The sequence below is a fragment of the Pseudoduganella sp. LjRoot289 genome (assembly GCF_964252925.1).
GTDB lineage: Bacteria > Pseudomonadota > Gammaproteobacteria > Burkholderiales > Burkholderiaceae_D > Rugamonas.
The window spans coordinates 6296283-6352275 of the sequence record NZ_CAXUPN020000001.1; the positions used below are offsets into that span (position 1 = coordinate 6296283).

The window sequence follows — 55993 nt, forward strand, 5'->3', positions numbered from 1 at the left end:
AAGGCGCTGGAGCGCTGGCCGGGCGACGGCTTGCCCGCCAACCCGGCCGCATGGCTGACCACCGTGGCCCGCAACGCCGGGCTCGACTACCTGCGCCACGCCGCGCGCAGCTTGCCGGACTCGACCGAGGTACTCGCGCGGCTGGAGCAGGAACCGGCCGACGAGCTTGAATTCGATGCGGCTCGTCCGGGCCAGGGCAGGGCAGCGTCCGAATCCGGCATGACCGAATCCGGCATGACCGAGTCCGGCATGACCGCGTCCTGCACCTCCGCCCCCGGTAGCCTGACTGGCTCCGGGGTTTCGCCGTCCGGCTACGAACTGGCCATCGACGACGACCGCCTGCGCCTGATCTTCATCTGCTGCCACCCGGCGCTGGCGCCAGCCGCGCAAACCGCCCTGGCACTGCGCACGCTGTGTGGCTTGTCCACCCGTGAAATCGCGCGCGCCTATTGCGAATCAGAAACCTCGACCGCCCAGCGCCTGGTGCGCGCCAAGCGCAAGATCGCGGAGGCGAACATCCCTTTCATCGTCCCCGCGCCCGAGGAGTTGCCGGACCGTTTGACGCTGGTGCTGCAAGTGATCTACCTGGTCTTCAACGAAGGCTATGGCGCCACCAGCGGCCAGCTGCTGGTGCGCACCGGCCTGTGCCAGGAGGCGATCCGCCTGGGCCGCCTGATGGCCGAACTGGCGCCGCGCGACGCCGAAGTGAAAGGCTTGCTGGCCCTGATGCTGCTGCACCACGCCCGCAGCGGCGCGCGCACCTCGCCGGACGGCGCGCTGCTCACACTGGAAACCCAGGACCGCGCGCTGTGGGACCGGCAAGCCATCGCCGAAGGCGTCGCCGTGCTGGACGCGGCCTTGCCGCTGCGCCGCCCCGGTCCCTACCAGGTCCAGGCCGCCATCGCCGCCCTGCACGGCAAGGCCGCCACTTCCGCCGACACCGACTGGCGGCAAATCTCCATCCTCTACGGCGCCCTGCTGAAGCACTTGCCGACCCCGGTGGTGGAACTGAACGCCGCCGTCGCCCTCGGCATGGCGCAGGGCGCGCAGCACGGCCTGGCCTGGATCGCCAGGCTGGAGCAGGGCGGCGAACTGGCCCGGTTCCACTACCTGTACGCTGCCAAGGCCGAATTCCACCGCCGCCTGGGCGAGCGCGCCGCCGCCATCGCCGCCTACAGCCGCGCCTGCGAACTCACCGCCAACGCCGTCGAGTTGCAATACCTGCAATCCCGCCGCGATGCCCTTGCGCTTGTATAATGCAGGCAAATCCACAGCCTTCCTGACCATGACCAATACCACCCATTTCGGCTACAAGACCGTCTCCGAAGACGACAAAGTAAAAGAAGTCGCCAAGGTGTTCCACTCGGTGGCCGCCAAATACGACGTGATGAACGATGTGATGTCGGCCGGTCTGCATCGCCTGTGGAAGACGTTTACCATCGCCAACGCGGCCGTGCGCCCCGGTTTTAAATGCCTGGACATCGCCGGCGGCACCGGCGACTTGGCCAAGGCTTTCGCCAAGCAGGCCGGCCCGTCCGGCGAAGTGTGGCTGACCGACATCAACGAGTCCATGCTGCGCGTTGGCCGCGACCGGCTCTTGAATCGCGGCCTGGTCACCCCCACCTTGTTGTGTGACGCAGAGAAACTGCCGTTTCCGGACAATTATTTCGACCGCGTCAGCGTCGCTTTCGGTCTGCGCAATATGACGCACAAGGACCAGGCGCTGGCGGAAATGCGCCGCGTGCTGAAGCCGGGTGGCAAGTTGTTGGTGCTGGAATTCTCAAAAGTCGCTGAGCCGTTGCGAAAGCCGTATGATCTGTATTCTTTCTCGGTGCTGCCATGGCTGGGCCAGAAAATCGCCGGCGACGCGGAAAGCTATCGCTACCTGGCCGAATCGATCCGCATGCATCCCGACCAGGAAACCCTGAAATCGATGATGCAGGATGCGGGACTGGAGCGGGTCCAGTATTACAACCTGACGGCAGGTGTGGCCGCTTTGCACACCGGTATCAAACTGTAAGACGGGAAAATATCATGAACATGAAGAAAATTCTGGTCGGGGCTGTGCTGGCGCTGTCCGCCACCGCCATGCTGGGCGAGGCCATCGCCCGTCCGATGGGCGGCAGCCGTTCGATCGGACGCCAGTCGCAAAGCGTGAGCAAAATGGCGCCGACGCCGGCTCCGACCCCTGCGCAAGCACGCCAGGCCGCGCCTGCGCCAGCTCCCGCTGCGGCGCCGGCACCCATACCTAAGCCAGCCAGCCCCTGGAAGGGCATCCTGGGCGGCGCATTGCTGGGCCTGGGTATCGGCGCGCTGCTGTCGCACTTCGGCATGGGCGGCGCCATGGCCAGCATGATCGGTTCCATGCTGATGATCGCGCTGCTGGCCGGCGTGGCCTTCATGATCTTCCGCTTCGTGCGTAGCCGCATGTCGCCGCAGCGCTCCGTGGCGGCGGCAGCCGGCGGTTTCGGCGGCAACGGCCTGGGCGGCAACACCTGGCAGCAGCAGCCTGAGCCACTGGCCCGCACGCCGGACGTGCGCACCCCGGAAATCGGCTCCGGCCTGCCTCCGCTGCAGCCGGTCTCGGGCGGCCTGAACCTGGACAAGCCGGCGGCGGCCGCGCCGCACACGCCTTGGGGCGTGCCGGCCGACTTCGACACCGCGTCTTTCCTGCGCCACGCGAAGAGCAACTTCATCCGCCTGCAAGCGGCCTGGGACAAGGGCGATTCGGCTGACATACGCGAATTCACCACCCCCGAAGTGTTCGCCGAGCTGAAGATGCAGATCGCCGAGCGCGGCGCGCAAGCCGACTACACCGACGTCGTCACCATCGACGCTGAACTGCTGGGCATAGAGAACGACGGCAAGGACTACCTGGCCAGCGTCAAGTTCATGGGCTCCATCAAGTCGGCACCGGACGCGCTGGCCGAGCCCTTCCACGAAGTGTGGAACCTGGTCAAGCCGGTCGAGGGCAACGCCGGCTGGCTGCTGGCCGGCATTCAGCAACTGGCCTAAGCTTCTTCTGGCCCGTTTTTTCGCCACACTGCCGGGCAGCCGCCCGGCAAACTGGTAAGATCAAGACCGCCCAGGCAAACTGGGCGGTTTTTGTTTTTTGAGCGCCCTGAACGCATGTCCTCATCGACCACACCTAACTTGCCCTCGCCGCTGGCGCCCGTCGCCGCCACCATCAACCACTTGCTGGCCCAGGAACCCTGGGCCCGCCAGGCGCTGCGCCTGCACGCCGGCAAAGTCGCGTGCATCGCCGCCGCGCCGTTCGAACTGCGTTTGCGCGTGACCGCCGACGGCATGGTGGACACGGGGCCGGCCGAAGGAGATGCCGCTGCGGCCCCGAACGTCACCATCCGCGTCAAGTTATCCGACTTGCCGCTGATCGCACAGAACCGCGAGCGCGCATTTTCCTACGTGCAGATCGAGGGCGACGCCGAATTCGCCAACGCCATCTCGCAGCTGTCCAAGTCGCTGCGCTGGGAAGCCGAGCACGACCTGGAGAAGGTGCTGGGCCCGATCGCCGCCACCCGCCTGGTGGGCGGCGCCAAGGCCATGTTCGAGACGATCAAGACCGGCCAGCGCAAGCTGGCCGAGAACGCCGCCGAATACTTCCTCGAAGAGAACCCGCTGCTGGTGCGTCCGGCCGTGACCGAGGAATTCGGCGCCGAAGTACGCCGCCTGCGCGACGACGCGGAGCGCTTTGCCAAACGGTTGGCCAATCTGGAAAAGAAGCTGGCGCAGCATGCGGCGGCGGAACGAGCCCCGGACGGGGATACTAAATGATCTTGAAATTCCTGCGCCTGCTGAAAATCCTGCGGGTCGCCGTCCAGTACGGACTCGATGAAATCGCCTTCTCCGGCCTGCGCGTGCCGCGCACCGCCAAGCTGATCGACACCGCCTTCTTCTGGCGCGACATCTCCGCCCCGCGCGGCCTGCGCCTGCGCCTGGCGCTGGAGGAACTGGGGCCGATCTTTGTCAAGTTCGGCCAGGTGCTGTCGACCCGGCGCGACCTGATCCCGCTCGACATCGTCGAGGAACTGGCGCTGTTGCAGGACCGCGTGCCGCCGTTCAGCTCCGACCTGGCCGTGGCGCAGATCCAGCGCTCGCTGGGCGACCACCCGGACCGCCTGTTCGCCAGCTTCGAGCGCATCCCGGTGGCGTCCGCCTCCATCGCGCAGGTGCACTTCGCCACGCTGAAGGACGGCAAGGAAGTGGCGGTCAAGGTGCTGCGTCCCGGCATGAAAAAGCTGATCGACGAGGACGTGGCGCTGATGCACCTCGCCGCCGAGTGGATAGGCCGCCTGTGGGCCGACAGCAAGCGGCTCAAGCCGAAAGAGGTGGTGGGCGAGTTCGACAAATACCTGCACGACGAGCTGGACCTGATGCGCGAGGCCGCCAACGCCAGCCAGCTGCGCCGCAACTTCGCCGACGGCAAGCTGCTGCTGGTGCCGGAAATGTACTGGGACTATTGCTCCTCCAGCGTGATCGTGATGGAGCGCATGTACGGCATTCCGGTATCGCAAATCGAGCGCCTGGCCGAGGCCGGCGTGGACCTGAAAAAGCTGTCCAGCGACGGTGTCGAGATCTTCTTCACCCAGGTGTTCCGCGACGGCTTCTTCCATGCTGACATGCACCCCGGTAATATCCTGGTGTCCATCGACCCGGCCACCTTCGGGCGCTACATCGCGCTAGACTTCGGCATCGTCGGCACCTTGAACGATTTCGACAAGGACTACCTGTCGCAGAACTTCCTGGCCTTCTTCCGCCGCGACTACAAGCGCGTGGCCGAGGCCCACATCGAATCCGGCTGGGCACCCAAGGAAACCCGCGTGGACGAGCTGGAATCGGCCGTGCGCGCCTGCTGCGAGCCCATCTTCGACCGTCCGCTGAAGGACATCTCCTTCGGCCAGATCCTGCTGCGGCTGTTCCAGACCTCGCGCCGCTTCAACGTCGAGGTGCAGCCGCAGCTGGTGCTGCTGCAAAAGACCTTGCTCAACATCGAAGGCCTGGGCCGCCAGTTGGACCCGGACCTGGACCTGTGGAAGACCGCCAAGCCCTACCTGGAAAACTGGATGGCCGAGCAGGTCGGCTGGCAGGGCATGCTGGAGCGCCTGAAGGCCGAGGCGCCGCGCTACACCCACGTGCTGCCGCAGCTGCCGCGCCTGATGCACCGTGCGCTGTCCGTGGCCGGCGAGCCGGACAGTATGAACCATGAGCTGCTGCGCGTGCTCATCGCCGAGCAGCAGCGCACCAACCGCCTGATCAGCTTCGTGGTCTACTTCGCCGGCGCCTTCGCGGTCGGCGCGCTCGGCCTGCAGGCGGTCATGCGCTGGCGCGGGCTGCTATGAGTAGCGGGGCAAATTCGGGCCCGGTCTTTGACTCGCGCGACCCGCTGAACCCGGCGTTCTGGGACGAGCGCTTCGAAAAGGGTTTCACTCCGTGGGACCGCGGCGGCGTGCCCGCGCGCTTGCGCCAGTTCGCGGCGGCATGGCCCGCTGTGGCAGCTGGCGCTGCGGCCACTGCCACGGGTGCCACCGCCACCGCCGTCGACACCGCCGCTGCCGCCGCCGCTACTGCCGCTACTACTGCCGCTACTACCGCTACTACCGCTACTACCGCTACTACCGCCGCTACTGCTACTGCCGACGCCGCTGCCGCCGCTGCCGCTGCCGCCGCTACCGCCGCTACCACCGCCACCGCTGCTGCTGCCACGGCTGGTGCTACCGCTGTCGAGCCGGACGCGCAGCCGCCTGCCCGCTTGCCGACTCCCCCGGCCGTTCTGATCCCGGGCTGCGGCTCCGCTTACGAGTTGGCCTTCCTGTCCGAAGCCGGCTGGAACGCCACCGCCATCGACTTTGCGCCCGCGACCGTGGCCGCCGCGCGGCAGGCGGTCGGCCCGCAATGGCAGGGCAGGGTGCTGGAGGCCGATTTCTTCCACTACCAGTCGCCAGTCCCGCTGGACCTGATCTACGAGCGCGCCTTCCTGTGCGCCTTGCCGCGCGCCATGTGGCCGCAGGTGGCCGAGCGCTGGGCGGCCTTGCTGTTCCCCGGCGCCTTGCTGGCCGGCTATTTCTTCTTTGATAACAATCAGAAAGGTCCGCCGTTCGGCATCGCGCGCGAACAGCTGGACGCCTTGCTGGCGCCGCATTTCGCCTTGGTGGCGGACGAGCCCGTCACCGACTCGATGCCGGTTTTCGAAGGCAGGGAGCGCTGGCTGGTCTGGCGCCGCCTGTAGCGCGAAGGTTGGCAACTGCGGCGATTTCGCATTGTGGTCGCTAAAAGGCTTTATAATTCAGGGTTTTGATGATTTTTGCGGAGTAATTGAATGCCGATCTATGCTTACCGCTGCGACGAATGTGGCTTTGCCAAGGATGTTTTGCAGAAGATGTCCGATCCTGTGCTGACCGATTGCCCGACTTGCGGCAAGGCTACTTTCAAGAAGCAGCTGACCGCCGCCGGTTTCCAACTGAAGGGAACGGGCTGGTACGCCACCGATTTCCGCGGCGGCAAGGCGCCCGCCACCGGCGTGGCCACGGGGCCGTCAGATGGCGCTAAAGCCGACACGGCCGGCGAATCCACGGGCGGCGCCAAAGCCGACCAGGCGGCTCCCGCCACTCCGGCCGCGCCGGCCAAGACCACCAGCGCGGCGTGAGCCGCCTGACAAACAGGGTATTAAACAGGGTATTCGATGCGTAAATATTTCATTACCGGCTTGCTGATCCTGGTGCCGCTGGCGATCACCGCCTGGGTGCTGAACCTGGTGATCAGCACCATGGACCAGTCGCTGCTGCTGGTGCCGGAGCGTTACCGCCCGCTCGCCCTGTTCGGCTTCGACATTCCCGGCCTGGGCACCATCCTGACGGTCATGATCGTGTTCCTGACCGGCCTGCTGACCAACAACCTGGTCGGCAACTACATCGTGCGCCTGTGGGAAAAATTGCTGAACCGTATTCCGGTGGTCAGCTCCCTGTACGGCAGCGTCAAGCAGGTGTCGGACACGCTGTTCTCGTCGTCGGGCAACGCCTTCCGCAAGGCCGTGCTGATCCCTTATCCGCACCAGGATTCGCGCACCATCGCCTTCCTGACCGGCGTGCCGGGCGGCGACGTGAAGAAACACCTGGAGGGCGAGTACGTCAGCGTGTACGTGCCCACCACGCCGAACCCGACCTCGGGATTCTTCCTGATGTTGGCCAAAAAAGATGTCATTGAGCTCGACATGAGCGTCGATGCCGCCCTGAAGTACATCGTTTCCATGGGCGTGGTTGCGCCCGATTGAACCAAATTAACTTGAACTGAGAAATAACCATGTCTATGCGCACTCACTACTGCGGCCTCACCACTGAAGCCCTGCTCGGCCAAACCGTCAGCCTGTGCGGTTGGGTACACCGTCGCCGCGACCACGGCGGCGTGATCTTCATCGACCTGCGCGACCGCGAAGGCCTGGTTCAGATCGTCTGCAACCCTGAGCAGGCCGAAGTGTTCAAGGCCGCCGAATCCGTGCGCAACGAGTACTGCCTGCGCGTGACCGGCGTGGTCAAGGACCGCCTGGCCGGCACCGTCAACAACAACCTGAAGTCGGGCAAGATCGAAGTGATCTGCTCCGAACTGGAAGTGCTGAACGCCTCCGTGGCAGTTCCATTCCAGCTGGACGACGACAACCTGTCCGAAACCACCCGCCTGACCCACCGCGTGCTGGACCTGCGCCGTCCGCAGATGCAGAACAACCTGCGCCTGCGCTACAAGGTGACGATGGAAGTGCGTAAATACCTGGACGCGCTGGGCTTCATCGACATCGAAACCCCGACCCTGACCAAGTCGACCCCGGAAGGCGCACGCGACTACCTGGTGCCGTCGCGCGTCAACGCGGGCAACTTCTTCGCGCTGCCGCAGTCGCCGCAGCTGTTCAAGCAGCTGCTGATGGTGGCCAACTTCGACCGCTACTACCAGATCACCAAGTGCTTCCGCGACGAAGACCTGCGCGCCGACCGCCAGCCTGAATTCACCCAGATCGACTGCGAAACCTCCTTCCTGAACGAACAGGAGATCCGCGACCTGTTCGAGGACATGATCCGCCTGGTGTTCAAGAACACCATGGACGTCGACCTGCCCAACCCCTTCCCGGTCATGGACTTCTACGAAGCCATGGGCAAATACGGTTCGGACAAGCCGGACATGCGCGTCAAGCTGGAATTCACCGAACTGACCGAAGTGGTCAAGAACGTCGAGTTCAAGATCTTCAACGCCGCCGCCAACATGCCTAACGGGCGCGTGGTCGGCATGCGCGTGCCGCAGGGCGGTTCGATGCCGCGTTCGGAAATCGACGCCTACACGCAGTTCGTGGCGATCTACGGCGCCAAGGGCCTGGCCTACATCAAGGTCAACGAAAAAGCGAAAGGCCGCGACGGCCTGCAATCGCCTATCGTCAAGACCATCGACGATGCCACCCTGGCCACCATCCTGGAATTGACGGGCGCGCAGGACGGCGACCTGATCTTCTTCGGCGCCGACAAGGAAAAAGTCGTCAACGACGCCATCGGCGCGCTGCGCGTGAAGATCGGCCATTCCGAGTTCGGCAAGAAAGCCGGCCTGTTCGACGACGTCTGGGCGCCGCTGTGGGTGATCGACTTCCCGATGTTCGAATACGACGAGGAAGGCGACCGCTGGACCGCGACGCACCACCCGTTCACCGCGCCGAAAGACGGCCACGAAGACATGCTGGAAACCAATCCGGGCGCCTGCATCGCCAAGGCCTACGACATGGTGCTGAACGGCTGGGAACTGGGCGGCGGTTCGATCCGTATCCACCGCGAAGAAGTGCAGTCGAAAGTATTCCGCGCGCTGAAGATCGACGCCGACGAAGCCCGCCTGAAGTTCGGCTTCCTGCTCGACGCGCTGCAATACGGCGCGCCGCCGCACGGCGGCCTGGCTTTCGGCCTGGACCGTATCGTGACCCTGATGACCAAGTCCGATTCGATCCGCGACGTGATCGCCTTCCCGAAAACCCAGCGCGCCCAGTGCCTGCTGACGCAAGCGCCGTCCGAAGTGGACGAGAAGCAGCTCAAAGAGCTGCACATCCGCCTGCGCGCGGCCGAGCCGAAAGTGGCTGGCTAATGTAGCAATGGAAAAGGCGCCTCGGCGCCTTTTCTTTTACAGGTCCTATGAAGCCCTACAAGATACCCGAGTCGGTGCTGGTGGTGATCCACACGGCCGACCTGCAAGTGCTGCTGATCGAGCGGGCCGACAAGCCCGGCTTCTGGCAATCCGTCACCGGCTCGCTGGACGCCGTGGACGAGCCGCTGGCGCAGACCGCCGCGCGCGAGCTGTCTGAAGAGACAGGCATCGTCGCCGACGGCGAACGCATCGTGCTGCGCGACTGGCATTTGTCCAACATCTACGAGATCTACCCGGTCTGGCGCCACCGCTACGCGCCCGGCGTCACGCAGAACACCGAGCACGTGTTCAGCGTCGAAGTCCCGCGCGACATCCCCATCGTGCTGGCCCCGCGCGAGCACGTGCAATATGTCTGGCTGCCCTACCTGGAAGCGGCCGACCGCTGCTTCTCCTCCTCCAACGCCGAAGCCATCCTGCAACTGCCGCGCCAGATCGTGTAAGCCGGCAGTTTCCTGTCCGACGCCATCTTGCGCCTGCGCAAACTGCGCTAGCAACTCAGGTACTAGTATGGCTTTCTGTCCCTTCAGGCGGAGCTTGCCATGCCGGTCGTGCTGCGTTACAAAGCGTATGTGTTCTTCTTTTATTCGAATGAAGGAGAGCCGCGCGAGCCTCCGCATATCCACGTGCGACGGGGAAGTGACACCGCAAAATTGTGGCTTGAGCCTGACGTCGCAGTTGAGCATGTACATGGCTTGTCTGCGGCGGAGTTGCGCGAAGTAGGACGCGTTGCGCGCGAAAACCGAGCGATCATGCTAAGGGCATGGAAGGAGTTTTTTCATGAATGAGCCAAGTGCGGAATACCTGACGTTCGATGATGACAAGATGTGGGTTCATTTGAGGGGCGGGCTGGTCTTGGAGGTGCCCCTCAGTGCTTTTGCTCGCCTGATGCAGGCGCAGCCGCTTCAGCGCGCCGCTTATTTGATTAGCGGCAATGGCAGCGGTTTGCACTGGGAAGCTCTGGATGAGGATCTTAGCGTTCAGCATCTGCTCAGGGAGTACGGACGCCAAGGTTCTCCATAACGCATGAGCACAGTGTCGCCCATCAAGACTTGAGTCGAGTCTGTTGGCTGTCGTACCGAACCGGCAACGCACAATAGCCGCATGGCAAGCGTGCTGTTGGGAGTAGAATGAATTCATGAAAATCCGTGTCGCCACCTACAACATCCACAAGGGCATGTCCTACCGCTCCCATCCGCGGGTGCATGCGCTCAAGCTGGCCATCGGCAAGTTCGACGCCGACGTGGTCTTCCTGCAGGAGGTGCAGGGCAAGCACGACCGCATCGCCGAGAAGTTCGGCGAGGAGCTGCACGGCCACCGCCACTGGCCCACCACGGCCCAGCACGAGTTCTTCGGCGAGAACCGCCACTCGGTGTACGGCATGAACGCCAAGTACGACCACGGCCACCACGGCAATGCGCTGCTGAGCAATTTTCCCATCGCCAAGTGGACCAACACCGACATCTCGGACCACGCCTACGAGGCGCGCGGCATCCTGCACTGCATCGTCGACACGCCGCAAGGACCGGTGCATTGCTACGTGGTCCACCTCGGCCTGTTCGAAGCGGGCCGCACGCGCCAGACCCAGGCCCTGATCGAGGCGGTCAAGGAAACGGCGCCCGACAACGAGCCGGTGATCATCGCCGGCGATTTCAACGACTGGCGCAACACCCTGAGCGCCACGCTGCGCAAGGCGCTGGGCGTGGTCGAGGTCTTCGACGAGATCCGCCCGCCGTCCCCGCTGGGCGACCTGGTCCGTACCTTGGCGCGGCGCCAGGCGGCCGTCCATCCTGCCCGCACCTTCCCGGCCGCCTTGCCTTTCTTCCGCCTGGACCGCATCTACGTGCGCGGTTTCAGCGTGGAGTCCGCCCAGGTGTTGTCCGGTTCGGAGTGGGCCAAGCTGTCCGACCATTCGCCCATCGTGGCGACCCTGGGACTGAACTGACAGGCGTATGCGCTCCGTTAATTTCATTGCCGACAACGAAGTCAAACTCCTGCACTGCGGTACCGCTTTCTTCCCGGCCCTGACGGAGGCGATCGACGCGGCGCAGTACGAGATTTACTTCGAGACCTACATCTTCTCCGGCGACCGCACCGGCCAGCTGGTGCTCGACGCGCTCAAACGCGCCGCGGGGCGCGGGGTGCAGGTGCGCGTCATCACCGACTGGTTCGGCACCGGCCACCGCCAGGTCTACAGCATCCATGAGCAGCTGGTGGCGGCCAAGGTCGAGCACCGCATCTTCAATCCCTGGTTCCGGCGCGGCGTGACCCGCACGCACCGCAAGATCTGCGTGGTGGACCGCGAGGTCGCCTTCGTCGGCGGCATCAACATCAACGATGACATGTTTTGCGACACCAACCCGGCCGTCTGCCTGGCCGCGCCGCGCTGGGACTTCGCGGTGGCCGTGCGCGGGCCGCTGGTGGCCTCCATCCAGCAGGAGGCCGAGACGCAATGGCGCCGCCTGGGCCGGATGAGCATCATCAAGCGCATCGGCCTGTACAACGAAGCGCGCAAGGTCAACAAGATCGCCCGCCAGAGCTCGGTCCAGGCGGGCTTCGTGGTGCGCGACAACCTGCGCAACCGCGCCACCATCCAGCGCGCCTACCTGCAGGCGCTGGGCCGCGCCAAGAAAAGCGTGCTGATCGCCAATCCCTATTTCGCGCCCGGCCGCAAATTCCGCCACGCGCTGGCGCGCGCCGCCCAGCGCGGCGTGGAGGTGGTGCTGCTGATCGGCGTCGGCGAGATCTGGCTGCAGGACGCGGTGGCCCATTCCTTCTATCCCAAGCTGCTGGCGGCCGGCGTCAAGGTGGTGGAATATCACAAGACGCAGCTGCACGCCAAGGTCGCCGTCATCGACGACGAGTGGGCCACCGTCGGCTCCAGCAATGTCGACGGCCTGAGCCTGTTTTTGAACCAGGAAGCGAACGTCGTCATCAAGGACGCCGAGTTCGCGCGCAGCCTGCGCGCCCACATCGAGCAGGGCATCGCCGACGGCGTCGTCATCCACGCGGACGACTTTGCCCACGTGGGCCGCTTCCGCCGCATCGGCTACGAGATCGCCTTCGTGTTCTACAAGCTGCTGATGCGGATTTTCGCCGTGGGGAAATACGCCTGAACATGGACACCGTACGCATCGACAAATGGCTGTGGGCCGCGCGCTTCTTCAAAACCCGTTCCCTGGCGCAGGACGCCGTCGAGACCGGCAAGGTCAAGGTCGGCGGCGAACGCGTGAAACCGTCGCGCGTGCTGCGCCTGGGCGACATGCTGGCCATAGACAACGGCGCCGACGAGTGGGAGGTGCGCGTGTTGGGTATTTCCGACAAGCGCGGCGGCGCCCCCGTGGCGCGCCTGCTGTACCAGGAAAGCGAGGCCAGCATCGCCCGCCGTATTGCGCAGCAAGAAAAACGCAAACTCTTCCACGAACCGGGCGCCGACATCAAAGGCCGCCCCACCAAGCGCGACCGCCGGGAATTGGGCCGCTTCCGCGACGAATAAGGGCGGGATAAGGGGGGGATAAGGGGAATCGCCCCCTTTATTCCTTGCTGCGCCGCACCAATAGTGGTTCGCCTCTAACGAAGCCGTTTGACATTTAACCCCCGCTGGATAATAGTACGAGCGTTCGCAATTCTTTTCACACGAAGAAAATCCAGGTGGGTGAAAATAGAACTCCTGACCTGGATAACAACTTTGAGTGGCAACTATTAATACTTCAATCAAATTTATGCGCAAGGGCGAGCTGACTCGTGCGGCCATTCTGGATATGGCGCTGGAGCTGGCCAGCCGTGACGGGCTGGAAGGCCTGACCATCGGCTTGCTTGCGGACAAGATGAACATGAGCAAGTCGGGCGTGTTTGCCCACTTCGGTTCGCGCGAGGACTTGCAGCTGGAAGTGCTGAAACTGTATCACCACCGTTTCGAGCAGGAAGTGTTCTTCCCCAGCATCAAGGAGCCGCGCGGCTTGCCGCGTTTGCGCGCGATGTTTGCGCGCTGGATCTCGCGCGTGAGCGAGGAGATCGACTCGGGCTGCATCTACATCAGCGGCGCCGTCGAATACGACGACCGCCCCGGCCCGATCCGCGAGGAGCTGGTGAAAATGGTCTCGGCCTGGCAAGGCGCATTGACGCGCTGCGTCGAGCAAGCCATCGCCACCGGCGACCTGAAGCAGGACAGCGACGCGGCGCAACTGGTGTACGAGATGTACGGCCTGATTTTAGCGGTGCATCACGACGCGCGCTTCATGCGCACGCCGGGCAGCGTGGACCGGGCCCGCACAGGCTTCAACCGATTGATTGAAAACTACCGCGCATAGCCTTGGCCGGCGCGGTGGGAAACGACAGAACGCCATAGCCACCGCGGTCCGCCGCGGCGAGCTTTTACTTATCAGTTATACGCCATCAGGAGAAAATCATGGGTCAATACGTCGCACCAATCCGGGATATGCAGTTCGTGCTGCACGAGTTCTTGAAGGTTGAAGAGCAGCTGAAAGAACTGCCGGCCCACGCGGACACCGACGCCGACATCATCAATGCGGTGCTGGAAGAAGGCGCGAAATTTACTTCGGAAGTGCTGTTCCCGCTGAACCACTCGGGCGACCGCGAAGGCTGCACCCATGATCCGGTCAACAAGACCGTGACCACTCCTAAAGGCTTTAAAGAAGCCTACAAGCAGTACGTCGAAGGCGGCTGGGCCGCGCTGGCGTGCGACCCCGAATTCGGCGGCCAGGGCCTGCCGGTCGTGCTGAACAACTCCTTCTACGAGATGCTGAACTCGTCGAACCAGGCTTGGACCATGTACCCCGGCCTGTCGCACGGCGCCTACGAGTGCCTGAAGGAACACGGCACCGACGAACAGAAACGCGTCTACCTGCCTAAGCTGGTGTCGGGCGAATGGACCGGCACCATGTGCCTGACCGAGCCGCACTGCGGCACCGACCTGGGCATGCTGCGCTCGAAGGCCATCCCCGAAGCGGACGGCTCCTGGACCATCACCGGCAACAAGATCTTCATCTCGGCCGGCGAGCACGACATGTCCGACAACATCCTGCACCTGGTGCTGGCCCGCGTGCCGGACGCGCCGGAAGGCTCGAAAGGCATCTCGCTGTTCCTGGTGCCGAAGTTCCTGCCGAAGGAAGACGGCAGCGTCGGCGAACGCAACCCGATCACCTGCGGCGCGATCGAAGAAAAAATGGGCATCCACGGCAATTCGACCTGCCAGATGAACCTGGACGGCGCCAAGGGCTGGATCATCGGCCAGCCGAACAAGGGCCTGAACGCCATGTTCGTGTTCATGAACGCGGCCCGCCTGGGCGTGGGCATGCAGTCGCTGGGCCTGACCGAAATCGCTTACCAGAACGCGCTGACCTACGCCAAGGACCGCATCCAGATGCGCTCCCTGTCGGGCGTGAAGGCGCCGGACAAGCAAGCCGACCCTATCATCGTGCACCCGGACGTGCGCCGCATGCTGCTGACCTGCAAAGCCTACGCCGAAGGCGCGCGCGCCTTCACGTCCTACATCGCGCTGCAGATCGACCGCGAACTGAACCACCCGGACGAAGAAGTGCGCAAGGAAGCGGCCGACGAAGTCGCGCTGCTGACCCCTATCGTCAAGGCCTTCATCACCGACAACGGCTGGATCGCCACCTCGGAAGCGATGCAGGTGTACGGCGGCCACGGCTACATCTCCGAATGGGGCATGGAGCAGTATGTGCGCGACGCGCGCATCAACCTGATCTACGAAGGCACCAACACCATCCAGTCGCTGGACCTGCTGGGCCGCAAGATCCTGATGGACAACGGCGCCAAGCTGCGAAAGTTCGGCGACAAGGTGCGCGCCTTCGTGGAAGAAAACGGCACCGACGAAGCGATGTCCGAGTTCGTCACCCCGCTGGGCGACCTGGGCGACAAGGTCGGCAAGCTGACCATGGAAATCGGCATGAAAGCCTTCCAGAACCAGGACGAAGTGGGCGCGGCCGCCGTGCCCTACCTGCGCGTCGTGGGCCACATGGTGTACAGCTACTTCTTCGCGCAAATGGCGAAGATCGCGCTGGAAAAGCAAGATTCCGGCGACAACTTCTACAAAGCCAAGCTGGCGACCGCGCGCTTCTACTTCGCCCGCCTGCAGCCTGAAACCGCAACGCTGATCCGCCAGGCACGTTCTGGCGCCGCCAGCCTGATGGCGCTCGACGCCGACCTGTTCTAAGAGGATAGAGGACCGATATGACCAATTTCAACGTTAAAAAAGTAGCCGTGCTGGGCGCCGGCGTCATGGGCGCGCAAATCGCCGCCCACTGCGTCAACGCCAAAGTGCCGGTCGTGCTGTTCGACCTGCCGGGCAAGGAGGGGACGCCTAAAAATGGCATCGTCCTGCGCGCCATCGAGAACCTGAAGAAGATGTCGCCGGCGCCGTTCGGCGACAAGGCCGACGCCGAGCTGATCCAGGTTGCCAACTACGAAGACAACCTGGACCTGCTGGCCGGCTGCGACCTGATCATCGAAGCCATCGCCGAGCGCATGGACTGGAAGCACGACCTGTACAAAAAGGTCGCGCCGCACATCGCCGCCAACACCATCTTCGCCTCGAACACCTCGGGCCTGTCGATCAACAAGCTGGCCGAAGGCTTCGACGCCGAACTGAAGGCGCGCTACTGCGGCGTGCACTTCTTCAATCCGCCGCGCTATATGCACCTGGTGGAACTGATCCCGACCGGCGACACCAAGCCGGAGATCCTGGACCAGCTGGAAACCTTCCTGACCTCGACCCTGGGCAAGGGCGTCGTGCGCGCCAAGGACACCCCGAACTTCATCGCCAACCGCGTCGGCGTGTTCGGCATGATGGCCACCATCCACGAAGCCGAAAAATTCGGCCTGTCGGTGGACGTGGTCGACGACCTGACCGGCTCCAAGCTGGGCCGCGCCAGCTCGGGCACCTTCCGCACGGCGGACGTGGTCGGCCTGGACACCATGGGCCATGTGATCAAGACCATGCAGGACTACCTGCCCAACGATCCGTTCGCAGCCATCTACAAGACGCCTGAAGTACTGAGCAAGCTGGTGGAAAAAGGCGCGCTGGGTTCGAAGACCGGCGGCGGCTTCTACAAGAAGGTCGGCAAGGACATCATGCGCCTGGACTTCGCCACCGGCGAATACGTGGCCGGCGGCGCCAAGGCGGCCGACATCATCGCCCGCATCCTGAAGGAAAAGGATCCGGTCAAGAAGATGAAGGCGCTGCGCGAATCGACCAACCCGCAAGGCCAGTTCCTGTGGGCGATCTTCCGCGACGTGTTCCACTACATCGCCGTGCACATGAAGGACATCGCCGACAACGCGCGCGACATCGACTTCGCGCTGCGCTGGGGCTTCGGCTGGAAATCCGGCCCGTTCGAAACCTGGCAGGCCGCCGGCTGGTCGCAGATCGCCGAGTGGGTGAAAGCCGACATCGACGCCGGCCAGGCGCTGTGCGGCGAGCCGCTGCCGGCATGGGTCTTCGAAGGCCAGGTCGCCGAGAAGGGCGTGCACACCGCTGAAGGTTCCTACTCCTCCGCCTCGAACAGCTACGTGCCGCGCTCGACGCTGGGCGTGTACCAGCGCCAGGAATTCCGCGCACAGGTATTCGGCACCGGCGCAGTGGACGGCACCAAGGCCGGCACCACCGTGTTCGAGGACGAATCGGTACGCCTGTGGCACTCCGGCGACGAAGTGCTGGTGCTGTCGCTGAAGACCAAGATGCACGTGATCGGCAAGGGCGTCATCAACGGCATCAAGCTGGGCCTGGCCGAAGCGGGCAAGAACTTCAAGGGCATGGTGATCTGGAGCGCGGACGCGGCCGAAGGCGGCGCCTTCTCGGCCGGCGCCGACCTGCAGGAAGCCATGCCTGCGTTCATGCAGGGCGGCGCCAAGGCGGTCGACCCTATCATCAAGGAACTGCAAGACACCTTCCAGGCCATGAAGTACTCCAACGTGCCGGTCGTGGCTGCGGTGGCGGGCCTGGCGCTGGGCGGCGGCTGCGAAATGATGCTGCACGCATCCAAGCGCGTGGCGTCGATCGAATCCTACATCGGCCTGGTCGAAGTGGGCGTGGGCCTGATCCCTGCCGGCGGCGGCCTGAAGGAAGCGGCAGTACGCGCCTTCAAGGAAGCCAAGGGCAACGACATCCTGCAATTCCTGAAAACCGGCTTCACCAACGCGGCCACCGCGCAAGTGTCGAAATCGGCGCTGGAAGCGAAGGCCATGGGCTACCTGAAGGAAGACGACGTCATCGTCTTCAACGCCTACGAGCTGCTGCACGTGGCCAAGGTGACCGCGCGTTCGATGTTCGACGCCGGCTACCGCGCACCGATCCAGCGCCCGGTGACCGTGACCGGCCGCTACGGCTGGGCCACCATCAAGGGCCAGCTGGTCAACATGCGCGACGGCGGCTTCATCTCGGCGCACGACTTCAAGCTGGGCGACATGATTGCTGAAATCGTGTCCGGCGGCGACATCGACCAGGGCAGCGTGGTGAGCGAGCAGTGGCTGCTGGACATGGAACGCAAGGCCTTCCTGGAACTGCTGAACCATCCGAAATCGCAAGAGCGCATCATGGGCATGCTGCAGACCGGCAAGCCGGTCCGCAACTAAGCCTTTGAGAGCATGTCCATCCTGTCGCTGGCCTTTAAAGTCCTGCTGAAAGTGAAACCGAGCATGGTTTATGACCGTATCAAGCAGCAAATGATGGATACCCTGCCGCTGGTGAAGCTGCTCGGCATCCGCATCGACAGCATAGGCAGCGGCAGCTCCGAGGTGTCCATGCCGGACGACGCCAGGCTGCACAACCACCTCGGCACGCCGCACGCCGGCGCCCTGTTCACGCTGGCCGAAACGGCCTCCGGCGCGGCCATGGCGGGCGGCTTCGCGGAACTGATCGCGGACATGCGGCCGGTGGCCAAGGAATCGCGCATCCAGTACCAGAAGCTGGCCAAGGGCGCCACGCGCGCCAGCGGCCGCGTGCCGGGCGACCTGGCCGCGCTGAAGGCGCAGCTGGCGGCGGACGGCAAGGTGGCGTTCCCGGTCAACGTCGACATCTTCGACGAGCACGGCACGCTGGCGGCGCAAGTGCAGGTGGACTGGTATCTCTCGGCCAAGCGATAAAGACAGCGCTAATCGATCACACAATATTCGAAAGCAGAAAATGAGCAAACAACTTCAAGACGCATACATCGTCGCAGCGACCCGCACCCCGATCGGCAAAGCGCCGCGCGGCATGTTCAACAAGACCCGTCCGGACGACCTGCTGGTCGCCGCCATCCGCGGCGCCATGGCCGCCGTGCCCGGCCTGGACCCGGCGCTGATCGTCGACGCCATCATCGGCTGCTCCTTCCCGGAAGCCGAGCAGGGCTTCAACATCGCCCGTAACTCCGTGGTGCTGGCAGGCTTGCCGAACACCGTGGGCGGCGTCACCGTGAACCGCTACTGCGCCTCGGGCATCACCGCCCTGGCCATGGCGGCCGACCGCATCCGCGTTGGCGAAGCCGACGTGATGATCGCCGGCGGCGTGGAATCGATGTCCATGGTGCCGATGATGGGCCACCACCCGTCGATCAACATGGACACCTTCAAGGACGAGAACGTGGGCCTGGCCTACGGCATGGGCCTGACCGCCGAAAAAGTGGCGCAGCAATGGAAAATCTCGCGCGAAGACCAGGACGCGTTCGGCGTGGAATCGCACCGCAAGGCCATCGCCGCCCAGGAAGCCGGTTTCTTCAAGGACGAAACCACCCCGGTTGAAATCATCACCCGCACCCCTGACCTGCGCACCGGCGAGATCAAGGTCTCCAAGCGCGTGGTCGACAAGGACGAGGGCGCCCGCGCCGACGCGTCCATGGAAACCATGGGCAAGCTGAAGCCGGTCTTCGCCGCCAAGGGCACCGTCACCGCCGCCACGTCGTCGCAGATGTCCGACGGCGCCGGCGCGCTGATCGTCGTTTCCGAAAAAATCCTGCGCGAGCACAACCTGACCCCGCTGGCCAAGTTCTCCTCGTTCGCCGTGCGCGGCGTGCCGCCGGAAATCATGGGCATCGGCCCTAAAGTGGCGATTCCAGCGGCCCTGAAAGCCGCCGGCCTGACCCAGGACCAGCTGGACTGGATCGAATTGAATGAAGCGTTCGCAGCGCAAGCACTGGCTGTGATACGCGACCTGGGACTGGATACCAGCAAGGTCAACCCGATGGGCGGCGCGATCGCCCTGGGCCACCCGCTGGGCGCCACGGGCGCTATCCGCGCCGCCACCGTGGTGCACGCGCTGCGCCGCAACAACCTCAAATACGGCATGGTCACCATGTGCGTAGGCGCAGGCATGGGCGCAGCCGGTATTATCGAACGCGTATAAGCATCGCTGATATCGAATTGAAGGCGCCGTGGCACAACCCCGGCGCCTTTTTTCACATTCTACGGAGACATAAGACATGGATATTCTGAGCAGCAAGGCCAACGGCATCCTCACCATCGAATTCAACCGCCTGGAGCGCAAGAACGCCATCACCACCGTGATGTACCAAGCCATGGCCGACGCCATCAACGACGCCGAGCAGGACGCCTCCGTGCGCGCCATCCTGATCACCGGCAAGCCGGAGATCTTCACCGCCGGCAACGACCTGGACGACTTCCTGAAGACGTCCAAGCCGGCTGAAGGGGCGGTGTTTACCGACCGTCCGGTGTTCCAGTTCATGCGCGCGCTGAGCGGCGCGAGCAAGCCGGTGGTGGCGGCGGTGTCCGGCGCGGCGATCGGCATCGGCACCACGCTATTGATGCACTGCGACCTGGTGTACGCGGCCGACACGGCCAAGTTTTCTGTGCCGTTCGCGCAGCTCGGCCTGTGCCCGGAATTCGGCTCCAGCGTGCTGCTGCCGCAAATCGCCGGCCACGCGCGCGCGGCCGAGAAGCTGATGCTGGGCGAGCCCTTCCTGGCGCAGGAAGCCTACGACATGGGTCTGGTCTCCAAGGTGCTGCCGGCAGCCGAGGTATTGGCCTACGCGCAGGGCCAGGCCGCCAAGCTGGCCGCCATGCCCGCCACATCGATCCGCAACACCAAGCGCCTGATGAAATCCGGCCGCGCCACCGAGCTGCAAGCGGTGATCCAGACCGAAGGCCTGCTGTTCGGCGAAATGCTGCTGGCGCCGGAAGCCAAGGAAGCCTTCACCGCCTTCTTCGAGAAGCGCAAGCCGGACTTCAGCAAGTTCAATTGATCCTGCTTATTGATCCTGCTTATTGATCCTGCTGTGCCGCGCCGGTTCAGCGCGGCAGCAGGCGGGGCGCGACCTTGCCGGTCTGCCCCATATTGAAGAGCGCGACCCGGGCCGATTCAAAGCGCTCGATCGCTTCCGCATCCGCCACTGAAGGCATGGTGGTGTCTTCGCCTTGATCGAGCGCGCGCAAGGCCGCGTCCACCATATCGTCGGTCTTCATGACGGACTCCGGCGCCAGCGCCGACAAGGGGATGCCGGAGTTGTCCCACACCTCGGTGGCGGTGGCTGCCGGCAGCACGACCTGCACCTTCACGCCGGTATCGGCGAGCTCCTGCTGCAGTCCGCGGCTGAACGCCAGCACGAAGGCCTTGGTGCCGCTGTAGACCGAACTGACCGGCAGCGTGTGCAGGGCCAGGGCCGAGGCGATGTTGATGATCAAGCCGTCGTTGCGCGACTTCATGCCAGGCAAGGCCGCATGCGTCAGACGCGTCAGCGCCGTGATGTTGAGCGCGATCTGGGACAGCGAGTCCTGCAAAGGGCCGCCGGCGATGGGTGCCAGGCGCGCGATGCCGGCATTGTTGACCAGCACGCCGACCGCCGGATTGCTGGACAGGACATGCTCGACGCTGGCCTGGCCGGCCTCCGTCGCCAGGTCCGCGATCAGCGTCTCGACCCGCACGCCGTGCGCCGTTGAAATCGTGCTTGCCAGCGCTTGCAGCCGCTCGCCGCGGCGCGCCACCAGCAGCAGATCGTAGCCACGCTTGGCCAGGCGGTCTGCATACACCGCGCCTATTCCAGACGACGCGCCGGTTACCACTGCAAGCTTGCGAGAAGAAGTAGACATCGTTAGTTCCTTGTAAGAGTGTTGTACTGCGCATTTAATATGACGTTCATCATATTTTTATGTCAAAGAAAAGCTGCAGGTCTATCAAGTCTAAGCTTTTCAAAACATGACGGTCATCATATACCTAATTTCGGCAACGTGCCGGGAGCTGAGAAATCGCGCCGCCCGCAGACCTCGTAGACCCGGCCCTTCAGTTGAGGCCGGGGACGTCATCGTCCCCGGTCAATGCGCCAGCGCCTGCCTGGACGCGCTGGACGTCTTCAAGCAGTTCCCCAATACCAAACTGATCGGCGCGCCCAGTTCGGCGGATGCGACCTATATGGAAGTGCGGTTGGAAGAGCTTCCGTCCGGCCTGGCGGTAGTCGTCGTGCCCACCAAGTTGTACGTCAACCGGCCGCGCGGCAATGGCGAGGGCTACCAGCCCGATATCCAGGTGCAGGATGTCGCATGGAGCACCGCCGCGTTCCGCCGCGTGGTGGAGCGGGACCTGGAGCAAGCCCGCTAGGGACGCCGATTCAATTCAGCTCATAGCGCGCGCGGATGGCGGCCAGGGTGCCGTTTTGCTCCAGGCGCGTGATGGCGGCGTTGATGCGGGTCAGGTCCGCCTTGCTGGTGCTGGCGGCATTCAGCATCAGGTGGGCCGGTGCGCGGAAGGGCACCCAGGGCAGGGCCGTCATTGCCACGCCCTGCCGCCTGGCTTCGTAGCGTAGCGCGGCGATGTCGCCCATGATCAGGCTGGCCCGGCCGGCCTGGAGCATGCGCATGCCCTGTTCGTAGCTGCTGAAGGGGCTGCGCTGGCCGCGTTTGTCCAGCTCCGGCTGCGCCTTCGCATAGCTGTCGCCATACCAGCCGCCGCGCGGCGTCAGCAGCGTGAGGCGCTGCTTGAGCAGGGCGTCGAATCCGTCTACGCCGCGATACTGCGCAGCGTGGTCGGGCATGCTGAACATCCCCACGGTCTCGTTGCGGTAGGGCAGGCTGAAGCGGGCGAAGCCGCGCCGTTCCGGGGTGTCCGACGCACCCAGCGTCAAGTCGATCCGGCCCATCCTGAATTCCATTTGCCGCCGCAGCGATGGCAGGGCCGTTTCCACCTGCAAGGTGCAGCCGGCCTCTTTCATGATGGCTTGCACCAGGTCGTAGTCCAGGCCGGACAGGCCGCCATGTTCGTTGATGACGATGTAGGGCGGCCACGGTTCCGGCGCCAATTTGAGATTGCAGGCCATGCCGGGCGTACCTAGCGTGAAAAATGCCGCTGCCAGCAAAATCGTGGGTCCGCTCATGTAGGATGCCGCTAGCTGAAAAGCACCAATGTGACAGAACGGACCGCAATGTCAAGCGCGCGGCAGTGCTTTGCCGGTTGCCTTTGCTTACAGTCGCCAACCCGGAAGACACAGCGCCGGCGGTTGGCTTGTCTATAATCGCCGGATCGGCGAACAAGAACAGGCAAGGGGAGCGGGATGGCGGTCAATCAATCGGTGTTTGTGGAGCTGGATTTTTTCCTGCTGATCGTGCTGTCGCTGCTGCTGCCGGCGGCGATCTACGGCTACATGATGTGGAAGCGGGCACTGTCGCGCCTGGCCGTGTTCGGCTTTGGCATCAGCCTGCTGGTGCTGGCCGGCGTGAACCTCGTCGTATTGCGCCGCCTGGCCGACCTGGCGGCGCATACGCCGTCGCTGCTGGACGACCAGTTTTTCACCTCCGGCATCTCGCTCGCACTCTACCTGTTCCCGGCGCTGTTCGCCGGCGTCGGCATCAACATCATTTCGCATCTGCTAGTCACGCACCTGGACGAGGCCGAGCGCCGATACCGCGCGGAGCATGGCGAACGCTGAACCGGCGGGCCTCAGTCCAGCCTTCCCAGTCCAGCCCTCCCAGTCCAGCCCTCCCAGTCCAGCCCTTTTACGGCCGGGTCAGCGCCCACTGCTGGTTGCTGCCGTTGTTTTGCGTGTACTGGATGATTTGCGCGTTTTCCGCTGTGCTCTTGTTCGCCACATCCATCACCATCCCGCTCAGCAGGTTCTTGACGACGTAGTAGCCGCTGGCGGGGCTGGACACGCTCCAGTGCTGCCCGCTGCCGGCCCAGTAGCCCCACTGCGCGACGTTGGTGCCGGCCGTCGTCGAATTGCCGTAGTTGTCCAGGCTGAGCAGGCTGTTGGCGTTGATGAAGCTGTACTGGCCGTCGCCGTGGCCCACCGCGTACCACTGCTGGTGCTTGGCGCCGGTGTAGGTCTGCTGCTGCACCAGGCCGCCGTTCGCGGTGGACGCGCCCGCCACCGACAGCGCTTTGCCGCTCAGGCGCGAGGTCATCACGTAGCGCCCGTCGCTTAAGCCGCCGCAGCCGTTGAAGTCGGTGAAATTGCGCGTCATCACGGGCCAGCCGGCGCTGTAGGTCAGGCGCAGGATGTCGAGCTTGGCGTTGCCGCCGTCGTTCAGGTCGTAGTAGTGGATGGAGGCGAAGTTGCAGCCGTCCTGTTTCAGCACGCCGACATGGCCCGGGCCTTTGTATTTGCCGTCCACATTGGGCAGGATGGTGCGCGTGCCGGTGTAGGGACCGGTCACGCTGGTGGCGCGCTGCACCTGCACATAGTAGGTGCTGTCGGCGCCCTTGCAGCAGGCGCCCCGGTTCACGTACAGGTAGTAGTAGCCGCCTTCGCGCACGATGTAGGGCGCTTCCATGTCCAGGTGGTTGCCGCCGAGGAGGGGCGTGACGTTGCCGGCCAGCTTGCCGGTGGCCTGGTTGATTTCGGCCACGCCGACGCCGCCGAAGAAGGAGCCGTAGGACATGTAGACCTTGCCGTCGTGGTCGCGGAACAGGGCCGGGTCGATGGCGTTGATCTCGGCGGCGCCGCCGAACGATTCGACTACGATGCCCAGGTCCGTCCAGCTGGGGTTTTTCAGCGAGGCAGAACGCGCCACGCCGATCGCCGACTGCGAGGTGCCGAAGGTCGACACCGAGTAGTACAGGTAGTAGTAGCCGTTCATGTGGATCACGTCCGGCGCCCAGAACGAGCCGCTGAAGTTGGGCACCTTGTTGGCGATCCAGGCGGGATAGGTGCTGAACACCGGCGCGGGTCCGCCCGACCAGGTCACCATGTCGGTGGATTTCGAATACCAGATGCCGGTGCCGGTGGTGAAATTGAACCAGGTGTCGCCGTCCTTGGTGAGGGTGCCCGGGTCATGCGCGTTCTGCAGGCCGGCCAGGTTGATGGCGTGGGAAGTGTGGGACGCGAGGGCGCACAGCGCCAGGCATAGGGATGCCAGCAGCTTTTTCAAAATTGGTCTCCTTGATATTATATTGTGGGTGCAGCGGCACCAGCTTAGGCTGGCCCGGTGCGCGGCACCAATCACATTTTTCCGGCCATTGATACCCGCTTCGGTATCGACGGCATGGAGACCGGATTGCGTTTATTCGTGATCGGCGTAGCGCGCCGCGATCGAGCGGAACTCGTCCACGATCGCGATGAAGGCGTCGAAGACGTCGGGATCGAAATGCTTGCCGCGTCCCTCGGTCATCAGGGCGAGCGCCTCGTCATGGCTGAAGGCGGGCTTGTAGACCCGTTTCGAAATCAGGGCGTCATAGACGTCGGCCACGGCCATCAGCCGCGCCGAAGCCGGGATGGCGTCGCCGGCCAAGCCCTGCGGGTAGCCTGAGCCGTCCCACTTTTCGTGGTGGCCGTAGGCGATCTCGCGGGCGAAAGTCAGGAAGCCATTGCTGTTGCCCAGGTAATCCTCCACCGCCTTGACGGCGTCGCGGCCGTAGTCCGCGTGCTGCTTCATGATCTTGAATTCGGCCTCGTCGAGCTTGCCCGGCTTGAGCAGGATGCGGTCGGGCACGCCCACCTTGCCGATGTCGTGCAGCGGCGCCGACTTGTACAGCAATTCGATGTTGGCTGGCGTCAGCAGCGCGCTGAAACGCGGGTGGTCCTTGAGCGCGCCGGCCAGCGCGGCCACGTAGTGCTGCGTGCGGCGGATGTGGTTGCCGGTTTCATTGTCGCGCGTTTCGGCCAGGCTGGCCATGGCGTGGATGGTCGCGTCGCTCATCTGTACCACTTCGCGGGTGCGCGCCTGAACCTGTTCCTCCAGCCACGCGTTTTGCCGCTGCAGCATGGTGCGGGCGCGCGTTACCATCAATTCCTTTTCCACGCGCACCAGCAAGATGGGCGGCGAAATCGGTTTCGTGATGTAGTCGACCGCACCCGCGGCGATGCCGCGCTGTTCGTCCTCGATTTCGCTCTTGGCGGTCAGGAAGATGACCGGGACGCCCGCCGATGCCGGGTCGGCCTTCATGCGCTCGAGCACCTGGTAGCCGTCCATGTCGGGCATCATCACGTCCAGCAGCACCAGGTCGGGCAGCGGCGCCGTCGCCAGCGCGCGCAGGGCTTTTTCGCCGCTGTTGGCCAGGCGGATTTTGTACCGCTCCTTGAGCAGGTCATGGATCAGCGTCAGGTTGGTGGCGGTGTCGTCCACCACCAAGATGGTCGGCATTTCCAGCCCGTTCATTTCGTCACGCATAGTCCACTCCAGTTATAAAACGATGGCATGTTTTTCGGACGCCGACGACAGCGCGGCATAGGCGCCGTCGAAGTCGAAATCGTCCAGGCAGCGTTCGATTGCCGCACCCTCCAGCAGGCCGAAGGTGGCCTTGAATTCGGCGGCGCAGGCCGCGTAGCTTGTCAGCGCCTCGCCGTCCATATTGCGCATCAGTTCGGCCAGCCGTTGCAGGTCGGCGTGCCAGTCGCCCGGCGCGCGGGCCGCCACGCTGGCCGGCGCGCCCGCTTCTTCCGGCAGCGCCGCCGCGATGCCGGCGCAGACTTGCTCCAGCGCCTGCCGCAGCGCCGCCAGCCGGTCCGCCGCCTGTTCCACCGTCGGCCGGCCTTGCATTGCCGTTTCCAGTTCGCCGGCCAGTTGCTGCACCAGCCCGGCGCCCAGGCTGCCGGCTACGCCGCGCAGCGTGTGCGCGTGGCGTTCCGCCGCCGCGTAGTCCTGCTGGCGCAACGCGGCCGCTATGCTGTCGGCGGCGCCGCCTTGCTGCCTGGGGAAGGCGCGCAGCAGCTTGGCCAGCAAGGCGGTGTTGCCATTGACACCGGCACGCGCCTGGTCGAGATTCACGCCGGGCAGGGAGGCCGGCAGCACGGACGCGGAGGCCGCCGGGGTGGCGTGGCGCGGGCTCAGTCTATCTCCCAGATAGTGCGTCAGCAGCCGGTACAGCTCGGCCGGAATCAGGGGTTTGCTGATGTGGGCCGTGAAGCCTTCCTCGCGGCAGCGCTGCTGTTCCTCGCGCATCGCGTTGGCGGTCATGGCGACGATGGGAAGCGCATCGAAGTCCGCATTGCGGCGCATGCGCAAAGTCGCCTCGTGGCCGTCCATCTCCGGCATTTGCAGGTCCATGAAGACCAGCTGGTAATGCAGCGGGCCGACTTCCTGCAAGCGTTCGACCGCCTCGCGCCCGTTGTAGGCCACGTCGACGCCGATGCCGCATGCGGCCAGCAATTCGACGGCGATCTGCTGGTTGATTTCATTGTCCTCGGTCAGCAGGATGCGCACGCCGCTGAACGCCGGGATGCGGTCTTGCGCGCGGCCCGGCGCGGGATGGTGCAGGTCGGGCGCGAACAGCCGCAGCAGCGCATCGGCCATGCCGGCGCGGCTGACCGGCTTGACCAGGAAGGTGCCGATGCCCGCGTTTTCTGCCGCGCTGCGCACGTCGTCCCGGCCGAAGCTGCTCACCATGGCTACCTGCGGCGGCGAGGGGATCTGGGCGGCCACTTGCGCGGCGAAGGCGATGCCGTCCAGCCCTGGCATCTGCCAGTCGGTCAGCATCAAGTCGAAACGCATCTCCCGCAGGCGCTGCATGGCCTCGTCGGGGCCGGCCACCGCCTCGGCAGTGAGCTGAAGGCTGGCCAGCGTCGCCAGCAGGACCTCGCGGGCGGTGGCGTTGTCGTCCACCACCAGCACGCGCAAGCCGTGCAGCGCCGCCGGCAGGGCGGTGCGCGGCGCCAGCGCCTGCCGGGCGCGCTCCAGCCACAGCGTGAAGTGGAAGCGGCTGCCTTCGCCGGCGGTGCTCTCGACCCGGATCTGGCCGCCCATCAGCGCCACCAGGTTCTGGGAAATGCTCAAACCCAGGCCGGTGCCGCCGAATTTTCGCGTGGTCGAACCGTCGGCCTGGGTGAAGGCCTGGAACAGCTTGGCGACCTGCTCGGGCGTCATGCCGATGCCGGTGTCGCGCACGCTGAATTCCAGGCGCACCCGGTCCGGCAGTTCCTCGAGCAGGCGCAGCGTCAGGTCGACCTGGCCCTTGGCCGTGAACTTGAGGGCGTTGTTGATCAGATTGATCAAGACCTGGCCCAGCCGCAGGGCGTCGCCGCGCAGGCCGCGCGGCACGGTGGCCGGCACGTCGAAGTTGAACTCCAGCCCCTTGTCGCTGGCCCGGCCGCCGGTGATGGCGGCCACGTGGTCCAGGGTGTCGTCCAGGTCGAAATCGGCCAGGTCGATGTCGAGCTTGCCCGCCTCGATCTTCGAGAAATCGAGGATGTCGTTGATGATGCCCAGCAGCGAATTGCCGGCGTTGTGGATCTTTTGCACATAGTCGCGCTGCTTGGGCGCCAGCTCGGTGGCCAGCGCCAGGTGCGACAGGCCGATCACCGCGTTCATCGGGGTGCGGATCTCATGGCTCATATTGGCCAGGAACATGGACTTGGCCTGGGTCGCCTCCTCCGCCTTGCTGCGCGCCGCCTGCGCCTCCATGCGCTGGCGCTCGGCCTCCTCCTTCTGCTGCGTCACCTCGATCGTGCGGGCCGCCACCTCCAGTTCCAGCGCGGCGCGCTGCGCCGCCAGGCGGCCGATGCGCCAGCGGTAACAGCCGTACAGCGTGCCCAGCACCAGCAGCGCCAGCGCGCTGCGGCACCACCAGGTCTGGTACCAGGCCGGCAGCACGTCGATCGCCATCGCCAGCGGCTGTTCGCTCCATACGCCCTTGCGGTTGCTGCCGCGCAGCAGCAAGCGATAGCGGCCGGGCGCCAGGTTGGTGTAGGTGGCCACGCGGCGCGTGGCATCGGTCTCTATCCAGTCCCGGTCGTAGCCCTCCAGCCGGTAGGCGTAGCGGTTCTGCTCGGGCGCGGAGTAATCGAGCGCCGCGAATTCGACCGTGAAGCTGTTGGCGTCCGGCTCGATGGTCAGCGGCGCGGCGCCGGCCCCGTTGAAATGGCTGGCCACCACCGGCTTGCCGGCGACGCGCACCGCCGTCACCACCACCGGCGGCTGATAGCGCCAGGGCTGGTAGCGTTCCGGGCGCAGGACGGTCAAGCCGCCGACGCCGCCGAACAGGAGTTCCCCTTGGGCCGTGACGGTGCCTGAATTGGCCCAGTAGCCGCCGCTCATGGCCCCGTCGGCGCGCTTAAGGATGTCCAGCACGGTAAATTTTTCGGCATCGATGATGGCGATGCCGTCATCCGTGCTGGCCCAGATGCGCCCTTGGGCGTCTTGCAAAATCGTGTTGACCGTCGGCAGGCCCTGGGCCGATCCGATGCGGTGGAAACGCGGCTTGCCGTCGGCCGAACGCCCTTCCATGATATCGAGGCCGGCGGAGTGCCCCACCCACAGGCGGCCGCGGTGGTCGGTATGCAGCGACTGGATGTAGCCGCCGGCCAATGCCGAGGGGGCGGCCAGATTGGCCGGAATGTGCTCTAGAAGGGCGCCGCTGGCCATATCCAGGCGATACACCCCGGTTGTCGCGCCGACCCAGAGTGAACGGTCGGGCCCCGCCGACAAGGACATGATGAGGTGGTCCGCGGGCAGTTCCGGGAAGTGCCGCGTGTTGCCGGCGTTGCCACGCGCATCGAGATCGGTAGCGTACAAGCCGTTGGCCCGGGTGCCTATCCACACCGTGTCGCCTGCCATGGCCAGTGCCCGCACGTTGGCACCGTCGGGCATGCCCGGCACGACCAGGCGCGCGAAACTCTTGCCTTCCGCATCGCTTCGGTACAGTTTGCCGCGCTCCATGCCGATGAGCACTTGGCCGTTCGGGCGCGCCGCCATCGCCAGCACCGAGGACTGCTCCTGACCTGCGGGGCTCGGGAGCAGCCCAGCCACGGAGGCGCCCAGCGGGTCGATCCGGCTGACACCGTTGCGTATCAGGCCCAGCCAGATATGCCCGCGCGCATCTTCCTGGACGAAGGTGACATCGGGGTCGGCGATGCGTCCCGGCCGGCCAGGCTCGGCTTGCACCGCCATGGCGTAGAGGTCGGGAATATAGCGGCTCAGTCCGCTCTGGCTGCCGATCCAGGTCGAGCCGGCGCGGTCTTTGAACTGCGCGCGCACGGCGTCGTTCAACAGGCTGTCCGGCGCCGAAGGGTTGTTGCGGATACGCCGCACGACCGATGTCGCGGTATCGATCGCGACGATGCCGTTGGGATGGGATACCAGCCATATCTCGCCCGGGCGCGGCTCGCTGATGCTGATCACTTTTTGCAACTCCAGTGCCGCTCCACTCCCGCCAGCCTGGGAAGCCGGCTGCAATACGGGCTTGACCACGCCGCTGGCCGGTTCCAGCACAAAAGCACCATGTCTGTCTGTGCCTATCCAGAGCCGGCCGTCGCTGGCGGCGAACACGCTCGTGACCGTCGGCACGTCGGACTTGGCGGTCGGCAAGAGCACGGTGGTGAAGGTCTTGCTGGCGCCGTTCCAGCGCGCCAGGCCCTGCTGTGTTCCCAACCAGAGCGTGCCTGCGGCGTCGCGGCGCAGGGCGTAAACCTGGTTCGACGGCAGGCTGCCGGCGGTTCGCGCCTCATGCCGGTAATGGGTGACCACGCCCCGGCCCGGTTCCAGCCCCTGGGCCATGTGATCCAGCCCGCCTGCCGTCGCGATCCACAGGCCGCCGGCGCCGTCGTCGGCGATGCTGAGGACGGTGCCCAGCGTCAGGCCGGCCGTCAGCGCGTTGTAGACGGTGAAATTATCCCGCTCGCGCTCATAGCGCGCCAAGCCGCCGTTCGCCAGGCCGACCCACAGGCGCCCCTTGCCGTCGGTGTGCAGGAATTGCACCACGTTGTCGGGCAATGCATGCGCATCATTGCCCGCCATATACATGTGGAAACGGTAGCCGTCCCAGCGCGCCAGGCCGGCCTGCGTTCCCACCCACAGGAAGCTGTCGCCATCCTGGGCGATGGCCGTCACCGGCGACGGCGGCAGCCCGTGTTGCACCGAAATGTTTTGAAACGCGGGCGAGGTCAATTGCGACCAGCGCTCCGGCTGCGGGGCGGCGGCGTGGGCGCCCAGGCTGGTCCATGCCAGCAGCGCAGCCGCGCCCAGACGGATCAGGTGATATCGCGCGCGCGCGGCGCGCCGGCCGGCCGGCCTCGGATTGGATGACAATGTGAGGCGCATGGGCAAGGGCGGGAGGAAAGTAGGTATGGTCGACAGTATACTTCCTTATTGGAAGCATATTTTTCCAATATGTAATTAATTCCTGTGGCTAATTGCCAACAAGAACAGCGGCTGCGGAGTGCCGCCGTAGCGATGGCATAGAATGGGGCAGACCCAGCAAGGAGACGCCTCGCATGACGCAGTCCACAACTTCGCAGCCGGCAGCAGCGCTGCCCGGAACCCACGTCCATCATCTGCGGCAGGTGCTGCTCTGGCCATTGCGCCTGATGCCCGCTCCCGGCGCCGACCAGACCCACCAGCGCCCCTGGGAAATCCTGCGCGTCATGGGCGAGGCCACGCCGTGGCGCGAGATCGTCGACGAATTCAACGGCGATTCCGCCAATTTCCACGAACGCCACTACAACGAGTTCGTCACCTTTCTGCCCTATGTGCAGCGCTTCCTGTACGGCGAGGCGCGCAGCGCGCGGCGCGAAACCGGCGGCGCCGGCATGCGCGTGTTCCGCCGCCACGACGTGGCCAAGGTGCGCGTGGCGGCGTACGCGGGCGACACGCCCATCACGCTGTCCATCGTCCATACCGACCTGTATTTTTTCTTCGATGTGGACGTGGTGATGCTGAACCTGGAGTTCAGCGCGGACAACCTGGCGCTGGCCGAGGCGGAGGAACTGCTGTACCGCTTCGGGCGCGGCTATCCGGCCGGCTGGGACAGCGCGGGCCAGGCGCTGCACTGCATGCACAGCGTGGAGTGGCTGGATGCGCAGGGCAATGTGCTGTCGCGCTCCGACGCCCAGCAGCGCGACGCCTTCCTGTCCCATGTCGCCGAAAAGCGCGCGCCGCGCATCGCCGCGCACTGGCAGTTCATGCTGCAGCCGCTGGTGTACGACCTGAGCGACGACGCCGGTCCGCTGCGCTACCGCCAGATCGAGTACTACCGCATGCCGGTGATGGCCTACCTCGCGGTGGAAGACCCGCGCTCGTTGACGCGGGAAGACTTCATCCGCCTGGGACTGGTGACGGGCACGGGTTCCAGCCTGGGCACGCTGCCCTATGCCGAGCGGCACCTGGACGACTTCGAAAAGCAGGTTTGCTACGACCGCTTCTGGGGCGGCGCCGGCGCCGCGCCGGACACGCGCTACCTGTGCAGCGGCCTGTCGCTGGTCGTGGTCGGCACTGCCGCGTCGGACTTCTTCTGCTGCCGCGACCGGGGCGTGCTGGCGCAGTTCCGCCACCAGCATTTCCTGCTGTTCCTGATCGCCCACCTGCAGAAATCGTCGCTGCTGATGTTTTCGGACCGCCTGGCCGAGGCGCTGAACTGCCTGAACGTGGTGGACGCGAACAGCGTGCGCCGTTTCAAGCGCCGCATCCGCTCCTCGTTCGAGGGCTTCTTGCGCTTCACGCACCGCTACTGGTTCAAGGACATTTCCGAGCAGGCGCTGGTGCGGGCCCTGTTCGAGATGTCGTCCTGCCAGCTGGGGCTGGAGCGCCTGCACGCCGAGGTGAAAGTGCGGGTCGAAGACATGAACGGCTACCTGGAGGCGGACAGCCTGCGGCGCCAGGCTAACACCGTGGTGCGGCTGACGGTGGTCACCATCTTCGGCCTGATCGGCACGGTGACCACAGGCTTCCTCGGCATGAACCTGCTGGCCGAATCGGACGCGCCGATGAGCCGGCGGCTGTGGATCTTCGCCGCCGTGTTCTGCATCACCACCGTGCTGACCGCCTACACCATGATCAAGTCCAAGCGCCTGTCGGACTTCCTCGACGTGCTGTCCGACGAGCGCCTGCCGCTGTGGACGAAGATGAAGGCGCTGGTCGGGGTGTGGAGGGCGGAGCAGAATTGACGGGTGGCCTGCGGGGCGACGGTTCTGGTAAGGTGCTGTTTTGCCATTCCAGAGCCGTGCCATGCCATCATCCAGCCACAACACCAGCCAATTGCTGCAGCAAGCCGTGGCGCTGCACCAGCGCGGCGACCTGTCGCAGGCCGAGGCGCTTTACGCCGAAGTGCTGCGGCGCGAGCCGGAGAACTTCGACGCGCTGCATCTGATGGGCGTGCTGGCGCGGCAGGGCGGGGCGCCTGCGGCGGCGGTGGAACTGATCGGCCGGGCCATCGCCGTCGCACCGGACAAGGCCATCGCCCACTGCAATCTCGGTGCGGCGCTGCAGGATGCGGGCCGCCACGGCGACGCGCTGGCCAGCTACGAGCGCGCGCTGGCGCTGCAGCCGGCCTATGCGATGGCGCTGGCCAATCGCGGCAACGCCTTGCGCAAGCTGGGCTGCCTGGACGACGCGCTGGCCAGCTACGACGCGGCGCTGGCGCTGCAGCCTGCCTACGCTGAAGCGCTGGGCAATCGCGGCATCGCACTGCACCAGCTGGGACGGCGCGCCGAGGCGCTGGACAGTTTCGGCCGCTCGCTCACGCTCAACCCCAACCTGGCCGAGTCCTACTGCGGCGCGGCGGTGACGCTGCAAAGCATGGGCCGGCACGAGGAGGCAACCGAGGCTTACCGCAACGCCATCGAGGCCAATCCCGATTACGCCGAGGCGTGGAGCAGCTACGGCACGCTGCTGCAGCGTGTCGGCGACTACCAGGGCGCGCTCGATTGCCACGACCATGCGCTGAAGCTGCGCCCGGGTAGCGCGCCAGCGCACCTGCACCGGGCGAATGCCCTGCGCGCGCTCAGGCGCAACAATGAGGCCGTGGCCGCTTACCGCGACGCGCTGGCCTGCGGCGCCGACGCCGCTTCGGTTGCCTATCAGTTGGCCGCGTTGGGCGTGGGGGAGGCGCCCGCCATGCCGCCGCAGCAGTACGTCGCCGCGCTGTTCGACCAGTACGCGGACGACTTCGACCATCATTTGCAAAACGTGCTGCAGTACCGCGCACCGCAATTGCTGCTGGCCGCGCTGGACCAGGCCGGGCTCTTGATGAGGGAAATGGATGTGCTGGACCTGGGCTGCGGCACCGGCTTGTGCGGTCCCCTGCTGCGGCCCTATGCGCGCTCGCTGGCCGGTGTCGACCTGTCGCCGCAGATGCTGGAGCAGGCGCGCCGGCGCGGCGTCTACGACGAGCTGGCCTGCGCCGATATCGCCGAACATTTGCAGACGCTGACGGCGCCGTGCGGCCTGCTGGTGGCGGCCGACGTGCTGGTCTACCTGGGCGACTTGCAGCCGGTCTTCCGCGCCGCGCGCCGTGCCTTGCAGGGCGGCGGTGCGTTCGCCTTCACGGTGGAGGCGGCGGACGGTGCACACAAGGCAGTCGACTACGCGTTGCGCCCTTCCGGCCGTTACGCCCACTCGCAAGCTTACCTCGAAGCGCTGGCGCAAGCGCATGGCTTCCAGGTCCGCAGCATCGCCGCGCACGCGCTGCGCAAAGACGACGGTCAGGATGTCACCGGGCTGATTTCTGTGTTTGCACGGTTGACTTGACCATACGCAAGATCCGCCAAGGCACGTTGCAGCACAGTAATGCTTTCAGTCCTTGCGGAGTGTGATGTGATGCATCACAATGGATGTGATAAAAAATTTTCGGCACAAGGGGTTGAAGCTGTTTTTTGAAACCGGGGCCACGAGCGGCATCAACCCTGCACACGCCGCACGTTTGAGCCGAATGTTGCTTTTTCTTGACCGGGCGGCATCCATCGAAGAGCTCAATGTGCCGGGCTGGCGCCTACATCGGCTGCACGGTCGGCTGTATGGTCATTGGTCTCTTACTGTCAGTGGGAACTGGAGGCTGATGTTTCAGTTCGACAATGGCGACGTCGAATTGTTGGACTATTTGGACTACCACTAAGGCTGAACTCACCATGCCGCTACATAACCCTCCTCATCCTGGGAGCATCTTGCTGCAAGATGTATTGCCTGCGCTGGATATGAGCATTACCGAGTTTGCACATCGCTTGGGCTTTGCGCGCGAAACCCTTTCACGCATCATGCACGGACGAGCTCCTGTCAGTCCCGACTTGGCTGTTCGGCTCGAGCGGGCCGGCGTCAGCACTGCGCGCATGTGGTTGGCCGTGCAGGCGGATTATGATCTGTGGCACGCCGAGCGCAAGCTCCATCCGCCGATTGAACGGTTCGCGACCGTGGCTTTGTGATCAGGCCAGCAGCGTTTGCAGCGTGAGGTGCAGGCGCGGGGCGGCATGGGTGTAGCCGTATTGCGCGGACCGGGCATGCAGCAGCGCCAGGCGCTGCCGCTGCGCTTCGGACGGGGCGCGCAGCCATTCGGCGTAGGCGTGGACCAGCGCGGTGTGGTGTTCGATCCAGCAGCAGTCCTCCTGCGCCGCGTAGGCCGCCATCTGGCCGGCGTAGAACTCGGCGGCTACCGTGTCGCCATCCAGCAGAGACACTTCGGCGGCGCTGAGGTGGAAGCGGTAGGCGTTGTGCGCCAGGCAGTCGCGCGTCAGGTGGGCGGCTCCTTGCAGCAAGGCGCGCTTGCGCACGGCGGCGTCGCGCGAAAACAGGGCCAGGGTACCCAGCACCCACGGCCCGATGAAATTCTGCAGCTGCAGCCGTTCCATCTGCTGCGCCGCCGACAGGATCTGGCGCTCGGCCAGCGCGTGGTCGCCGCGCAGCCAGGTGATGCGGGCTTGGCTCTCCATCAGGAAGGTTTCGAAGCGCGAACTGCCCAGCGAGCGCGCCAGTTCCAGCCCGCTTTCCACTTCCTGCGTGGCCGCGTCGAGCAGGCCGTCCGCCACCAGCGCCCAGCCGGCCGTCATGCATGCGAAAGTTTCGGCGCGGCGGTTGCCCACCTTGCGCGCGATGGCGGCCGAGGCCTGCGCGTCGCGCACCGCGCCCACCGCGTCGCCGAGGTAGATGCGGGTCGAACCCAGCGCGGCGCGGTTGGACGCTTCGATCTGCACGAAGCGGTCCTGCTCGCACATGACCAGGCATTGCCCGAACAGGTCGAAAGCCTTGCGCATGCGCCCTTGCGCATAATACGAATCGCCCACGCCGCTCAGCGCGCGCGCCTGCGTCTCGCGCGTGTCGCTCGCTTGCGCGTAGCGCGCCGCGTCCTCGTGCAGGCGGCGGCACTCGTTGTAGTTCCCGCGCGGGAAGTAGATATTGCCCTTCAGGTAGAGCAGCTTGCCCAGCGCCGCCTCGGCGCCGATTGCCAGTGCCAGCGGCACGGTCTCGTCGAGCAGACGCTCCTCTTCCTCCAGCTCCTCCAGCACGTTCAGCGTGCTTGCCAGGCCGACCACCGCGTCGATCTTGTCCTGCGGCCGCCCGGCCAGCAGCATGGCGTGTTCGTAGTAGCGGCGCGCGTTGCCCATGTGACCCATGCCGGCGCTGGCGTGCGCGCGCAGCAGGGCGAGCGGGAAGCTGCTGAAACTGGTGGAGTCGGCCGTGTTGCAGGCCGCCGTCAAGTCCAGCGCCGCTTCGAACTGGTGCTGCTCCAGCTTGGTCTGGATGGCCGACAGCATCACTTCCAGCGCGCCCGGATCGTTGGCGCGGTACAGGTGGTGCGCGCACTGCACGGCGTCGCGGCCGCGCCAGGCTTGCGCCGCTTGCAGGTGCAGGCGGCGCTGCTGGGCCGGTTCGATGGCGTCGTAGATGCAGTGCATCACGAGGTCGTGCACGAAGCCGTAGCTGCCCGCGCCGCAAGGGCGCAGCAGGCTGTTGCGGCCGGCCGGCTGCGGTTCGTAGTCAGGCTGGCCGAGCGCTGCGCGCAGCAGGTCCAGCTCGAAGCGGTGGCCCAGCACCGAAGCGACGTGCAGTGCCTGCGCGTGTTCCGGCGGCAGCCCGTCCAGGCGCGCCTGGATCAGGTGGCGCAAGCTGTCCGGCAACTGCTGGCCGGGGCTGGCCAGCAGCTGGGTCAGGAACAGGGGATTGCCTTGGGCGCGCTCGACGCAAAGCGCGCGGTAGGCCGGGTCCACGTCGCCGAACTGGTCGGCCAGCACGGCCGCCTCGCGCAGCGACATCGGCGGCAGGTCGAACACCGACAGGCCGAGGTCCACCATCTGCTGGCGCAGCGCCGATTCGAGCGGATCGTTTTCCACGCGCGAGGTGATCACCCACAGCACCGGCGCTTCGCGCGACAGGGCCAGCAGCGGCCCCAGCGCTTCAAACAGATAGGGATCGCCCCAGTGCACATCCTCCAGCGCGATCAGTTGCGGCTCGGTCATGGCCAGGCGCAGCACCAGCGTTTGCAGCGCGGCGGACCAGCCGCGCTCGCGCACATCGGGGCTCATGGCCGAGTACAGCGCATGCTGCTCGGCGCTCAGCGCGACCCCGGCAAGCACGTGGTAGAACAGCGCCGATTCGGCCGGCAGATAGAGCCGCGCCACTGCCTCGGCGATCGCTTGCGCGTTCGAGTGCGCCAGCGGCGAGCCGAGGCCGAGCAGGCTGCGCGCCAGTTGCTCGAGCGGCGCGCGCCAGCCGTTGTCCGCGCCCAGGTCCTGCACCTCGGCGCGGTGGCAGCGCATGCCGTGCTGGCGCGCGATATCGGCGAATTCCTGTGCCAGCCGGCTCTTGCCCACGCCCGCCATGGCGCGCAGGTAGATGATATGACCGCACTGGCTTTCCTCGGTGCCCTCGACCACGGCCTTGAACTGGCGCGTTTCGGTGTAGCGGCCGATCAGCGGCGGCAGCTGGCTGGCGTCGCTGGCGGCCGGTTTGACGAAGGCCAGGTAGCCGGGATAGCGCGGCTCGTCCTCGCTGAACAGGAAACGGTGGTCGAGCAGCGGCAGCAGATTGCGCTCGACGTACAGCGGCAGGCGGAAGGGGCGGACGCTGGCCGGCGAGCCGGGCCGGTCCTGCATGCCCGCCATGCCGGAAGCGCCGTAGTGGCGCAGGTCGGGCGCCGCGCCGGCGCCGGCACCGTGTATCCAGCGCGCCAGGCTCATCGCCATGGCGCGGCCACCGTGGGTCAGCAGGTGGCGGTTCAGTTCTATTGCACAGCGCATGCAGCGCTCGGCGTCGCTGCGGAAGGCTTGCGGCAGGCCGAAGACGGCCGATACGCAGCCACCGTCGACCCGCTCGACGCGCCCGCCGAACTGCTGCACCACGCTGCCGATGTCGCGCAGGGCCAGGCTATCGGCCGGCTGCGGCGCGGCCAGCTGGATGGTCAGCATGACGACCTGGCGCAGCACTTCGTCGGCGGCGCCGTTGCCGATGGTCCCAATGGCGGCAGGGGCAGGGGCAAAAGCGGGATCCGACAGCGGTGCGCCGCTGGCCGCGGCCGGGGCCGAAGCCGAGGCGGGAGCGCTCTGCGGGCCGGTCAGCTGGTCCATGCCGACGCCGAAAACCTGCGCCAGGTGGCGCGCGGTGCGGTACAGCACGATCTTGCCGGATTCGGCGCGCTTGATGGAGGCGATCGACACGCACAGCTGGTTCTGGAAGCACAGGTCCGCCAGCGCTTCCTGGCTCAGACCGCGCGTTTTCCGCAAGCGCTTGAGCAGCGTCGCGTCGAGCAGCACGCGTCCGTCCTGCGGCAGCGGTGTTTCGGTGGGGGGGAAGGAAGGCTGGTCCAGACTCATGGCCACGCCACTATAGCATCGCCGGCCGCGCCCGCGCGCGCACGGCTGGGCCGGTCACGTGGCCTTTTTAATAAGCCGTGATGCCGGCCAGCGGCCTCAAAGGACGCAGGATACGCTTGCCGTGATTGGGCGTAGGGTCGTGCGGCGTGAAGCTGGCAGTGAGGCTGTGGGCATTGGTGCCTAAGTAGTTTCCACGTATCGCGCCTACAACACGCGCGCCCGATTCGAAGCGCAATTGGCCCACCAGCACATAGGGAACCGACACCGTCGAGTAGGTCAGCGCGATGGCCGCGCGCATGGAGGTGTGCGGCGCGACGTTGTAGGGGGTGTCGAAGGCCCAGTCGGTGAGCCGGGTCGAGGCGCAATTGGCGACATAGAACACGGCGTCCTCCGACATCACGTATTCGTCGCCGGAGATGGCGGGCACGCCGTAGTAGTACTCGACGTCCGGTCCGAGGGCGGCGGCCGGAATGTTGGTCCAGGACGAGGTCTCGGTGACGGCGATGAAGCCCGCCAGCGTGTGTGCCGATACCTCGGCGCCATGGTTGGTCACCGTTTCGGTGTATTGGCTGGCCGGGCTGGTGCGCAGCACGCAGGCGCCGCCGAAGTCGTATTCGATGTGCAGCACTTCTTCGATGCTGAGCACGCGGTCGGTGGCGCCGCAGGCCCAGATCACGCCCCGGCTGTCTTCCGGGCCGCTGCCGGCGCGGATCGAGAAATTGCCGTCGTCCTGCATGGCCGCGTAAAACGCCTGGCCCTGCGCAGTGGCCTGGGTGCCCCAGTGCCAGCCGCAGTTGTGGGCCAGGTCGGAACCCTGGTAGACGCAGAAATTGCCGTCGCTTTGCACCAGCGCGAAATAGCGTCCGCGCCCGCCGGTTTTTGCGCTGCTCCACAGCAGGCCCTGTTTGTCGTCGCTGTCGATGCCGCGATACACGCGCAGCGTGCCGTCGCCGCTCAGCGTGGCGAAAAAGAGGCCGTTGGCCGAGACCACGCTGTCGCCAGCCTGCAGGATGGTGTTCATCGGCAGGAAGGTGTTGAAACGGCGGCCGCCGTGGGTCGGGCAGGGCGGGCTGGCGATGCCTTCGGCACCGGCGTCGGAATGGAGCAGCATCATGGCGGAAACGGGGTGGACTCGATGGCGCCAGTATGGCCGCGCGCGGCCGCGCCCGACAGGCCAGCGCGGTCTCAGTTCGGTATCAGCAGCCGTGACTAAGTATTAATATTATTAAATTGAATATTTTTTAAAACATTAAAAAGCTTTATTTTTTTGAAAACTAATTTAGAATGCCACACGGAAATTAGAAGCAGTGAAGAAAATGGAACTGGTGTATTCAAAGGAGCGCATCCTGCTCAGGGTGCTGTTTGCCGCGTCGCTGCTGATCTGGGCAGGGCTGGCGCTCGTCACGCTGGGCACCGCGCTGATCTACCTTCTATTTATTTTCCTGATCTACCTGTTCGTGCAGTCCGGGCTGGCCGCTTATCTAAAAGGGACCGGCGTGCAGATCACCTACCAGCAATTCCCCGACCTGAAAACGCGCATCGACGTGTGCTGCCGGCGGCTGGGGCTGGAGTGCATCCCGGAGGCCTACCTGCTGCGCCGCCGCAGCGCGCTCACCACATTGCTGCTGGGGCGACGCTACATCGTGCTGCAGTCGACCGTGACGGACGCGCTGGAGGACAAGCCGGACGCCATCAACTTCTACATCGGCCACGAAATCGGCCATGTCACGCGGCAGCACCAGCGCTGGCTGCCCTTGCTGCTGCCGGCCGCCGTGCTGCCGCTGCTGGGGGCGGCCTACGCGCGCGCCTGCGCCTACACCTGCGACCGCCACGGCCTGCACGCCTGCGATGATTTTCGCAGCGCCCAGACCGGCCTGGCCGCGCTGGCGGCGGGCGCGCGCCGCTGGCGCCAGCTCGACCTGGGCGGCTACGCTGCGCAGGCGCAGTGCGCGTCCGGCTTCTGGATGTCCTTCCACGAACTGGTGAACGGCACGCCGTGGCTGGTCAAGCGCATGGCGGCGCTGCGCGCGCTGTCGGGCGGACGCGCGGCCGGCATGGCGTCGGCCGGTGCGGCTGCGCCGCCCGCGCGCCACGGGCTGGCCTGGCTGGCGGCCCTGCTGGTGCCGCGCCTGGGCCTGGCCGGCGCGGCCGGCGGGCTGCTGGCGCTGGCGCTGCTGGCCGCCGCCGCCACGTTGGCGCGGCCGGTGCTGCAGGATATGGAAACCCGCAGCCGCATGGCGCGCGCGGTCAGCGTCGGCATGGATGCCACGGCGGCGGTGGACCGCTACTATTATGCCAACGGCCGCAATCCGCTCAGCCTGCGCGAAGCCGGTTTCGCGCTGGCCGACCCGAACCAGGCCGTGGTGGACGTGCGGGTAGACGGGGACAGCGGCGTGGTGCGCGTCTATCCGGCCGACTTCACCTACCGGGGCAAGGCTATTGCCTTCCTGCCCACGCTGGCCGAGAATAAACGGGTCGCCTGGCACTGCGCCGGCGAGGGTGTTCCGGCCCGGCTGCTGCCGCCGGACTGCCAGGGCTAGAACTCACCGGGACCGCGCTTGACCTCACCACTTGAACTGGCCGCGAACGCGGTGATGACGCTGTCCATCGTGCTGGCGGGACGCAACAGCATCCATTCCTGGTGGCTGGGCGTCGTCGGCTGCGCGCTGTTCGGCGCGCTGTTCTACGGCGTGCAGCTGTACGCGGACGTGGCCCTGCAGCTGTTCTTCATCGTCACCTGCGTGGTGGGCTGCTACCAATGGGCGCGCGGCGGCGGCGGCGCGGCCTTGCCGGTTACGTCGGCGCGTACCGCCACGCTGGCCTGGATGGCGGCGGCGGGCGTGGCGGGCGCGGTGGCCTATGGCAGCATGCTGCACCACTACACCAGCGCCTACTCCCCCTTCGTCGATTCGTCGGTGCTGGCGTTCAGCATCATCGCCCAGTTGCTGCTGATGGCGCGCCGCGTCGAGACCTGGCCGGTGTGGCTGCTGGTGAACGCGGTCTCGGTGCCGCTATACGCCAGCCGCGGCCTGCACCTGACGGCGCTGCTGTACGCCGCCTACTTCGTCAACGCGCTGGTCTCGTGGCGCTGGTGGCGCAAGCAGATGCCGGTGCGCGCCTGATTACAGGTCCTGATCCTGATCCTGATCCTGCTTCTGCGCCGCGCCCGGCCCTGCGCCTTGTGCTGACTCGGCGCCCAGCCTGAAAGCGCTGGGCGTGGTGCCCATGCGCTCGCGGAATGCGGTGGCGAAGTTGCCGGCGTTGTTGAAACCGATCAGCAGGGCGATGTCCTGGACATCGATTTCCGTCTCGCGCAGCAGCTGCACGCCGCGCGCAATGCGCTCCTCGCGGATGAAGGCGAACACCGTCATGCCGGTCTGCTCACGGAACAGTTGCGACAGCTTTTCGCGGTAGGTGCCTACGCTGCGCGCAATTTCGGACAAGCTGGGCAGGGCGGCCAGGTTGTCCGAAATGAGGCGCTTGGCAGCGTTGACGATCACCGCGTCCGGGTTCAGCGCCACGGCCGATGCGGCTTCCTGTTCTGCGGGCGCGCCGCTGCCGGTACGCCGCATCAGGTTCAGGTGGACGTGGATGCGGGCCGCCAGCTCGCCCGGCGTGAACGGTTTGGCCACGTAGTCGACGCCGCCGATCGACAAGCCCATGATGCGGTCCTCGGCGGCGTCGGCGCCGCTGAGGAAAATGACGGGTATATCATAGGTGGCCGGATTGGCCTTGAGCAGGCGGCAGCAGGTGTAGCCGTCCATATTGGGCATGCGCACGTCGAGCAGGATCAGGTCCGGCTGGTTGGCCAGCGCCAGTTGATAGCCCTGCATGCCGTTGAAGGCCACCGACACGCGGTAGGGCAGCTCGCTGAGCAGGTCGACCAGCATGCGCTGCTCGAAGGCCGAGTCGTCCACGATCAGGATACTGCGTACGTTGGCGTCACTGGACAAATACATGATCTGCTTAAAAGGTTTGCAGTTCCAAAGGCGGTGCTGCGGTGTTGCGTATTATGCCTTTCTTTTAAAAATTTTTGAGTTTTCTCCGCACGCAAAAGAGCTGTCGCGTCTGGCAAAAGCGAGGATTCGTAACATCGATAATAATAGTAGCGAGTGTTGAGGAAATGCAATTAAATTTCCTCGCGTCAAGGACAGTGGCTGAGAGTGCTGCTGGCCTTACTCCCTGGTTCATGGAAAAAGAAGGTGCATGCAGCACCCAAGATGCAAGTTAGCGAAGACGCGCCGCCACCCTTGGCGGCCAAGTCTGTTCTTTAGTTGTTAGACTAATCTTGATCGAAGGAGTTGCAAATGAAACATACCGACTTTGGACGTATGCCATGCCCTATCGCCCGCAGCCTGGGCAAAGTGGGCGAGTGGTGGAGCATCCTCATCCTGCGAGACGCTTTCTACGGCCTCACCCGCTTTGATGAATTCGAAAAAAGCCTGAAAATCGCCCCCAATATGCTGACCCGCCGTCTGGCCGGACTGGTTGAAGGCGGGCTGATGGAGCGCCGCCAGTACAGCGCCCGTCCTCCGCGCTATGAATACGTGCTGACCAAGGCCGGCCGCGATTTCAAGCCGGTGCTGCTGGCCTTCGTGGCCTGGGGCAACGACCATCTGGCCCCGGAAGGCGCCAGCCTGCTGGTGGTGAGCCGCGAAACCGGCAAGCCTGCCGACCAGGTGCTGGTCGACGCCCGCACCGGCCTGGCCATCAACGACGAGGACTATATGTTCGCGGCGGGGCCGGCCGCCAATGAGATCATGCGCATGCGCCTCGACGAAATGGGCCGCCGCGGCCTGCAATAAACCGCTTCATTCCCCGTTGTAATCAGGCTGCAGCTGTTCGTAGACCGCGTTGGCGATCTGCGACAGCTCGGCCTTCCCCAGCGCGCCCGACAGCGCGTAGCCGTAGCGCCCATCGATCCAATAGAACACACTGAGCTGGCCATCCTGCGCGTAGCGGAAGCCGCTGTCCTTGTTGCCGCTCTGGCCGGACGACACGTACAGCGTCAGGCGCTGGCCGCTGGCGTCGGTGTACATGAATTGCGCCACCGGGCCGCTGTCGCCCGGCAACAGCCTGCCGCCCACCAGTTCATAGCCCAGCGGCGCCAGCTTGGGCGGCCTGAGCGGTGTGCCCAGCCGTTTCGACAGCCAGGCCACCAGGTGGTCTTGCTGGTCCGCACCCACCTCCACCGGATGGCGCACCTCCGGCGCATATACGCGGTGCGCCAGCGCGGCGTGGTGCGCCAGGCCGGCAGCCATGCCGGCGATGCCGGCCGGTCCGGCCTGCAATTCCGCCGCTCTTTCCCGGTCCCGGCCTTGCTCTTGGGCACGGCCTTGGGCACGGCCTTGGGCCAGGGTGGGCCGGGATCCCGCCGCGCCGCCTTGCTGCGCGCGGGCTGCGGCCAGCCGCTGCTCTTCGCCGCCGGCGCCGAATGCGCCGTGCGCCACCCAGCCCAGCGCCATGCTCGACAGCATCAACGCCACGCTGGCGGCGTAGCGCTGCAGCGGCCAGCCGTAGCGCTGCCAGCCGCGCGGACGCAGCATGCCGCGCGGGATGGCTTCGTCGAGCACCGGACTGTATAAGGAGCGCAGCGTCACGTTCTGCTGGCGGTAGGCGCGCAGGCGTTCGGCCTCCTGCGGATGGAGTTGCAGATAGGTGTCGATGTCGGCGCGGCGCTCCTGCGCCAGGCGGCCGTCGACCCAGGCCTGCAGTTCGGCTTCGGTTACGGGATTCATTTGACTACTTTCAGCGTCGACACCGGGGCCTGGCCCAGCATCAGCAGGCGCAGCCGTTCCCGGGCGCGCGACAGGCGCGACATGACCGTGCCTGGCGGGATGTTCAGGATGGCGGCCACTTCCTGGTAGGACATTTCCTCCAGCGCCACCAGCAGCAGCACTTCGCGCTGCTCGGCCGGCAGCATTTGCAGCGCGGCCTGCATGTCGCGCACTTCCAGGCGGTCGCTGCCGGCCGTGCCCGGCGTGCTCAGCGTGCTGTGCAGCTCGTCGCACAGGGCCACGGTGGGCAGCCTGGGCTGGCGCTGCTGGTCGACGTGCAGATTGTGCATGATGCCGAACAGCCAGGCCCGCATGTCGCCCCCGCGCCGCCACGACGACAGCTTGTGCCAGCCGCGCTCCATGGTGTCCTGCACCAGGTCGTCGGCGCCGGCACGGTCGCCCAGCAGCGCCCGTGCGTAGCGGCGCAGGCGGGGGATGCAGGCAGTAAGGCTGGCGCTGTCGTCGTGCATGATGAGGGTGAGCTTACTCTGTTTAGTCCTTGACCACGTGCCACACGTCCTTGAAGTTGTCGCCGCTGCGGTCGCCGGCCTTGGCGTCCTTGACGAAGGTGTACAGCGGCTTGCCCTTGTAGGCCAGCTGCTTGCTGCCGTCGTCGCGCGTGATCACCGAATACGGTTCCGCCACCTGGGCCGGCGCGGGGACCGCCGGCCAGTTCTGGATGCAGGGGCCGGCGCAGGCGCTCTTGCCGCTGCCGGCCGCGTCCTTGTCAAAGGTGTAGACCGTCTTGCCGGCGCTGTCGACCAGCACGCCGTCGGCTTTTTTCAGATCCTGGGCCTGGGCGGCGGCGCCGATCAACAGCAGGGCGGCGAGCGTGGCGAATTGGGTTTTCATGCGATATCTCCTTGAAGTGGAACAACGGGTGGAATAGTTCGTATACGTAAGCTGCGGCCCGTTTATTCCATCGCGCGTAAAATTTTTTTCCACACCCTCAGAATAGGAGATCCCCATGAACAAGGCAAAACTGGCATTCATCACGGCTGCGCTGCTGGGCGCGTTGACGGCGCAGGCGCAAAACCTGGCGAAATCCGACCAGCAGATGCTGGAGCAGTTGGCGCAGGGTAATATGGCGGAAATCGAAGCGGGCAAGATCGCGTTGCAGAAGTCGCAGAACGCCGAGGTGAAAAGCTTCGCGCAGCAGATGATCGACGACCACACCAAGGGTCTGCAGGAAGTGCAGAGCGTGGCGCAAGCCAAGGGCGTGACGCTGCCGGCCGAAGTGGACGCCAAGCACAAGGCCATGGCCAGCAAGCTTGACGGCCTGTCCGGCGACGCCTTCGACCGCACTTACCTGAGCCAGGCCGGGGTCAACGAGCACAAGAAAACCCATGCGCTGGTGCAAAAGGTGCAGCGCAACGCCAAGGATGCCGACGTCAAGGCGCTGGGTTCCAGGCTGGAGCCGACCGTGGCGCAGCACCTGACCCACGTCACCCAGCTGAACGCCAGCATCAAGGCGGGCACGACCAGCGGCGACAGCGGCACGACGGGTGCCACCGGCAGCGGCCGGAACCCGGCCCGGGTGCCGGACAAGGCCAGCGGCAATACGGACAACCCGGAAAACCCGCAGAATTCCACCACGCAGCCGCCGGCGCCGATCAAGTGACAGCGGCATTGGGCCGTTGCGCACCGGCGGACTGCCGTGCCAAAGGGAAGCCATAGGCCGCCGGCGTGCACGCTCAGCATGGATACCCGCTTCCGTGGGAATGACGGGGCGTTAGCGGGCATGGGTACAATGGCTGCCCATGCTCGCCATCCTTTCCGTCACCTTCCCCTTTTTCGCGCTCGTGCTGTGCGGTTATGTCTCCGTGCGGCGCGGCATGCTGCCGCAGCTGGCGATTCCCGGCCTGAACAGCTTCGTGCTGTATTTCGCGCTGCCCTGCATGCTGTACCGCTTCGGCGCCGGCACCCCCATCGCCCAGTTGCTGGACGTGGGCGTGTTCAGCGTCTACCTGCTGTGCGCGCTGATCATGGTCGGGGTCACCATGGCCGCCACGCTCGGCCACCGCATGGACTGGAACAACGCCGCCTTCGGCGCGCTGGTGGCCGCCTTTCCGAACACCGGCTTCATGGGCGTGCCGCTGCTGCTGGCGCTGGTGGGGCCGCGTTCCTCGGGCCCGGTCATCGTCACCATCGTGGTCGACATGCTCATCACCAGTTCGCTGTGCATCGCGCTCTCGCGCATGGGCGGCGGCGACGGCCGCGCCGCGCTGGGGCGGGCGCTGCGGGGCATCCTGGCCAACCCCATGCCCTGGGCCATCGCCCTGGGCGGCGTCAGTTCGGCCGCCGGCCTGGCGCTGCCCAAGCCGGTGCTGCAAACCGTGGGCCTGATGGCCGACGCCGCCTCGCCGGTGGCCCTGTTCACGATAGGCGCGGTGCTGGCCCGCTCGCAGATGGGGGCGGCGGCGAGTGCGGCGGCGAGTGCGGCGGCGGGTGCTGCAGCCGCGGCGAACGCGGCCGCCCCCGTGCCGCTGCGCGACGATGTGCCGGTGGCGCTGGCCAAGCTGCTGCTGCATCCGCTGCTGCTCGCCGCCTTGGGCCACGGCGCGATCGCGCTCGGCGTGCCGCTCGACCAGGGCGCGCTGACAGTCATCATCCTGGTCGGCTGCCTGCCCAGTGCCAGCAATGTGGCGCTGCTGTCGGAGCGCTTCGGCGCCAACACCGGACGCATTGCGCGCATCATCCTGGTGTCGACCAGTTTGTCTTTTTTAAGCTTTTCGGCGGCGGTCGCTCTGCTGCGCTGAACTGTGGAATAATGCGGAAGCGCGCATAGTGCGTTGCGGCAATATGGTTGTGAAGGACACGATGTAGTGGACATGTTTGCGCTCGATGACGAGCTGGCGCGCCGGGACGCGGAATTGCCTGCCTTGCAGGGCGTCGCACGTTTGTTCCGGCTGGCGGAGCTTGCTTGGCATCTGCGCCAGCGCGATGTCGTGCGCGCCCGCCGGCTCATGGCCGAGGCCATGCCTTTGCTGGCGGCGCAGTCCGGTGCGCTGGCACCCGCGCAGGCCCGTTCGCTGTCCGCCCGCTTCACGCTGATCGACGCCGAGGCACAGTGGCTGTTCGGCGAGCTGGACCAGGGCGAGGCGTACGCCCGGCAGGCCCTGCACACCTTCGAACAGCTGGGCGACACGCTGGGCTGCGCCGACGCGCACTGGCTGCTGGCCTGGATCGCCACCGACCGCGGCGACTCTGGGCGGTGCGACGCCGAACTGGCCATCGCCTCGATCGACGCCCGCGCCGGCGGCGACATGGTGCGCACCGACGTGATCGACGCCGCCGCCATCTTCGCCGTGTTCGGCAGCCTGCAGGAAGCCAGCCAGCGCTGGGGCCAGCGCTTTCCGGACGACGCCGCGCTGTCGCCGGGCGCCCATCCGGCGGTGTCCGGCTGGATCAGCGACTACAACGGCATTACCGCTTTCCAGGCGGCCGATTTCGGCCATGCGGTGGGCCGCCTGATGGTGGCGTTCGAAGCGGCCATGGCCACCGGGCAGCTGCGGCGCGCCATCATCATCGGCACCAATATCGGCAACGGCTTCACCAGCCTGAACGCGCACGACGCCGCGCTGGAATGGATGCAGCGCGGCCTGGCGCTGGCGCGCCCCACCGGCTGGCCCATGAGCATAGGCTCCTGCTTGATGCAGACTGCCGAAACCCTGCGCCAGCTGGGCCAGCGCGAGGCGGCGCAGGAACTGCTGCAGGAAGCCATCCATTTGCTGGCCCCGCTGTCAGGCTCGCGCGCCTACGCCGTTTCGCTCGAATACCAGGGCGACCTGGCGCTGGACATGGGCGACGCGCCCGGCGCGCTGCGCAGTTTCACCTTGCTGGAACAGCGCGGCGACTCCCTCGGCCAGAGCGATTTCAAGAGCGGCGCGCGGCGCGGCCAGGCGCATGCGCTGTCGCAGCTGGACCGGCCGCAGGACGCCTTGTCGGTGGCGCTGTCCGCCTTGTCCCTGGCCAGCGAGCATGGCGACGTGTACAACCAGATCGCCGCGCTGCGCGTGCTGGCGCAGATCCACGCGCGCCACAAGCTGTCCCAGCCGATCGGCATGTCGGCGCCGAACGCGGTGCTGCACTACCTGCAGCTGGCCATGTCGCTGGCCGGCACCATCACCGGCTACGCCGTGCCGGCCACGCTGCTGGACGCCGCCGCGCACGAATACGCCGCCAGCGGCGACCACGCCAGGGCTTACCAGATCGCGGTGCAGGCCAATGCCGCGCGCGACAGGACGCACAGCCAGGAAGCGACCAACCGCGCCGTCGCCATGCAGGTGCAGCACCAGACCGAGCGTGCACAGACCGAGGGCGAACACCATCGCCAGCTGGCGGCAGCCGAAGCGCAGCGCGCCGAAGTGCTGCAAGGGACCAATGCCACCCTGGCCCACCTGGGCGCCATCGGCCAGGAGATCACGGCCCACCTGGATGCTGCCGCCGTGTTCGGCGCGCTGGACCGCCACGTGCACGGCTTGCTGGACGCCACCCACTTCTCCATCTTCCTGCTGGAGCCGGACGGCGCCTACCTGCGCTGCGCCTTCGGCATCGAGGCGGGCCAGGAACTGCCGGCCTCGCGCTTCGCGCTGTCGGACCCCAACGCCAACTCCGCGCGCTGCGTGCGCGAGCGGCGCGAGATCCTGATCGAACTCGATGAAAACGGCAACACGCCGAACCTGATCCCCGGCACCCTGCCGACCCAGAGCCTGCTGTTCGCGCCGCTCAGCGTGGGCGAGCGCGTGCTGGGCGTGATGACGGTGCAGTCGCTGCGCGCGCGGGCCTACGGCGAACGCGAACGGCTGATCTTCCGCACGCTGTGCGCCTATGGCGCCATCGCGCTCGACAACGCCAGCGCCTACCGCCAGGTCGAGGCCACGCTGAAGACACTGAGCGCGACGCAGGCGCAGCTGCTGGAAAAAAACCTCGAACTGGAACGCGCCTACAAGACGCTGGAGGAGGTCAGCCTGACCGACCAGCTGACCGGCTTGCGCAACCGGCGCTTTTTCCTGCAGCACGTCGATGCGGACGTGGCAATGACCTTGCGCCAGTACGACTGCCCCGACGGGCAGGACAGCGGGCGTCCGGCCTGCATGGACAAGGACCTGGTGTTCTTCATGGTGGACCTGGACCACTTCAAGGAAGTGAACGACCGCCACGGCCACGCGGCCGGCGACGCGGTGCTGGTGCAGATGCAGGAGCGCTTGCGCGAGGTGTTCCGCGAATCCGATTATCTGGTACGGTGGGGCGGCGAGGAATTCCTGGTGCTGGCGCGCGCCACCGACCGCGAGGAGGCCAGGGTGGTGGCCGAGCGTATCCGCAGCGCGGTAGCCGGGCGCGAGTTCACCCTGCCGGACGGCAGCGCCTTGCGCAAGACCTGCTCCATCGGCTACGCCTGCTTCCCCTTCCTGCCGTCGCAGCCGCGTTTGCTGACCTGGTCGCAGGTGGTGGAACTGGCGGACATGGGGCTCTATATCGCCAAGCATTCAGGCCGCAACGCCTGGGCGGCCTTGTACAGCACCGGGCTGACGCAAACCGAAGGGCTGTTCCCGCGTCTGATGCAGCAGCTCGAACGCACCGTGGCGAGCGGCGAGGTGAAGATCGTGACCAACCTGGTGCAGCCGCCCAGGCTGGCCGGCGAGCGGCGCCGCGTCGGCCTGCCGAGCGACCTGGCTTAGACCGGCGGCTCGATCACGATCTCGCCCCTGAGCGAGTTGGCGATGTAGCACTTGTCGTGCGCCTCCTGGTGGATGGCTTCGAGCTCCTCCTCGTCCGGCCAGTCGGCGCCGGCGAACACGATGGCGGGGCGCAGCGTGATGCTGGTCATCGCCATGCGGCCCCTGTCGTCCTTCTCCAGCAGCCCGACCGCGTGGTCCGAATAGCTCTCCACCACGTGCCCGCGCCTGGCGGCGATAGAGAGGAAGAACAGCATATGGCAACTCGAGGCCGCCGCCACCAGCGCCTCCTCGGGATCGACATTTTCCGCGTTCGACATCGGCAGCGGCACCGACAGCGGCGACGACGACGCGGGCACGCGCAGGCCGCCGTCGAAGATCCATTCATGCGCGCGGCTGTAGCGCTGGCCGAGGAAATCCTGCCCGTTGCGCTGCCACTCCAGTTTAGCTTCGAATTGCATGACCGCTCCCCGCGTGGGTTATCGAAGCCGATATCTTAATGTAGACTGCGCACATGACCAAACACCGCTGCAGCTGGGCCAATCCGGCCAATCCCCGTTACATCGCCTACCACGACGAGGAGTGGGGCCTGCCTTGCCATGACGAGCTGCGCCTGTTCGAAATGCTGAACCTGGAAGGGGCGCAGGCGGGCCTGAGCTGGGAGACGATATTGAACAAGCGCGACAGCTACCGCGCCGCCTTCGACCAGTGGGACGCGCGCAAGATCGCCGCCTACGGTCCGGACAAGGTGGCCGAGCTGCTCGCCAACCCCGGCATCGTACGCAACAAGCTCAAGGTGGCGGCGGCGATCAGCAACGCGCAGGCTTATCTGCGGCTGCTCGACGAGGGCGGCAGCCTGGACCGTCTGCTGTGGGCCTACGTCGGCGGCAAGCCCATCGTGAACGTGGTCGAGAAGCAGGGCGACCGGCCGGCCAAGACCGAGTTGTCCGACCGCATCTCGAAAGACCTCGCCAAGCGCGGCTTCAAGTTCGTCGGTTCGACGATCGTCTATGCCTATATGCAAGGCATAGGCATGGTCAACGACCACGACGCGGCCTGCTTCCGCCAGGCGGAGTGCCTGCTATCGTGACGCGGGCTTGTGTCGTGCTCGGCACCGGTTTCGGCGGCGGCGAGCATTTCCTGTCGCTGCTCCGGCGCGGCGGCGCCCTGCACTACATCGCGCTGCTGCCCGCGCTGCCGGAGGCGGGCGCATTGGTCCCCGAGCTGCGCGCCAGGCTGGGCGGCAGCTGGCCCGTGAACGTGCCCGGCCTGCACCGCCTGGAGCTGGAGGGCGGGGAGGGCGGGACGGGGCCGGGTGGCCGCATCACGCTCGACCTGCTGGCCGGTCCGCTGGAAGCGACGCTGCCGCAGATCGACGCGCGGGTCGACGCCTTTTATTTGCCCGAACCGATCGCAGCGATGCGCATCCTCGCCAAGCTGGCGCTTCCCGGCGCCACCCTCGAGCTGCACAGCGCAGATGGATCCGCCTTAAAAGCGCTGCGCTCGGCCGGTTTCGAATGGCAGACTGAGCCGCATTTGGAGCCGGACCCCGCCGGTGCGGCTCAGTCTGCCATAGGCGAGAAGATGAGCGTGCGGGCAATCTTTACCAGCCGGAAGCCCCAGCCGGCCAGGGCGGCCGAGCCGCTGCGGCGGGCGGTTGTCATCGGCGCGGGCATGGCGGGGGCGGCGGTTTGCGAGCGCCTGGCGGCGCGCGGCTGGGAGGTGACCTTGATCGAGCGCCATCCGCAGCCTGCGCAGGAGGCGTCCGGCAACCGCGCGGGCATCTTCATGCCGCTGCTGTCGAAGGACGACAATATTCCCGCGCGCCTGAGCCGCGCGGCGTATTTGTACGCGCTGCGCCACTGGCAGCGTCTCGGCGGGCTGGACCCCGCCGCCGGCTTGCCTCCGGGCGCAGGCGCCGCGATCACGGGCGCGCAATGCGGCGTGCTGCAGCTGGCGCGCGACGCCGCGCACGCGGCCCTGCAGAAGGAAGTGGCGGCCGCCTGGAACTACCCGCCCGGATTCGTGCGCTGGGTGGACGCCGGCGAGGCCAGCGAACTGCTGGGCGCGCCGACGCCGGACGGCGGCTGGCTGTTCAGCCAGGGCGGCTGGGCCAATCCGGCGTCCATCTGCCGCGCCATGCTGGACGCTTGCGGCGCGCGCCTGCGCCGCATCTTCAACGCGGAGGCGCTGCAACTCGAGCGCGCCGGCGACCGGTGGCTGGTCCGCGCCGGCGGCGGCTCGCTGCTGGCCGAGGCGCCCCACGTCATCCTCGCCAACGGCGCGGGCGCGCTGACCATCGCCCAAACCGCCGGCTTGCCGCTGTACACCATGCGCGGCCAGGTCACCCACCTGGCCCGGCACGATTTCCCCGAACTGCCGCTGGTGGTGTGCCGCGAAGCGTATATGACGCCGCCCGTGCACGGCGTCGTCAGTGTCGGCGCGACCTATGACAGCGACACGGACGGCGCCTTGCGCGATGCTAGCCAGCAGGAGAATCTGTCTCGCGCACGCGACATCTTGCCCGGCGCCTTGCCGCACGATCCGCCGCTCGCTGGCCGTGTCGGCTTGCGCTGCATGGCGCCGGACCGCCTGCCGCTGGTGGGCCCGCTGCCGGACTACGGCGCCACCTTGCGCATGGAGCGCCTGCGCGATGTGCCCCGCCACGCCGGGCTGTATGGCTTGCTGGGCTACGCTTCGCGCGGCCTGATCTGGGCGCCGCTGGCGGCCGAAATGCTGGCCTCCCAGCTGGAGCACCAGCCCCTGCCGCTGGAGTCCGCCCTGGCCACGGCCCTCGACCCAGCGCGCTTTCTGCTGAAGTCGCGCCGCGGCGGACGGGTATAATCGCTTATCGGCAATCTTGCCCCGTGGAGGCCTCAACTATGGATGATCAAGCCGGCTCGCCCGAGCTGTTCTTGTTCTTGGCTTCAACCGCCCATGACATGAAAAATTCGATCAGCGTCCTCAGCGGCACGCTGGAGAACCTGCTCGGCAACGCCGATGTGGGCGATGCCAACCATCCCTCCTATCCCAGCCTGGCGCAGATGTTGTACCAGACCAAGCGCCTGAACGACAACCTGATGCAGCTGCTGGCGCTGTACAAGGAAGTGGGCAAGCCTTCCTACCCCTTCGATCCGCGGCCGCTGCAGGTGGCCGAACTGGTGCAGCAGGTCAGCTCGCAGGCCAAGGTGTTGCTGGCGTCTAAAAACATCACGCTGCAAACCGATTTCCCGCCCGACCTGATCTGGTGCTTCGACGAGGACCTGATCATCGGCATGCTGGCGCACGCCATCAACAACGCGGTGCGCTATACGCAGGACAAGATCCGCATCGCCATCGCCGAGCGCGACGGCTTCCTGGAGCTGCGCGTGGAGGACAATGGCGACGGTTTCCCGGCCGTGCTGATCGATGCGGGCGCGTCGGCCATGAGCGGTACCAAGAGCGGCGTGAACTTCCTCACCAATAGCAGCGGCCTGGGCCTGTACTTCGCGTGCGAAGTGGCCAAGATGCACAAGCATCGCCAGCGCAGCGGCAGCGTGCTGCTGGAAAACGGCGGTGCCCTGGGCGGCGGCTGTTTCGTGCTGCGTTTGCCGTAAGCGGAGGCCGCATGTCCTTTCCCACCGTCGCCCCCAGCGTGCCCGGCAGCGCCACCGCCGCCATGGCCGCCATCGACTGGACCGTTAAAAACTACCTGATCGTCGACGATTTTGTCGGCATCCGCCAGCTTCTGCGCGAATCGTTGCGTAACCTGGGCGCCAAGCACATCGATCAGGCCGGCAGCGGCGGCGAGGCCATGACCCTGCTGGCCAAGACCCATTACGACGTGGTGCTGTGCGACTTCAACCTGGGCGAGGGCAAGAACGGCCAGCAGGTGCTCGAGGAGGTGCGCATCCGCAACCTGATGACGCCGTCCAGCGTATGGCTGATGGTGTCGGCCGAGAAGAGCGTGGAGTCGGTGATGGGCGCGGCCGAGCACCAGCCGGACGCCTACATCATCAAGCCCATCACCGAGGGCGTGCTGCTGACGCGCTTGAACCGCGTGTGGCAGAAAAAGCAGATCTTCCGCGAGATCGACCAGGCCTTCGTCGAGAAGGACTACCTGCGCGCGGCGCGCCTGTGCGACGAGCAGATCGCGCATAACAAGCTGCACGAGATCGACCTGCTGCGCATGAAGGCGCAGCTGTTGCTGAAGGCCGGCGAGCCGGAAAAGGCGCGCGGGGTCTACGAACTGGTGCTGGAGGACCGCGACTACAACTGGGCCCGCACCGGCCTGGCCAGGATCCGCATGAGCAACGGCGACCACGAGGCGGCGCGCCAGATGTTCCAGGGCGTGATCGCCGAGAACCGCTTCTACATCGACGCCTACGACCAGCTGGCCACCGCCTTCCAACTGATGGGCAAGCTGGAGGAGTCGTGCGATGTGCTGGAGAAGGCGGCCAAGCTGTCGCCCAATTCGGTGCCGCGCCAGCGCAACCTCGGCAACGCCGCGCTCAAGCTGGGCAATATTCCGCTGGCCGAGCGCGCCTTCCGCAAGTGCATCGCCATCGGCGAGTACTCGGTGCTGAAGACGGTGGACGCCTACTTCGGCCTGGCGCGCGTGTGCGGCCAGAAGAACGACCCGAAGGAGGCGCTGCAGGTGTTGAGCACCGCCCAGCGCGAATTCACCGGCGACCAGGTGCAGTTGCGCGCCAAGATCACCGAGGGCCTGGTGTACCACGAGAGCGGCGACTACCGCCGCGCGCGCAAGTCCGGCGACGAACTGGAAACCATGCTCAACGAGGACGCCGAACGGCCGGACACCGACACCTGCATCGAGATGGCGACCTTGCTGTTCGCGGTCGGCGTGAAGGACGCGCCGGTCGAGCTGCTGTGCTACATCATCCGCAACAACCACGACAACATGGTGTTGCTCGATGAAGTGCAGAAGATCTTCGACAAGGCCCGCATGAGCGAGGAGGGCAGCGAGCTGATCCAGGCATCCCGCAAGATCGCAACGGATACCATGAACAAGGGCGTGCTGCTGTGGAAGACCGGCAAGCTGGTCGAGGCGGTGGAATGGATGCGCAGCGCCCGCGAGGCCTTGCCGAACAATATGCGCATCCTGTTCAACTCGGCGCAGATCCTGATCTCGCGCATGCAGCAGAGCGGTTTCACTCAGGCATTGATGGACGAGGCCAACGACGTGCTGATGCACGTGGACCGCATCGCCCCGGGGCAGCAGCGTTTCGCCCAGTTGATCGAGCAATTGGCCTTGCTGATGCCGGCGCGGCCAGGCATCGTGGAGGAGGCCGAAGCGGAGCTGGCGGGGGCCGAAGAACAGGAAACCGAAGCAGACGCCGAAGAATAGCTATAATTCGCCGTTACACAACAAGGAGTCAGCATATGCGCGACATCGCCAAAGAAGTTTACGAAAAAATGAAGGTCGGCGCCGCCGCCTGGATCCGCCCCGTCGCCGCCAAGGGCGACACCCTGGAATCGTTCCAGTCGGCCCACGACAGCGCCAAGGTGCTGGCCGAGGACGGCCTGATCCAGATTGTAAAAATACAACGCCAGGACGACGGCTTGATCGACGCCATCCGTATCCAGCGTTTGTCCTGAGTTCGGCGCAAATAATATAGTGACAACGTAGTTCATTCTTGCAACACTAGGGGCGGCCGCCGTCATCGTGACGGCGCCATATCTGACCGGAGCCCACATGCGTTGTATGAAGACCGCCGCACGCCTCACCGTGCTGGCTTTGATGTTGCATTCCCTGCCAGCGGCCATGGCGGCGCAAAAAGCGCTTCGGCAAGCCCCTAAGCAATACAGCATCGAGCAGTTCATGGCGACCACGTCGATTTCGGGCGCCTCGTTCAGCCGCGATGAAAAGAACATCCTGTTCAGCAGCAACGAAAGCGGCATCTTCAACGTCTACACGCAGCCTGTCGCCGGCGGCAAGCCGGTCGCGCTGACCAAGTCCGCCACCGACAGCACCTACGCGGTGGGCTATTTCCGCAGCGACGACCGCTTCCTGTTTACGCGCGACCAGGGCGGCAACGAACAGAACCATTTGTTCGTGCGCGAGCTGGACGGCAGCGACAAGGACTTGACGCCCGGCGATAAGCTGAAAGCCATGTTCGGCGGCTGGTCCGCCGATGGCGGCGTGTTCTACGCGCTGACCAACGAGCGCGACCCCAAGTTCTTCGACCTGTACCGCTACGACGCGAAGACTTACGCGCGCACCATGCTGTACAAGAACGAAAACGGCATGACGCCGGACCGCATCAGCCGCGACGAACGCTGGCTCGCGCTGGAAAAGCCGAACACCACGTCCGACAGCGACCTCTATCTGTACGACCTGTCCAAGGCCGAACTCAAGCACATCAGCAAGCACGAGGGCACGGCCAGCTACAGCGCGTCCACCTTCGACCCGGCCTCCAGGCGTTTGTTCTTCACCTCCAACGAGGGCGGCGAG

General features: G+C 65.8%; 51 protein-coding genes (2 of these 51 only partly in view). 39 read left to right on the forward strand and 12 right to left on the reverse strand.

Annotation, left to right across the window (positions count from 1 at the left end; all coding sequences use genetic code 11):
• From ACSQ8Y_RS27130 to ACSQ8Y_RS27230, 21 genes are all read left to right on the forward strand, one after another.
• Nucleotides 1–1257, forward strand: partial view of an RNA polymerase sigma factor gene (locus ACSQ8Y_RS27130; protein ID WP_436269485.1) — the 3' portion only. Its footprint begins 120 nt before the window's first position; the window shows 1257 of its 1377 coding nt (coding positions 121–1377); the start codon falls outside the window, past its left edge; the stop codon is at nt 1255–1257.
• 28 nt (nt 1258–1285) lie between these two features.
• Nucleotides 1286–2020, forward strand: coding sequence for a bifunctional demethylmenaquinone methyltransferase/2-methoxy-6-polyprenyl-1,4-benzoquinol methylase UbiE (gene ubiE / locus ACSQ8Y_RS27135; RefSeq protein ID WP_436269486.1), 735 nt, complete (start codon nt 1286–1288; stop codon nt 2018–2020).
• A gap of 14 nt (nt 2021–2034) precedes the next feature.
• Entirely contained in the window at nt 2035–3015 is a 981-nt protein-coding gene (locus ACSQ8Y_RS27140; protein WP_436269487.1) for a Tim44 domain-containing protein, read from the forward strand.
• 114 nt (nt 3016–3129) lie between these two features.
• The gene (locus tag ACSQ8Y_RS27145; RefSeq protein WP_436269488.1) at nt 3130–3792 is read left to right on the forward strand and encodes a ubiquinone biosynthesis accessory factor UbiJ; all 663 of its coding nucleotides are present in this window, start codon (nt 3130–3132) and stop codon (nt 3790–3792) included.
• A complete protein-coding gene (gene ubiB, locus ACSQ8Y_RS27150; protein WP_436269489.1) occupies nt 3789–5357 on the forward strand; it encodes a ubiquinone biosynthesis regulatory protein kinase UbiB in 1569 nt (522 codons plus the stop codon). The genes ACSQ8Y_RS27145 and ubiB overlap by 4 nt, the downstream gene beginning before the upstream one ends.
• Nucleotides 5358–5506: 149 nt before the next feature.
• Complete coding sequence (locus ACSQ8Y_RS27155; protein ID WP_436269920.1) at nt 5507–6244, forward strand: methyltransferase; 738 nt, start codon at nt 5507–5509, stop codon at nt 6242–6244.
• A 90-nt stretch (nt 6245–6334) separates the two neighbouring features.
• Nucleotides 6335–6661: an FmdB family zinc ribbon protein gene (locus tag ACSQ8Y_RS27160; RefSeq protein ID WP_436269490.1), complete on the forward strand. Its 327-nt coding sequence runs from the start codon at nt 6335–6337 to the stop codon at nt 6659–6661.
• 36 nt (nt 6662–6697) lie between these two features.
• Nucleotides 6698–7285: a DUF502 domain-containing protein gene (locus tag ACSQ8Y_RS27165; protein ID WP_436269491.1), complete on the forward strand. Its 588-nt coding sequence runs from the start codon at nt 6698–6700 to the stop codon at nt 7283–7285.
• Between the two features lie 29 nt (nt 7286–7314).
• Nucleotides 7315–9120 carry an aspartate--tRNA ligase gene (gene aspS, locus ACSQ8Y_RS27170; protein WP_436269492.1) on the forward strand — a complete coding sequence of 602 codons (1806 nt, stop codon included), beginning with the start codon at nt 7315–7317 and terminating at the stop codon, nt 9118–9120.
• 47 nt (nt 9121–9167) lie between these two features.
• Complete coding sequence (gene nudB, locus ACSQ8Y_RS27175) at nt 9168–9620, forward strand: dihydroneopterin triphosphate diphosphatase (protein WP_436269493.1); 453 nt, start codon at nt 9168–9170, stop codon at nt 9618–9620.
• Nucleotides 9621–9719: 99 nt separating this feature from the next.
• Nucleotides 9720–9965 carry a DUF4160 domain-containing protein gene (locus ACSQ8Y_RS27180; protein ID WP_436269494.1) on the forward strand — a complete coding sequence of 82 codons (246 nt, stop codon included), beginning with the start codon at nt 9720–9722 and terminating at the stop codon, nt 9963–9965.
• Entirely contained in the window at nt 9958–10200 is a 243-nt protein-coding gene (locus tag ACSQ8Y_RS27185) for a DUF2442 domain-containing protein (protein ID WP_436269495.1), read from the forward strand. Before ACSQ8Y_RS27180 ends, ACSQ8Y_RS27185 begins: the two co-directional genes overlap by 8 nt.
• 115 nt (nt 10201–10315) lie before the next feature.
• Nucleotides 10316–11122: an endonuclease/exonuclease/phosphatase family protein gene (locus ACSQ8Y_RS27190; protein WP_436269496.1), complete on the forward strand. Its 807-nt coding sequence runs from the start codon at nt 10316–10318 to the stop codon at nt 11120–11122.
• A gap of 7 nt (nt 11123–11129) precedes the next feature.
• Nucleotides 11130–12293 carry a cardiolipin synthase ClsB gene (gene clsB / locus ACSQ8Y_RS27195; RefSeq protein WP_436269497.1) on the forward strand — a complete coding sequence of 388 codons (1164 nt, stop codon included), beginning with the start codon at nt 11130–11132 and terminating at the stop codon, nt 12291–12293.
• A gap of 2 nt (nt 12294–12295) precedes the next feature.
• The gene (locus tag ACSQ8Y_RS27200) at nt 12296–12673 is read left to right on the forward strand and encodes an RNA-binding S4 domain-containing protein (protein ID WP_436269498.1); all 378 of its coding nucleotides are present in this window, start codon (nt 12296–12298) and stop codon (nt 12671–12673) included.
• A gap of 226 nt (nt 12674–12899) precedes the next feature.
• Nucleotides 12900–13487 (forward strand): TetR/AcrR family transcriptional regulator, encoded by a 588-nt coding sequence (locus tag ACSQ8Y_RS27205; protein WP_436269499.1) that lies wholly within the window; start codon nt 12900–12902, stop codon nt 13485–13487.
• A 98-nt stretch (nt 13488–13585) separates the two neighbouring features.
• Nucleotides 13586–15376 (forward strand): acyl-CoA dehydrogenase C-terminal domain-containing protein, encoded by a 1791-nt coding sequence (locus tag ACSQ8Y_RS27210; RefSeq protein ID WP_436269500.1) that lies wholly within the window; start codon nt 13586–13588, stop codon nt 15374–15376.
• 17 nt (nt 15377–15393) lie between these two features.
• Entirely contained in the window at nt 15394–17793 is a 2400-nt protein-coding gene (locus ACSQ8Y_RS27215; protein ID WP_436269501.1) for a 3-hydroxyacyl-CoA dehydrogenase/enoyl-CoA hydratase family protein, read from the forward strand.
• Nucleotides 17794–17805: 12 nt separating this feature from the next.
• The gene (locus ACSQ8Y_RS27220; protein WP_436269502.1) at nt 17806–18303 is read left to right on the forward strand and encodes a PaaI family thioesterase; all 498 of its coding nucleotides are present in this window, start codon (nt 17806–17808) and stop codon (nt 18301–18303) included.
• 40 nt (nt 18304–18343) lie between these two features.
• The gene (locus tag ACSQ8Y_RS27225) at nt 18344–19540 is read left to right on the forward strand and encodes an acetyl-CoA C-acyltransferase (protein ID WP_436269503.1); all 1197 of its coding nucleotides are present in this window, start codon (nt 18344–18346) and stop codon (nt 19538–19540) included.
• A 76-nt stretch (nt 19541–19616) separates the two neighbouring features.
• Nucleotides 19617–20396, forward strand: a complete 780-nt coding sequence (locus ACSQ8Y_RS27230) for an enoyl-CoA hydratase (protein ID WP_436269504.1) — start codon at nt 19617–19619, stop codon at nt 20394–20396.
• A 46-nt stretch (nt 20397–20442) separates the two neighbouring features.
• Here ACSQ8Y_RS27230 and ACSQ8Y_RS27235 read toward each other — a convergent pair whose 3' ends face one another.
• Nucleotides 20443–21240: an SDR family NAD(P)-dependent oxidoreductase gene (locus ACSQ8Y_RS27235; protein WP_436269505.1), complete on the reverse strand. Its 798-nt coding sequence runs from the start codon at nt 21238–21240 to the stop codon at nt 20443–20445.
• Nucleotides 21241–21559: 319 nt separating this feature from the next.
• Between ACSQ8Y_RS27235 and ACSQ8Y_RS27240 the strand changes: the two genes are divergently transcribed.
• The gene (locus ACSQ8Y_RS27240; RefSeq protein ID WP_436269506.1) at nt 21560–21745 is read left to right on the forward strand and encodes a hypothetical protein; all 186 of its coding nucleotides are present in this window, start codon (nt 21560–21562) and stop codon (nt 21743–21745) included.
• Between the two features lie 10 nt (nt 21746–21755).
• Here ACSQ8Y_RS27240 and ACSQ8Y_RS27245 read toward each other — a convergent pair whose 3' ends face one another.
• Nucleotides 21756–22517: a substrate-binding periplasmic protein gene (locus ACSQ8Y_RS27245; RefSeq protein WP_436269507.1), complete on the reverse strand. Its 762-nt coding sequence runs from the start codon at nt 22515–22517 to the stop codon at nt 21756–21758.
• A gap of 177 nt (nt 22518–22694) precedes the next feature.
• Here ACSQ8Y_RS27245 and ACSQ8Y_RS27250 point away from each other — a divergent pair, with 177 nt between their 5' ends.
• On the forward strand, nt 22695–23069 hold the full coding sequence (locus ACSQ8Y_RS27250) for a hypothetical protein (protein WP_436269508.1): 375 nt from the start codon (nt 22695–22697) through the stop codon (nt 23067–23069).
• Nucleotides 23070–23136: 67 nt separating this feature from the next.
• Here ACSQ8Y_RS27250 and ACSQ8Y_RS27255 read toward each other — a convergent pair whose 3' ends face one another.
• The 3 genes from ACSQ8Y_RS27255 to ACSQ8Y_RS27265 all read right to left on the reverse strand — a co-directional run bounded on the left by ACSQ8Y_RS27255 (nt 23137) and on the right by ACSQ8Y_RS27265 (nt 30612).
• Nucleotides 23137–24510 (reverse strand): family 43 glycosylhydrolase, encoded by a 1374-nt coding sequence (locus ACSQ8Y_RS27255; RefSeq protein WP_436269509.1) that lies wholly within the window; start codon nt 24508–24510, stop codon nt 23137–23139.
• Between the two features lie 132 nt (nt 24511–24642).
• Nucleotides 24643–25749 carry an HD-GYP domain-containing protein gene (locus tag ACSQ8Y_RS27260; RefSeq protein ID WP_436269510.1) on the reverse strand — a complete coding sequence of 369 codons (1107 nt, stop codon included), beginning with the start codon at nt 25747–25749 and terminating at the stop codon, nt 24643–24645.
• 12 nt (nt 25750–25761) lie between these two features.
• A complete protein-coding gene (locus ACSQ8Y_RS27265) occupies nt 25762–30612 on the reverse strand; it encodes a response regulator (RefSeq protein ID WP_436269511.1) in 4851 nt (1616 codons plus the stop codon).
• A gap of 173 nt (nt 30613–30785) precedes the next feature.
• On the opposite strand from ACSQ8Y_RS27265, the gene ACSQ8Y_RS27270 reads away from it, so the two are divergent.
• The 4 genes from ACSQ8Y_RS27270 (at nt 30786) to ACSQ8Y_RS27285 (ending at nt 34703) form a co-directional block, all read left to right on the forward strand.
• Nucleotides 30786–32453: a hypothetical protein gene (locus ACSQ8Y_RS27270; protein ID WP_436269512.1), complete on the forward strand. Its 1668-nt coding sequence runs from the start codon at nt 30786–30788 to the stop codon at nt 32451–32453.
• A gap of 61 nt (nt 32454–32514) precedes the next feature.
• On the forward strand, nt 32515–34035 hold the full coding sequence (locus ACSQ8Y_RS27275; RefSeq protein WP_436269513.1) for a tetratricopeptide repeat protein: 1521 nt from the start codon (nt 32515–32517) through the stop codon (nt 34033–34035).
• A 79-nt stretch (nt 34036–34114) separates the two neighbouring features.
• Complete coding sequence (locus ACSQ8Y_RS27280) at nt 34115–34399, forward strand: type II toxin-antitoxin system RelE/ParE family toxin (RefSeq protein ID WP_436269514.1); 285 nt, start codon at nt 34115–34117, stop codon at nt 34397–34399.
• A gap of 13 nt (nt 34400–34412) precedes the next feature.
• Nucleotides 34413–34703, forward strand: coding sequence for a HigA family addiction module antitoxin (locus ACSQ8Y_RS27285; RefSeq protein WP_436269515.1), 291 nt, complete (start codon nt 34413–34415; stop codon nt 34701–34703).
• Here ACSQ8Y_RS27285 and ACSQ8Y_RS27290 read toward each other — a convergent pair whose 3' ends face one another.
• Both ACSQ8Y_RS27290 and ACSQ8Y_RS27295 read right to left on the reverse strand, forming a co-directional pair.
• On the reverse strand, nt 34704–38084 hold the full coding sequence (locus ACSQ8Y_RS27290; protein WP_436269516.1) for an ATP-binding protein: 3381 nt from the start codon (nt 38082–38084) through the stop codon (nt 34704–34706).
• A 67-nt stretch (nt 38085–38151) separates the two neighbouring features.
• Nucleotides 38152–39198 (reverse strand): hypothetical protein, encoded by a 1047-nt coding sequence (locus ACSQ8Y_RS27295; RefSeq protein WP_436269517.1) that lies wholly within the window; start codon nt 39196–39198, stop codon nt 38152–38154.
• A gap of 202 nt (nt 39199–39400) precedes the next feature.
• Between ACSQ8Y_RS27295 and ACSQ8Y_RS27300 the strand changes: the two genes are divergently transcribed.
• On the forward strand, nt 39401–40624 hold the full coding sequence (locus ACSQ8Y_RS27300; RefSeq protein ID WP_436269921.1) for a M48 family metallopeptidase: 1224 nt from the start codon (nt 39401–39403) through the stop codon (nt 40622–40624).
• An 18-nt stretch (nt 40625–40642) separates the two neighbouring features.
• On the forward strand, nt 40643–41206 hold the full coding sequence (gene pnuC, locus ACSQ8Y_RS27305) for a nicotinamide riboside transporter PnuC (protein ID WP_436269518.1): 564 nt from the start codon (nt 40643–40645) through the stop codon (nt 41204–41206).
• On the opposite strand, the gene ACSQ8Y_RS27310 is transcribed toward pnuC, so the two are convergent.
• On the reverse strand, nt 41207–42043 hold the full coding sequence (locus tag ACSQ8Y_RS27310) for a response regulator transcription factor (RefSeq protein WP_436269519.1): 837 nt from the start codon (nt 42041–42043) through the stop codon (nt 41207–41209).
• Nucleotides 42044–42391: 348 nt separating this feature from the next.
• Here ACSQ8Y_RS27310 and ACSQ8Y_RS27315 point away from each other — a divergent pair, with 348 nt between their 5' ends.
• Nucleotides 42392–42889: a winged helix-turn-helix transcriptional regulator gene (locus ACSQ8Y_RS27315; RefSeq protein ID WP_436269520.1), complete on the forward strand. Its 498-nt coding sequence runs from the start codon at nt 42392–42394 to the stop codon at nt 42887–42889.
• A 6-nt stretch (nt 42890–42895) separates the two neighbouring features.
• Here the strand turns inward: ACSQ8Y_RS27315 and ACSQ8Y_RS27320 are convergent, their stop codons facing one another.
• From ACSQ8Y_RS27320 to ACSQ8Y_RS27330, 3 genes are read right to left on the reverse strand one after another with little or no spacing between them, the layout of a single operon-like run.
• Nucleotides 42896–43822, reverse strand: a complete 927-nt coding sequence (locus tag ACSQ8Y_RS27320) for an anti-sigma factor family protein (RefSeq protein WP_436269521.1) — start codon at nt 43820–43822, stop codon at nt 42896–42898.
• Nucleotides 43819–44331, reverse strand: a complete 513-nt coding sequence (locus tag ACSQ8Y_RS27325) for an RNA polymerase sigma factor (protein ID WP_436269522.1) — start codon at nt 44329–44331, stop codon at nt 43819–43821. Before ACSQ8Y_RS27325 ends, ACSQ8Y_RS27320 begins: the two co-directional genes overlap by 4 nt.
• Nucleotides 44332–44353: 22 nt before the next feature.
• Nucleotides 44354–44713, reverse strand: a complete 360-nt coding sequence (locus tag ACSQ8Y_RS27330; protein ID WP_436269523.1) for a COG4315 family predicted lipoprotein — start codon at nt 44711–44713, stop codon at nt 44354–44356.
• A 115-nt stretch (nt 44714–44828) separates the two neighbouring features.
• Here ACSQ8Y_RS27330 and ACSQ8Y_RS27335 point away from each other — a divergent pair, with 115 nt between their 5' ends.
• From ACSQ8Y_RS27335 to ACSQ8Y_RS27345, 3 genes are all read left to right on the forward strand, one after another.
• Nucleotides 44829–45482, forward strand: coding sequence for a DUF4142 domain-containing protein (locus ACSQ8Y_RS27335; RefSeq protein WP_436269524.1), 654 nt, complete (start codon nt 44829–44831; stop codon nt 45480–45482).
• Between the two features lie 139 nt (nt 45483–45621).
• The gene (locus ACSQ8Y_RS27340; RefSeq protein WP_436269525.1) at nt 45622–46620 is read left to right on the forward strand and encodes an AEC family transporter; all 999 of its coding nucleotides are present in this window, start codon (nt 45622–45624) and stop codon (nt 46618–46620) included.
• A gap of 72 nt (nt 46621–46692) precedes the next feature.
• Nucleotides 46693–49542: a diguanylate cyclase gene (locus ACSQ8Y_RS27345; RefSeq protein WP_436269526.1), complete on the forward strand. Its 2850-nt coding sequence runs from the start codon at nt 46693–46695 to the stop codon at nt 49540–49542.
• Here ACSQ8Y_RS27345 and ACSQ8Y_RS27350 read toward each other — a convergent pair.
• A complete protein-coding gene (locus tag ACSQ8Y_RS27350; protein ID WP_436269527.1) occupies nt 49539–50000 on the reverse strand; it encodes an OsmC family protein in 462 nt (153 codons plus the stop codon). The two genes, ACSQ8Y_RS27345 and ACSQ8Y_RS27350, sit on opposite strands and share 4 nt — an antisense overlap.
• A gap of 53 nt (nt 50001–50053) precedes the next feature.
• Here ACSQ8Y_RS27350 and ACSQ8Y_RS27355 point away from each other — a divergent pair, with 53 nt between their 5' ends.
• The 6 genes from ACSQ8Y_RS27355 to ACSQ8Y_RS27380 form a co-directional block, all read left to right on the forward strand.
• Nucleotides 50054–50629: a DNA-3-methyladenine glycosylase I gene (locus ACSQ8Y_RS27355; protein ID WP_436269528.1), complete on the forward strand. Its 576-nt coding sequence runs from the start codon at nt 50054–50056 to the stop codon at nt 50627–50629.
• Nucleotides 50626–52383, forward strand: a complete 1758-nt coding sequence (gene mnmC, locus ACSQ8Y_RS27360; protein WP_436269529.1) for an FAD-dependent 5-carboxymethylaminomethyl-2-thiouridine(34) oxidoreductase MnmC — start codon at nt 50626–50628, stop codon at nt 52381–52383. The genes ACSQ8Y_RS27355 and mnmC overlap by 4 nt, the downstream gene beginning before the upstream one ends.
• A gap of 38 nt (nt 52384–52421) precedes the next feature.
• On the forward strand, nt 52422–53135 hold the full coding sequence (locus ACSQ8Y_RS27365) for a sensor histidine kinase (RefSeq protein WP_436269530.1): 714 nt from the start codon (nt 52422–52424) through the stop codon (nt 53133–53135).
• 11 nt (nt 53136–53146) lie between these two features.
• On the forward strand, nt 53147–54886 hold the full coding sequence (locus tag ACSQ8Y_RS27370; RefSeq protein ID WP_436269531.1) for a tetratricopeptide repeat protein: 1740 nt from the start codon (nt 53147–53149) through the stop codon (nt 54884–54886).
• 35 nt (nt 54887–54921) lie between these two features.
• Nucleotides 54922–55137: a hypothetical protein gene (locus tag ACSQ8Y_RS27375; RefSeq protein WP_436269532.1), complete on the forward strand. Its 216-nt coding sequence runs from the start codon at nt 54922–54924 to the stop codon at nt 55135–55137.
• A gap of 97 nt (nt 55138–55234) precedes the next feature.
• Nucleotides 55235–55993, forward strand: the start of a protein-coding gene (locus ACSQ8Y_RS27380) for an alpha/beta fold hydrolase (protein ID WP_436269533.1). Its footprint extends 1167 nt past the window's final position; only the first 759 of its 1926 coding nucleotides appear in the window; it begins with the start codon at nt 55235–55237; its stop codon lies beyond the right edge, outside the window.

What these genes read in the sequence shown, in the direction of transcription:
- ubiE (WP_436269486.1), top strand. Translation starts at nt 1,286, where the DNA reads ATGACCAATACCACCCATTTCGGCTACAAGACCGTCTCCGAAGACGAC.
- ACSQ8Y_RS27140 (WP_436269487.1), top strand. Translation starts at nt 2,035, where the DNA reads ATGAACATGAAGAAAATTCTGGTCGGGGCTGTGCTGGCGCTGTCCGCC.
- ACSQ8Y_RS27145 (WP_436269488.1), top strand. Translation starts at nt 3,130, where the DNA reads ATGTCCTCATCGACCACACCTAACTTGCCCTCGCCGCTGGCGCCCGTC.
- ubiB (WP_436269489.1), top strand. Translation starts at nt 3,789, where the DNA reads ATGATCTTGAAATTCCTGCGCCTGCTGAAAATCCTGCGGGTCGCCGTC.
- ACSQ8Y_RS27160 (WP_436269490.1), top strand. Translation starts at nt 6,335, where the DNA reads ATGCCGATCTATGCTTACCGCTGCGACGAATGTGGCTTTGCCAAGGAT.
- ACSQ8Y_RS27165 (WP_436269491.1), top strand. Translation starts at nt 6,698, where the DNA reads ATGCGTAAATATTTCATTACCGGCTTGCTGATCCTGGTGCCGCTGGCG.
- aspS (WP_436269492.1), top strand. Translation starts at nt 7,315, where the DNA reads ATGTCTATGCGCACTCACTACTGCGGCCTCACCACTGAAGCCCTGCTC.
- nudB (WP_436269493.1), top strand. Translation starts at nt 9,168, where the DNA reads ATGAAGCCCTACAAGATACCCGAGTCGGTGCTGGTGGTGATCCACACG.
- ACSQ8Y_RS27180 (WP_436269494.1), top strand. Translation starts at nt 9,720, where the DNA reads ATGCCGGTCGTGCTGCGTTACAAAGCGTATGTGTTCTTCTTTTATTCG.
- ACSQ8Y_RS27185 (WP_436269495.1), top strand. Translation starts at nt 9,958, where the DNA reads ATGAATGAGCCAAGTGCGGAATACCTGACGTTCGATGATGACAAGATG.
- ACSQ8Y_RS27190 (WP_436269496.1), top strand. Translation starts at nt 10,316, where the DNA reads ATGAAAATCCGTGTCGCCACCTACAACATCCACAAGGGCATGTCCTAC.
- clsB (WP_436269497.1), top strand. Translation starts at nt 11,130, where the DNA reads ATGCGCTCCGTTAATTTCATTGCCGACAACGAAGTCAAACTCCTGCAC.
- ACSQ8Y_RS27200 (WP_436269498.1), top strand. Translation starts at nt 12,296, where the DNA reads ATGGACACCGTACGCATCGACAAATGGCTGTGGGCCGCGCGCTTCTTC.
- ACSQ8Y_RS27205 (WP_436269499.1), top strand. Translation starts at nt 12,900, where the DNA reads ATGCGCAAGGGCGAGCTGACTCGTGCGGCCATTCTGGATATGGCGCTG.
- ACSQ8Y_RS27210 (WP_436269500.1), top strand. Translation starts at nt 13,586, where the DNA reads ATGGGTCAATACGTCGCACCAATCCGGGATATGCAGTTCGTGCTGCAC.
- ACSQ8Y_RS27215 (WP_436269501.1), top strand. Translation starts at nt 15,394, where the DNA reads ATGACCAATTTCAACGTTAAAAAAGTAGCCGTGCTGGGCGCCGGCGTC.
- ACSQ8Y_RS27220 (WP_436269502.1), top strand. Translation starts at nt 17,806, where the DNA reads ATGTCCATCCTGTCGCTGGCCTTTAAAGTCCTGCTGAAAGTGAAACCG.
- ACSQ8Y_RS27225 (WP_436269503.1), top strand. Translation starts at nt 18,344, where the DNA reads ATGAGCAAACAACTTCAAGACGCATACATCGTCGCAGCGACCCGCACC.
- ACSQ8Y_RS27230 (WP_436269504.1), top strand. Translation starts at nt 19,617, where the DNA reads ATGGATATTCTGAGCAGCAAGGCCAACGGCATCCTCACCATCGAATTC.
- ACSQ8Y_RS27235 (WP_436269505.1), bottom strand. Translation starts at nt 21,240, where the DNA reads ATGTCTACTTCTTCTCGCAAGCTTGCAGTGGTAACCGGCGCGTCGTCT.
- ACSQ8Y_RS27240 (WP_436269506.1), top strand. Translation starts at nt 21,560, where the DNA reads ATGGAAGTGCGGTTGGAAGAGCTTCCGTCCGGCCTGGCGGTAGTCGTC.
- ACSQ8Y_RS27245 (WP_436269507.1), bottom strand. Translation starts at nt 22,517, where the DNA reads ATGAGCGGACCCACGATTTTGCTGGCAGCGGCATTTTTCACGCTAGGT.
- ACSQ8Y_RS27250 (WP_436269508.1), top strand. Translation starts at nt 22,695, where the DNA reads ATGGCGGTCAATCAATCGGTGTTTGTGGAGCTGGATTTTTTCCTGCTG.
- ACSQ8Y_RS27260 (WP_436269510.1), bottom strand. Translation starts at nt 25,749, where the DNA reads ATGCGTGACGAAATGAACGGGCTGGAAATGCCGACCATCTTGGTGGTG.
- ACSQ8Y_RS27265 (WP_436269511.1), bottom strand. Translation starts at nt 30,612, where the DNA reads ATGCGCCTCACATTGTCATCCAATCCGAGGCCGGCCGGCCGGCGCGCC.
- ACSQ8Y_RS27270 (WP_436269512.1), top strand. Translation starts at nt 30,786, where the DNA reads ATGACGCAGTCCACAACTTCGCAGCCGGCAGCAGCGCTGCCCGGAACC.
- ACSQ8Y_RS27275 (WP_436269513.1), top strand. Translation starts at nt 32,515, where the DNA reads ATGCCATCATCCAGCCACAACACCAGCCAATTGCTGCAGCAAGCCGTG.
- ACSQ8Y_RS27280 (WP_436269514.1), top strand. Translation starts at nt 34,115, where the DNA reads ATGGATGTGATAAAAAATTTTCGGCACAAGGGGTTGAAGCTGTTTTTT.
- ACSQ8Y_RS27285 (WP_436269515.1), top strand. Translation starts at nt 34,413, where the DNA reads ATGCCGCTACATAACCCTCCTCATCCTGGGAGCATCTTGCTGCAAGAT.
- ACSQ8Y_RS27290 (WP_436269516.1), bottom strand. Translation starts at nt 38,084, where the DNA reads ATGAGTCTGGACCAGCCTTCCTTCCCCCCCACCGAAACACCGCTGCCG.
- ACSQ8Y_RS27295 (WP_436269517.1), bottom strand. Translation starts at nt 39,198, where the DNA reads ATGATGCTGCTCCATTCCGACGCCGGTGCCGAAGGCATCGCCAGCCCG.
- ACSQ8Y_RS27300 (WP_436269921.1), top strand. Translation starts at nt 39,401, where the DNA reads ATGGAACTGGTGTATTCAAAGGAGCGCATCCTGCTCAGGGTGCTGTTT.
- ACSQ8Y_RS27310 (WP_436269519.1), bottom strand. Translation starts at nt 42,043, where the DNA reads ATGTATTTGTCCAGTGACGCCAACGTACGCAGTATCCTGATCGTGGAC.
- ACSQ8Y_RS27315 (WP_436269520.1), top strand. Translation starts at nt 42,392, where the DNA reads ATGAAACATACCGACTTTGGACGTATGCCATGCCCTATCGCCCGCAGC.
- ACSQ8Y_RS27320 (WP_436269521.1), bottom strand. Translation starts at nt 43,822, where the DNA reads ATGAATCCCGTAACCGAAGCCGAACTGCAGGCCTGGGTCGACGGCCGC.
- ACSQ8Y_RS27325 (WP_436269522.1), bottom strand. Translation starts at nt 44,331, where the DNA reads ATGCACGACGACAGCGCCAGCCTTACTGCCTGCATCCCCCGCCTGCGC.
- ACSQ8Y_RS27330 (WP_436269523.1), bottom strand. Translation starts at nt 44,713, where the DNA reads ATGAAAACCCAATTCGCCACGCTCGCCGCCCTGCTGTTGATCGGCGCC.
- ACSQ8Y_RS27335 (WP_436269524.1), top strand. Translation starts at nt 44,829, where the DNA reads ATGAACAAGGCAAAACTGGCATTCATCACGGCTGCGCTGCTGGGCGCG.
- ACSQ8Y_RS27340 (WP_436269525.1), top strand. Translation starts at nt 45,622, where the DNA reads ATGCTCGCCATCCTTTCCGTCACCTTCCCCTTTTTCGCGCTCGTGCTG.
- ACSQ8Y_RS27345 (WP_436269526.1), top strand. Translation starts at nt 46,693, where the DNA reads ATGTTTGCGCTCGATGACGAGCTGGCGCGCCGGGACGCGGAATTGCCT.
- ACSQ8Y_RS27350 (WP_436269527.1), bottom strand. Translation starts at nt 50,000, where the DNA reads ATGCAATTCGAAGCTAAACTGGAGTGGCAGCGCAACGGGCAGGATTTC.
- ACSQ8Y_RS27355 (WP_436269528.1), top strand. Translation starts at nt 50,054, where the DNA reads ATGACCAAACACCGCTGCAGCTGGGCCAATCCGGCCAATCCCCGTTAC.
- ACSQ8Y_RS27365 (WP_436269530.1), top strand. Translation starts at nt 52,422, where the DNA reads ATGGATGATCAAGCCGGCTCGCCCGAGCTGTTCTTGTTCTTGGCTTCA.
- ACSQ8Y_RS27370 (WP_436269531.1), top strand. Translation starts at nt 53,147, where the DNA reads ATGTCCTTTCCCACCGTCGCCCCCAGCGTGCCCGGCAGCGCCACCGCC.
- ACSQ8Y_RS27375 (WP_436269532.1), top strand. Translation starts at nt 54,922, where the DNA reads ATGCGCGACATCGCCAAAGAAGTTTACGAAAAAATGAAGGTCGGCGCC.